Origin of the sequence: Longispora fulva (genome assembly GCF_015751905.1) — a bacterium.
In the GTDB taxonomy this organism is placed as follows: Bacteria; Actinomycetota; Actinomycetes; order Mycobacteriales; family Micromonosporaceae; genus Longispora; species Longispora fulva.
In genome coordinates, this window is the sequence record NZ_JADOUF010000001.1 from 1 (window position 1) to 57,671 (window position 57,671).

Below are 57,671 nucleotides of genomic sequence, written 5' to 3' on the forward strand. Positions count from 1 at the left end.
GGACATTTTTTCCCATCAGGGGCTGCCTTCGGGCAGCCCCTGATGGCGTTTCTGGACAGCTCGCCTGGCGATCGACGCAGGCCAGGTAGGGTTGTTCCTTGATTGGCAAGTGAACAGTGACTGCCACGGAGTCGCCCCGCGCGGGTGGCTGAGGTGGATACGCAGGTCGACGCGAGCCGCGTCGGGAAGGACATACCAGTGAGCTCCGAGTCTCCGAACCAACGCGACGATCGCGGCAATGACCGACGGGGTGGGGCCGCTGGCCGACCCGACCGGACCGGGGGCGGACGCCCGGAGCGCCGCGACGGCGGCGGTGGCCGCTTCGAACACGGCAGCTCTGGTGGGCACCAGTCCCGACCGCCGGCCGGTGACCGTCCGGGCTGGCAGGACCGTGGCCGTTCCGGTGCCCCCGGTGGCGGGGATCGTCCGCCGTTCCGTGGCGGGGATGACCGTCCGCGTCGCGACTTCGGCGACCGGCCGACCGGCGGTGGCTACCGAGGCGGTCAGGGTGACCGTCCCGGGTTCCAGGACCGTGGGCGTCCGACCGGTGGGGATCGTCCGCCGTTCCGCGGTGGCGATGACCGTCCGCGCCGTGACTTCGGCGACCGGCCGACCGGTGGCGGGTTCCGCGCCGGTGGGGACCGTCCGCCGTTCCGTGGCGGGGATGACCGTCCGCGTCGTGACTTTGGCGACCGGCCGACCGGCGGTGGGTTCCGTGGTGGTCAGGGTGGTGACCGTCCGGGGTTCCAGGACCGTGGGCGTCCGACCGGTGGGGACCGTCCGCCGTTCCGCGGTGGCGATGACCGCCCGCGCCGTGACTTCGGCGACCGGCCCACGGGTGGCGGGTTCCGCGCTGGTGGGGACCGTCCCGGGTTCCAGGACCGTGGTGGGCGTCCGAGCGGCGACCGTCCGGGGTTCCAGGACCGTGGGCGTCCGACCGGTGGGGACCGTCCGCCGTTCCGTGGCGGGGACGACCGTCCGCGTCGTGACTTCGGTGACCGGCCCACGGGTGACCGTGGTGGCTTCGGTAACCGTGAGGACAGGCCCCGTCGTGACTTCGGTGACCGGCCGACCGGTGGCGGGTTCCGTGCCGGTGGGGATCGTCCGGGGTTCCAGGACCGTGGCCGTCCGACCGGTGGGGACCGTCCCCCGTTCCGTGGCGGCGACGACCGTCCGCGTCGTGAGGGCGACCGGCCCACTGGTGGTGGCTTCGGTAACCGTGAGGACCGTCCGCGTCGTGACTTCGGTGACCGTCCCGGTGGCGGCGACCGGCCGACCGGCGGCGGCTACCGCGGCGGCCAGAGCGGGGACCGTCCGGGCTGGCAGGACCGTGGCGGGCGCCCTGGTGGCGACCGTCCCGGGTTCCAGGACCGGGGCCGTCCGGCTCAGGGTGGGGACCGTCCGCCGTTCCGTGGCGGCGATGACCGTCCGCGTCGTGACTTCGGTGACCGTCCCGGTGGCGGCGACCGGCCGACCGGCGGCGGCTACCGCGGCGGCCAGGACGGGGACCGTGGGGGCTGGCAGGACCGTCGGCCGAGTGGTGACCGTCCCGGGTTCGGTGACCGTGGCCGTCCGACCGGTGACCGTCCGCCGTTCCGCGGCGGCGATGACCGTCCGCGTCGCGACGGCGACCGGCCGACCGGTGGTGGCTTCGGTAACCGTGAGGACAGGCCCCGTCGTGACTTCGGTGACCGTCCCGGTGGCGGCGACCGCCCGACCGGCGGCGGCTACCGCGGCGGCCAGAGCGGCGACCGTCCGGGCTGGCAGGACCGTGGCGGACGCCCCAGTGGCGACCGTCCGGCGTTCGGGGACCGTGGCCGGCCGGCAGCCGGTGGCGAGCGTGGCTTCCGTGCCGATGACCGTCCGCGTCGGGACTCGGGCGACCGCCCGGCCGGCGGCGGCTACCGGGGCGGCGCGGGTACCGACGACCGTCGGCCCACCGGCGACCGTGGCGGCTTCGGCAACCGGGACGACCGTCCGCGTCGTGACTTCGGTGACCGGCCGACCGGTGACCGTCCGGCGTACACCAACGACCGGGGTGCCGTGCCGCGTACCGAGCGGCGCTTCGACGGTGACGAGGGCCCGAAGGCCGAGACGCTGCCGTTGCCCGAGGGCATCGACCCGCAGGACCTCGACGACGAGGTCCGCGACGAGCTGAAGTCGCTGGGCAAGGGGCTGGCCGACGCCGTCGCCGCCCGCCTGGTCGCCACCGGCGAGCTGGTGGACGTGGACGCCAAGCAGGCCCTCGAGCACGCGCTCGTGGCCCGGCGGCTGGCGGCCCGGATCCCGGCGGTGCGCGAGGCCGTCGGCATCGCGGCGTACCTGTGCGCGGAGTGGCAGCTGGCGATCGCCGAGCTGCGGACGTACCACCGGCTCAGCGGCAAGCAGACGCACATCGCGATGATCGCAGACTGCGAGCGGGCCCAGGGCCGGCCGGAGCGCGCGATCGACCTGTACCGCAACACCGACCAGTCGGTGCTGGACCGCAGCGAGCAGATCGAGCTGCTGATCGTGGCGGCCGGCGCGCGCCTGGACATGGAGCAGGCCGACGCGGCCCTGGCCATGCTGCGGGTGCCGGAGCTCGACGGCGCGGACGACGCGCTGGAGGCCGGCCCGCTGCGGTACGCGTACGCGGACATCCTGCTGGCCACGGGTGAGCGGGACCAGGCGTACGAGTGGTTCGCGAAGGCGGCCGTGGCCGACACCGAGGGCGAGACCGACGCGGCCGACCGGCTGCTGGAGCTCGACGGGGTGGAGCTGAACGACGACGAGGACGACGACGACTTCGACCCGGACGGCCCCGAAGCGCTGTCTGATGTCGACGTCGCCGACGAGGACGAGCTCCTGGAGGACGACGAGGACCTCGACGACTCCGACGAGGACGAGGACGAGGATGGCGACGAGGACGAGGACCTCGGCCACATCGCTGACCAGGGCGAGCCGGAGGCCGGAGACGACGACGCGGCCGACGCGCCGGTCGCGGTGAAGAAGCCGGTCGCCGAGGTCTCCGCCCAGAAGCCGTTCGCCGGTGGGGACGAGGAGCCGGTGGAGGCGCCCCGCGCCAGCGGCCCGCCGAGCACGTCGCCGTTCCTGGCCCCCGAGGTGGTCGCGGACCCGACGGATGAGGTGAAGAAGCCCGAGTCGCGGTGACGACTCTGGTGGAGGGGTACGACGCCGTCCTGCTGGACCTGGACGGCGTCGTGTACCTGGGGGAGCAGCCCGTGCCGGGTGCCGCCGAGGCGATCGCCCGGCTGCACGCGGCGGGCGTACCCGTCGGGTATGTGACGAACAACGCGTCGAGGGCCGCCGTCGAGGTGGCGGCCCTGCTCAACAGGCTCGGGGTCGCCGCTGCCGTGGACGAGGTCATCACCTCGGCCCAGGCGGCGGCGCGGCTGTTGGCGGAGCGCTTTCCGCCCGGTACCCCTGTGATGGTGGTGGGGTCTGCGGCGCTGCGCGCCGAGGTCGCTGCCGTGGAGCTGGTGCCGGTCGTCGAGGCGGGGTTGGCCGAGGCCGTGGTGCAGGGCTACGCCCTGACCGTGGGTTGGACCGACCTGGCCGAGGCGTGCGTGGCGATCCGGGCCGGAGCGCTGTGGGTGGCGACGAACACGGACGCGACCCTGCCGTCGCCGAGGGGGCCGCTGCCGGGCAACGGTTCCCTGGTCGCGGCGCTGGCCACCGCCCTGGGGCGCGGGCCGGACGTGGTCGTGGGCAAGCCGGAGCCGACGCTGCTGCTCGCCGCGGCCGCCGCGCGGGGCGCCCGCCGGCCGCTGTTCGTGGGCGACCGGCTGGACACCGACATCGCCGGCGCGCACCGGGTCGGGTTCGACAGCCTGCTGGTGCTGACCGGGGTGCATGGCCGGGCTGACCTGGCGGTCGCGCCGGCGGAGCAGCGGCCGACGTTTGTCGGGGCCGATCTCGGGGCGCTGTTCGCGGAACCTACAGCAGGGTCCTGAGCTTGAGCAGGTCGGTGAAGCTGGCCTTCACCGACAGCCGGTTGCTCGCCCAGGCGCTGGCGAAGTTGAGGTCGCCGTCGACGAGGGCGATCAGGTCGTCGCTGGTGGCGATGAGCCGGATCTTCGCGGCCGGGTCGTCGCCGTCGGCGATGTCGTGCAGCCGGCCGTCGGCCAGCCGGCAGTGGAACGCGACCCCGAGATCCTTGATGGTGCAGGCCATCGGCCGGTCGAGTGACACCTTCTGCGCCACCTTCTCGGCATTGGCCGCGAGCTTGGCGTCGAGCCGGCCCAGTGCCTCGCGGCACTCGTCCACGGTCGCCATGAAACCCCCCTTGATCCGACAACTCACCGATCGGTGACGCTACCGGAATGACTCTTCGGTAGCGTGGCGGGTGATGACCCGAGACTTGAAGGAGGTGGCCGCTGTGCAGGATGCGGTGCGCGCGTACCTGGAACTGGCGCTCGGCCTGACCGAGGCGTCCAAGAAGAAGGCGGCGAAGATCGCCAAGAAGCTGGTCGCGGAGAGTGGCGCGAAGGCCGGTCACGCCCAGTCGGTCGCCGAGGAGCTCATCACGACGAGTCTCGCGAACCGGGAGGCTGTGGGGAAGTTGGTCCGGTACGAGCTGGACCGGGCGCTCGGGCGGGTCGGGCTCGCGACGGCCGAGGAGGTCGCGGAGCTGACGGACCGGGTGCAGGAGTTGGAGCGTAAGTTGCGGGCGGCTACGGCGGGTTCCTCCGCTCCGGCCGCTTCCGTGGCTCCGGTCGCTGCTCCGGTGGTGGCTTCGGCGGCGAATGGCGCTGTGGCCAAGGCCGCGCCGGTTGTGAAGAAGGCCGCTGCGGCGAAGAAGGCTCCGGCTGTGAAGAAGGCGGCCACGGCGAAGAAGGCTCCGGTGGCCAAGAAGGCTCCGGCGGCTTCGTCCGCACCGGTCGCTGCCGTGGCTGCGGCGGTCAAGGCCGCCCCCGAGAAGGCGACCCCCGTCAAGAAGGTCGCCAAGAAGACCGTCGCGAAGAAGGCTGCCCCCGCCGATGTCTGAGAGCACGGGTGACGCGCGCGTCGACTCCGCCCTGACCCTGCTCAACGAGGCGGCCACCGCGCCCCTCGCCGAGCAGGTCACCGCGTTCGAGGCCGTGCACCGGGCGCTGCAGGACACCCTCGCCAGCGTCGACGAGAGCTGATGGCCAGGCGCGCGCGGCTCGACGCCGAGCTGGTCCGCCGGGGCCTGGCCCGGTCCCGGGAGCACGCCGCCGAGCTGGTGGCGGCCGGCCGGGTCGAGGTGCGGGGCGGGACGGCGACCAAGCCTGCCACCTCGGTGGACCCGGCGGACGCGATCCGGGTCCTGGAGGGCGGCGGGGTGGAGTACGCCTCGCGGGGCGGTCACAAGCTGGCCGGGGCCCTGGCGGCGTTCCCGGCGTTGACGGTCGAGGGCAAGCGCTGCCTGGACGCCGGCGCGTCGACGGGCGGTTTCACCGATGTGCTGCTGCGTGCGGGTGCCGCCCGGGTGGTGGCGGTGGACGTCGGCTACGGGCAGTTGGTGTGGGCGTTGCGCACGGACGACCGGGTGCAGGTGCACGACCGGACCAACGTGCGCACCCTGACGCCCGAGGACATCGGGGGGCAGGTGGATCTCACCGTCGCGGACCTGTCGTTCATCTCCCTTCGACTGGTACTGCCGGCCCTGGCGGCCTGCACCCTGCCTGACGGCGACCTGGTGCCGATGGTCAAGCCGCAGTTCGAGGTGGGCAAGGACCGGGTCGGTACCGGCGGGGTGGTGCGTGACCCGAAGCTGCACGCCGAGGTGGTGCTCGATGTCGCCGCGTCGGCCGCGGAGCTGGGGCTGGGTGTCGCCGGGGTGGGCAGGAGTCCGCTGCCGGGGCCGTCGGGGAACATCGAGTTCTTCCTGTGGTTGCGCCGGGGCGCGCCGCCGGTCGATCCGGCCGAGGTGGCGCGGGTGGTCGGGCTGGCGGGGGCCTCGCCCGCCGATGGGGTCGTGGACCTGGCCGCCGGCGAATCGGCGGGGCATGCTGGACCGGTCGGGTCGGCGGGGGCCGGTGGCGGGGAGTCAGACGTCGAGGACGGGGAGTCATGAGGGAAGCGCTGCTCGTCACGCACACCGGCAAGCGGACCAACACCGAGCACGCGCGTACGGTCGCGCAGGACCTGGCGGCGGCCGGTTTTCGGGTCCGGGTGCTGGCCGAGGAGGCCGGGGACCTGGAGTTGCCGGGGACGGTCGCGGTGCAGGCCGACGCGGGGGCCGCCGACGGGGTGGAGATCGTGTTCGCGCTGGGCGGGGATGGGACGCTGCTGCGCGGCGCGGAGCTGGCCCGGCCGGTTGGCGCGCCGCTGATGGGGATCAACCTGGGCAAGGTGGGCTTTCTCGCCGAGGCGGAGATCGGGGACCTCGACCAGGCGGTCAAGGATGTGGTGACCCGGTCGTACACGGTGGACGAGCGGATGACCATCGACGTGACGGCGAGCCTGAACGGGCGGCTGATCGCGGAGTCCTGGGCGCTCAACGAGGTCAGCGTGGAGAAGGGCGACCGGGCGCGGATGCTCGAGGTGATGCTGTCGGTGGAGGGCCGGGGCCTGTCGCGGTACGGCTGCGACGGCATGGTGGTGGCCACCCCCACGGGGTCGACGGCGTACGCGTTGTCGGCTGGCGGGCCGGTCGTCTGGCCGGATCTGGAGGCGATCATCGTGTGCCCGATCAGCGCGCACGCCCTGTTCAGCCGGCCGCTGGTCGTGGCCCCGACGTCGACGATCGGGATCGGCGTGGAGCCGTACACGACGTTCGCCGTGTTGTGTTGCGACGGTCGGCGGGTGTGGGACCTGCCGCCGGGCAGTGAGGTGACGGTGCGCCGGGGCGCGCTGCCGGTCCGGGTGGCGCGGCTGCGGCCGGGGTCGTTCACGGACCGTCTTGTGGCGAAGTTCGGGTTGCCGGTGGACGGGTGGCGGGGCGCGGGCGAGGCTAAGCGCTGAGTCGTCGCGGCTGGTCCGGGAGACGGATTCTTCTTTGTCGTACCGACGGGCTAGGGTTCTCGGTGTGCTGGAGGAGCTTCGCATCACCGGACTGGGCGTTATCCATGACGCCGTGCTGCCCCTGTCGGCGGGCCTGACGGTCATCACCGGCGAGACCGGGGCCGGTAAGACGATGGTGGTGGCGGGCCTGGGCCTGCTGCTGGGCGGCCGTGCGGACGCCGGACGGGTGCGTTCTGACGCTGGTCGGGCCGTCGTGGAAGGACGGTTGCGGCTGACCGGGGCGGTCGCCAAGGCCGTCGCGGCCCGGGTGGCCGACGCCGGTTCGGAGTGCGACGACGACGGCAGTCTGCTGCTGTCACGGTCGGTGACGGCCGAGGGTCGGTCCCGGGCGCATGTCGGCGGGCGGACTGTGCCGGCGACGCTGCTCGGGGAGATCGGCGAGCAGGTGGTGGCGGTGCACGGCCAGTCAGACCAGCTGCGGCTGCTGCGGCCGGCGGAGCAGCGTGCGGCGCTGGACCGGTATGCGGGGGCGGACCACGACAAGCTGCTCGCGGAGTACCGGGAGGTGTTTTCGGCCTGGCGGCGTGCTGATGAGCAGTTGGCGGATCTGCGCCGGTCGAGCCGGGAGCGCGCTCAGGAGGCCGACCTGCTGCGGCTGGGGCTGACTGAGGTGACGGCCGTGGCTCCGGAGCCCGGCGAGGATGAGGAGTTGCTGGTCGAGGGCCGGCGGTTGGAGCACGCCGAGGGCCTGCGGATGGCGGCGACGACGGCGCACGTGGCGCTGACGGGCATGGAGGATGTGGAGTCCTTCGACGCGGCGACCCTGATCGGTGAGGCGTTGCGCGCGCTGGAGGGCCAGTCGGAGGTCGATCCTCGGTTGGCGGAGTTGGCGGCCCGGGTGGCCGAGGCGCACACCCTGGTCCGGGATGTGGCGGGCGAGCTGGGCACTTATGTCTCTCTGCTCGATGCGGACCCGACCCGGTTGGCGGCGATCTACGAGCGGCGTAACGCGCTGCGGATGCTGACCCGTAAGTACGCCGAGGACATCGACGGCGTCTTGGCCTGGGCGGAGAAGGCCGCGGCCCGGCTGGGTGAGCTGGATGTGTCCGATGACGCGCTGGCGGCGTTGGCCGAGGAGCGCGACCGGCTGGGGGAGCGGGCGGCGGAGCTGGCGGGCCGGTTGTCGGCGGCCCGGGCGGAGGCCGCTGTGCGGTTCGCGGCGGCGGTGACGACGGAGCTGGCGGGGCTGGCGATGCCGCATGCCCGGATCGAGGTTGCGGTGCTGCCGAGGCCGGCGGGTCGGGGTGAGGCGACGTTGCTGGTGGCGGGTGTGGAGCTGGGCGCGGCGGCCGACGGTGTGGACGAGGTCGAGTTGCGGTTGATCCCGCATCCGGGTGCGCCGGCGTTGCCGGTGCAGAAGGGCGCGTCCGGGGGCGAGTTGTCCCGGGTGATGTTGGCGATCGAGGTGGTGTTCGCTGGTACGGGCGGTCCGCCGACCCTGGTGTTCGACGAGGTCGACGCGGGCGTGGGTGGCCGGGCGGCGGTGGAGATCGGCAAGCGGCTCGCCCGGTTGGCCAGCCGGCACCAGGTGCTGGTGGTGACGCATCTGCCGCAGGTGGCGGCGTTCGCCGACCGGCATCTGATGGTGGCGAAGGACACGGGCGGGGCGGTCACGACGAGTGGTGTCCGGGTGGTCGAGGACAGCGAGCGGGCCCGGGAGTTGGCCCGGATGTTGGCGGGTCTTCCGGACTCTGACCTGGGGATCGCGCACGCGGAGGAGTTGCTCGCGGTGGCGGCGGCGGAGAAGGCTCTGCTGCGGTGAGTTAAGGCGGCGGAGACGCGCTGGCCGCGTTGAGTTAACGTAGGTCAGATGTCCTCGTGCGGTGGGTGAGGCATACGTCATGATTTCGCCCATCTGCGCATGTCGCGACCGGCAACGGTCGCCCTGAAGTGCCAAGATGGGTCTCAATGAGGCTACCCACGCTGCGGCGCACCCGTCCGGTCGAGGCGGGCGTGATCACCGGACCGGTGCGACTCGACCGTCGGACGAAGCGGCTCGCCGGCCGGCTCCGCCCGGGTGACATCGCGCTCATCGACCATGTCGACCTTGACCGGGTCGCCGCGGACTCCCTGGTCGCGGCCGGGGTCGCCGCCGTGCTCAACGCGAAGCCGTCGATCTCGGGCCGGTATCCGAATCTGGGTCCCGAGGTGCTGATCGCCGCCGGGGTGGCCCTGATCGACGACCTCGGCGAGGACGCGTTCCAGCGGTTGCGCGAGGGTGCCTCGCTGCGGATCGAGGACAATGTCGTCTTCCTCGGCGAGGACAAGATCTCCGTCGGGGTGCGCCAGGACACCGAGTCGGTGGCGCGGGCGATGGCCGAGGCCCGCGAGGGCCTGTCGGTGCAGTTGGAGGCGTTCGCCGCCAACACGATGGAGTATCTGCGCCAGGAGCGGCATCTGCTGCTCGACGGGGTGGGCGTGCCGGAGATCGCCACGCAGCTGTCGGCGCGGCATTGTCTGATCGTGGTGCGCGGGTATGACTACAAGGCGGACCTGGACGTGCTGCGGCCGTACATCCGCGAGTTCAAGCCGGTGCTGATCGGGGTGGACGGCGGGGCGGACGCGCTGGTCGAGGCCGGCTACACCCCCGACATGATCATCGGGGACATGGATTCGGTGTCCGACGACGTGCTGCGCTGCGGGGCGGAGGTCGTCGTGCACGCGTACCCGGACGGGCGCGCGCCCGGTATGGCCCGCTGCGACCGGCTCAACGTGCCGGCGATCACGTTCCCGGCGGCGGCGACCAGCGAGGACATCGCGATGCTGCTGGCCGACGAGAAGGGCGCGACTTTGATCGTGGCCGTGGGCACGCACGCGACGCTCGTGGAGTTCCTCGACAAGGGCCGTGGTGGCATGGCTTCGACGTTCCTGACCCGGTTGCGGATCGGGGGCAAGCTCGTCGACGCGAAGGGCGTGTCCCGGCTGTACCGGCAGAACATCTCCGCGTCCTCGCTGCTGCTGCTCATTCTCTCCGCGCTGGCTGCCATGGCCGCGGCGTTCGCCGTGTCCACCGTCGGCCGGACGTTCCTCAACGTCGTGGCCGAGTGGTGGGACAACCTGATCTTCTCGGTACAGAGGCTGTTCTCTTGATTAATTTCCGGTACCACGTGGTCTCCATGACCGCCGTCTTCCTCGCCCTGGCGATCGGTCTGGTCCTCGGCACCACGGCGCTCAACGGCCCGGTGGCCGACTCGCTCAGCGACCAGGTCAGCTCGCTGTCGAAGAAGAACGAGAACCTCCGTGACCAGGTCGGGCACCTGGAGGAGGAGCTCAAGAAGCAGGAGCAGTTCGTCGAGGAGCTGGCCCCGACGGTGCTCACGGGCAAGCTGGCGGGCAGGCGGGTCCTCGTCGTCGACATCTCCGGCGCCAAGGCCGAGCAGGTTGACGGGGTGCGCCGGATGCTGGAGATCGCCGGGGCGAAGGTCACCGGCCGGATCTCGATCACCGACGAGTTCACGAACCCGGCGAAGAATTCGCTCCTGGTCGACCAGGTCAGCAAGGTGCTGCCGAAGGAGATCACCGACCCGCTGAGCAGCGCGTACGGTGCGGAGTCCGCGGCGGCTCTGCTGGCGGCGGTGCTCCTGGATCACAGTCCCGTCGTGCCGAAGGAGGCCCGCTCGACGGTTTTGTCGGCGTTCAGCACCAACCGGTTCATCACAGTCACCGGGGAGGTCTCCGAGACCGCCGAGGCCGTGGTGCTGATCAGTGGCCCGCCGTCCACCGACCGCGAGGCGAGTAAGCGCAACGACGCCGTGGTCGACGTGGCCGCGCAGTTCGACAAGCCGGCCCCGATCGTCGTGGCGGCGCCCAACGCGAGCGGCGACGGGAACGTGATCGGCGTGCTGCGCGGCGACCCCGCGCTGTCGAAGTCCGTTTCCACGGTGGACAATGTGTCCGGTGCCGTGGGACAACTCGTGACGGTGATGGCGCTGGTGGAACAGCTCGGCGGCCACGCGGGGCACTACGGCATCGCCGGCGGGGCCAGCGGTCTCCTGCCGAAGTCCGAGAAGAAGTAGCAACACCACCGGGAGGTCACGATGGGGCGCGCGCGACGGATCGCCGGACGACTGGCGCTGGTCGGGGCGGGTGCCGTCGTGGCCCAGGCCACCCTCCGCGCGCTGATGGCCTCACCGGCGGCGCCGGCTCTGGACCGGACGAACCACCGGGGCCGCACCCTGAGTCTGGCGTCCGGCCCTGCGCTGGCGGTCGCGGCGGCCACCACCGCGGCCGTGGGTGCGGCGAGCGCCCCGGTGGCTGTGGCCGCGCTGGCGGCCGGCCTGGGTGCCGGAGCCGTCGGCTTGTACGACGACGTGGTCGGCGCGCGCGCCGACCAGAAGGCTTCGAAGGGCTTCCGTGGTCACCTGTCCGCTTTGAAGGAGGGCAGGGTGACCAGCGGCCTGGTCAAGATCGGTGGGATCGGCGTCGCCGGTCTGGCCGCCTCCGCTTTGCTGTCGCGGGGCTCGGGACGTGGGCGGGGCATCGGTCCACGGCGTTCGAGGCTCGGCGGCGCGGCCAACGTGCTCCTGGGGGCCGGCGTGATCGCGGGCATGGCCAACCTGGTGAACCTGTTCGACCTGCGGCCCGGGCGGGCGTTGAAGGTGGGGCTGCTCGTCGGCGCCCCGCTGGCCGTGGGCCCGGCGGCCGGGCTCGTCGCCGGCCCGTTGGGTGCCGCCGGGGTGCTGCTGCCCGATGACCTGGACGAGCGGGTGATGCTCGGCGACTCCGGGGCCAACGCGTTGGGCGCGCTCCTCGGGCTCGCCCTCGCGGCGCGCAGCGGGCCGCTGACCAGGGCGGTGCTGCTCGCGGGGATCGGCGGGTTGACGCTGGCCAGCGAGAAGGTCAGCTTCACGAAGGTGATCGAGCGGACGCCGGTGTTGCGGGCGGTGGACATGTGGGGCCGCAAGCCGGCCCCGGGCACTGAGCCTGCGGCTGGCGCGGGCGTCGGGGTCGCGTCGGCGACGGGACAGGGACCGGGCAGGTTGCCCGCGGGCACACCGGGTGGGTCGACGGCGCAGGGCCTGGCTGGCTCGCGATCGGCGCTGGCCGGGTCGACCGGGCCGGACGGGGCAGGCATTCCGGTGGCCCAGGACGTGTCGGACCCGCGAGGCGCGGGGGCGGCCGTGGCCGCCGATGCGGATGCGGAGCTGTCGGGGGCGGAGCCGGTCGCGGTGCCGCAGCGTGGGACGTCCCGGTCGGGGACGAAGAAGCCGCGCGCGTCGAAGCAGGGTGGCGCAGCAGGACAGTCGGGCGCGTCTGGGGCCACCGGGCCCGGTCAGGACGCGTCGACGGCGAAGACGGCCTCGAAGCCGGTGACGGCCTCCGTCGAGGGAGAGTCGTCGGCGCGTGGCGCGGAGAAGTCCGGCGTCTCCTAGCCGGTGGGTGGTGGCCGGACGCACGGTGCCCATTGCCCGGGTGCTATCGCCGATGCGCTCCGTCACAGTCCGCCGGCCGTCGCCGCGTTGTCCGGGCTGTGCCGGGGTCGCGTGGGACTCCGGCCGAGCTGTGTCGGTGCGGGCGGAACAGGTGCTACGGCCCACCGGTCGGATTGCCCGCCGCACAACGTCGGGCCGAGGGGACGCGACCAAGCCCCTCGCCGAGCCCCGGGAGTGACCCCACTCCCCGTACGACCACCAGCACCCGGCATGCTGTTCGACAGGGGTGACCGCCCCCACCCAGGGCCCTGCGCCCCACCCGAGTCGGGGCCCCGGCGGCCCGTACCCACCACGGAGGAAGCGTGAAGATCGCCCTGGTGCTCGCGACCAGTACCGGCGGGGTCGGCAAGCATGTCGTCTCCCTCGTCGAGGGGCTCACCGCCGCCGGTCACCGCGTGGTCGTGTTCGGGCCGCGGGCTGTGGGGGAGCGGTTCGGGTTCCCGCTGTTCCGGCCGGTGGAGATCTCGGCGGGGCCGCATCCGAAGGACGCTCTCGCGGTGTGGAACCTGCGCGCGGAGCTGCGGGCGATGCGTCCCGACGTGGTGCACGCGCACGGGCTGCGGGCCGGGCTGGTGGCGTCGTTGGCCGGTGCGCGGCCGCTGGTCGTGTCGTGGCACAACCAGGTGCTGGACAAGACGGGTCCGAAGGCGAAGGTCCTCGCGGCCCTGGAGCGGGTGGTGGCCCGGCGGGCGACGCTGACCCTCGGGGTGTCCGATGACCTGGTGGCCCGGGTGCTGGAGCTCGGCGGGCGGGACGTGCGGCTCGCTCCGGTGGGCGCTCCGCCGTTGCCGGTGGGGGACGGGGCGGCGATCCGCAAGGAGTACCCGGAAAAGAATCTGATCTTGTCTGTGGGGCGGTTGCATCCGCAGAAGGGCTACGACACTCTGGTCGCGGCGGCGCGGCGCTGGCCGGACACCCGGGTGCTGATCGCAGGCTCGGGCCCGGCGGAGGCTGAGCTGCGTGCGGCGATCGACACCGGTGCGACGGGTACCCGGGCCCCCGTCACCCTCCTCGGCCACCGCGACGACGTGGCCGATCTGTTGGCCGCCGCGGATGTGGCGGTGGTGACGAGCGTGTGGGAGGCGCGGCAGCTGTTCGCGCAGGAGGCGCTGCGGGCGGGCGTGCCGCTGGTGGCGACGAAGGTCGGTGGGCTGCCGGGTCTGCTCGGTGACGGCGCGGCCCTGATCGCGCCCGGTGACGTGGACGCGCTGGACAGGGCCGTCACCGGTTTGCTCGACGATCCGGACGCGGCGGCCCGGCTGGTCGGGCGGGGCCGGGCCCGGGCGGCGACGTGGCCGTCGGAGGCGGACACCGTCGCGCAGGCCGAGGCCTGCTACCGGGAGCTGACCGGCTCCTGATGACTGGCCTCCGATCCCTGCGACCTGGTGCCAGGCTGCGGTCCGGGCTCTGCCTGCTCGCCGTCGTCCTGGTGGCCCTCACGGGCGGGCTCGCCGTCGGCGCGGCCCCGGCGGCCGCCGCCCCCGCCGGTGCCGACTACGCCGTCATCGTCGGCGCCGCCGGCCTGCGCTGGGACGACCTGAACCCGACAGACACCCCCACCCTGTGGAAGCTCGCCGAGACCGGTTCCATCGGTGCGATGTCCGCCCGGTCGGCCCGGACGCTGACCTGTCCGCAGGACGGCTGGCTGACCCTCGGGGCCGGCAACTTCGCCGAGCGCCCGCCGCTGTCGGCGGACAAGACGGTGTGCCCGGCGTGGTCGGTACCCGTGGAGGTCCAGGGCGAGGGCGCGTTCCTGCCGGACCAGGACTCGGTGGACGAGCACAACACGGCCCGGCCGTGGGGTGCGCGGCCGGGGGCGTTGGCCGAGTCGGTGCGGTGCAGTACCGCGATCGGGCCCGGCGCGGCGGTGGCCGTGGCGCGCTCGGCAGGCCGGGTGGACCGCTATGCCGCCGATCCCCCGGCCGACCTGAAGCGTGTGCTCGCCCAGTGTGTGCTGTCCGTGGTGGACGCCGGCACGGTGTCGGGCGTCGGCGCGGACCGGCAGGCGGCGGCGCGCCGGGTCGACGCGACGGCGGCGAGGGTGCTGGCGGCCCGTCCGGCGAGGTCGCTGCTCACGGTGGTCGGGGTCTCTGACACCGAGACGCCGGCGCGGCTGCACGTGGCGATCGTCGACGGCCCGGGTTTCGCGGGCGGCTGGCTGGTGTCGCCGAGTACGAACCGGCCCGGGTACCTGCAGCTCGTGGACGTGGCCCCCACGGCGCTGGAGCTGCTCGGCAGGGCGCGGCCGGCGACGCTGTTCATCGGGCAGCCGCTGACCAGGGCCGACACGGATCGGCCGGCGGCGTTGGCGGACGCGGTCAAGGCGCTCGACGACGCCGATCAGGAGGCCGGGGCCCAGCGGCGGGTGGCCGACCGGTTCTTCGTGACGTTGGTGGTGGTGCAGTTGGCGCTGCTGGCCGTGATGGTGCCGGTGCTGCGCTGGCTGCGCCGGACCCGGCGGCGGCACCCGTCGCCGCCCCCGCCGGCGTGGTTGCTGCGGGTGCTGGAGGTGGCGCTGCTGGCGTCGGCGCTGGCGATCCCGGCGGCGGTGGTGACGGATCTGGTGCCGTGGTGGCGGGCGGTGAACCCTGATCGGTGGTTCGCGGCGATCGGCCTGGTGGTGTTGGCCGCCCTGACGGCGGCGGTGTGGTTCTCCCGGTGGGGGCGGCGGCCGTTGGGGCCGCTGGCGCTGGTGGCGGCGATCGCCGCGGCGGTGGTCGGGGTGGACGTGCTGACAGGGTCGACGTTGCAGCTCAACGGGGTCGCCGGCTATTCGACGCTCGCCGGGGTGCGCTACGCGGGCATCGGGACGATCGGGTTGGGCGTGTTCGCCGCAGGTCTGCTGCTGGGGGCGGCGTGTCTGGCGCAGCGGCTGGTGCCCCGGCGGCGGCGGGCGTGGGTGGTGCTGGGCGTGGGTTTCGCCGGGGTGCTGCTTGTGGGGGCCCCCGGTTTCGGTTCCGATCCGGGCGGCGCGATCGCCCTGATGGTCGGGGTGTGCGTGGCCGCGGCTCTGGCCAGGGGTGGTTGGTTGACGTTTTCCCGGCTGGCCGGCGCTGTGCTGGCCGGTGCGGTGATCACGGTGCTGTTCGTGGCCGTGGACCTGTCGCGGCCGGCGGAGCAGCGCGGCAATGTCGGCCGGCTGCTCGCGGAGGCCGGCCAGGGCCAGGTGATCTTCCAGCGGCTCGGGCAGGCGAACGTGGTGGCGTTCGTCACCAGCCCGCTGACCCTGCTCGCGGTGGCCGGCGGCCTGTATGGCTACTTCGTCCTGCTGCGCCCGTGGGGCGGCCTCAGGCGCGTGTACGGCCTGCATCCGGCCGTGCGGGGTGGTGTGTACGGGGCGATGGCCGCCGCGCTGCTGGGTAGTCTGCTGGACGGCGGGGGCGTGATGGCGGCCGGGGCGGCGGCGGCGACGGTCGTGCCGGTGCTCCTGCTGGCCGGTCTGCGTGTCGTTCGGCACGTTCAGGAGCCGCACACCGGGGAGCAACCTGCCGTTAAACCGGTGGAAATACCCCATCCGGCCGAGCGTCGGCCCTTGAAATAGGGCCGGCGCCCGTGGCGGTCCGCCCGGAGAGCCCCTGGCCAGCGAGGTGCTGCTAGGCTGAAACCCCGTGGGATGCGCGGATCCGTACCGCGCCCGATACGACCACGGGAGCAGGTCTTGGCCGCAATGGCTCGCACGCCGAAGCACATCTTCGTCACCGGAGGCGTCGCCTCTTCGCTCGGTAAGGGCCTCACGGCCTCGAGTCTCGGCAATCTCCTGACCGCCCGCGGACTGCGGGTCGTCATGCAGAAGCTGGACCCGTACCTGAACGTGGACCCCGGCACGATGAACCCGTTCCAGCACGGTGAGGTCTTCGTCACCGAGGACGGCGGGGAGACCGACCTCGACATCGGTCACTACGAGCGGTTCCTGGACCGCGACCTCTACCGTGGCGCGAACGTCACCACGGGCCAGGTCTACTCCGAGGTGATCGCCAAGGAGCGCCGCGGGGAGTACCTGGGTGACACGGTCCAGGTCATTCCGCACATCACCAACGAGATCAAGGCCCGGATCCGGGCGATGGCCGACCCGGACGAGACGGGTCGGGCCCCCGATGTGGTGATCACCGAGGTCGGCGGCACGGTCGGCGACATCGAGTCGCTGCCGTTCCTGGAGGCCATCCGGCAGATCCGGCACGACATCGGCCGGGACAACTGCTTCTACCTGCACGTGTCGCTGGTGCCCTACCTGGCGCCGTCCGGGGAGTTGAAGACCAAGCCGACCCAGCACTCGGTGGCGCAGCTGCGCAACATCGGTATCCAGCCCGACGCGATCGTGTGCCGCAGCGACCGGGAGATCCCGGAGAAGCTCAAGCACAAGATCAGCCTGTACTGCGACGTGGACCAGGAGGCGGTCGTCGCCGCCCCCGACGCGCCGAGCATCTACGACATCCCGAAGGTGCTGCACAAGGAGGGCCTCGACGCGTACGTGGTGCGCCGGCTCAACCTGAGCTTCCGGGATGTGAAGTGGAAGGCGTGGGACAACCTCCTCGACCGGGTGCACAACCCGAAGCACGAGGTCACCGTGGCACTGGTCGGCAAGTACATCGACCTGCCGGACGCGTACCTGTCGGTGTCCGAGGCGGTGCGCGCGGCCGGTTTCGCCAACTACGCGCGGGTCAACCTGCGCTGGGTGGCCTCGGATGACTGCCAGACCCCGGCCGGGGCGAAGAAGGCCCTGGCGGGCGTGCACGGCGTGCTGATCCCGGGCGGTTTCGGGGTGCGCGGCATCGAGGGCAAGTTGGGCGCGATCCGCTACGCCCGGGAGAACCGGATCCCGACCCTGGGCCTGTGCCTGGGCCTGCAATGCATGTCGATCGAGGTGGCCCGCGACGTCGCCGGCCTGCCGGGTGCGGACTCGCTGGAGTTCGACGAGAACGCCACCGACCCGATCATCTCCACGATGGCCGACCAGGAGGACATCGTCGCAGGCAAGGGTGACCTGGGCGGGACGATGCGGCTGGGCGCGTACCCGGCGGTGCTGACCGAGGGGTCACTCGTCGCCGAGGCGTACGGCACCACGGAGGTGTCCGAGCGGCACCGGCACCGCTACGAGGTGAACAACGCCTACCGCGAGACGCTGGAGAAGGCGGGCCTGAGGATTTCGGGTACGTCGCCGGACGGCAAGTTGGTCGAGTTCGTCGAGCTGGACCGCGAGCTGCACCCGTTCTTCGTGGCCACCCAGGCGCACCCGGAGCTCAAGAGCCGCCCGACCCGGTCGCACCCGCTGTTCACGGCGTTCGTGTCGGCGTCGCTGGCGTATCAGACCCCGGCCGCGCCGGCCGCCCCGGCTGCTGCCGCCAAGGGCAAGAAGTGACGCACGAGTTCACGGTGCTGAGCACCGTCGAGCATTTCAAGGGCCGGATGTTCGACGTGGTCACCGACCAGGTCACGATGCCCGGCGGGGGCGTCGCGGCGCGGGACTACATGCGCCACGTCGGCGCGGTCGGCGTCGTCGCGCTGGACGAGGAGGGCCGGGTGCTGCTGCTGCGGCAGTACCGGCACCCGGTCGCGACCGTGCTGTGGGAGCTGCCGGCCGGGCTGATCGACGTGCCCGGGGAGCCCCTCGTCGACGCGGCGGCCCGTGAGCTGGCCGAGGAGGCGGACCTGACGGCCGAGCGCTACGACCTGCTCGTGGACCTGCACCCGTCGCCGGGCTGTTCGGACGAGCGGATCCGGTTGTACCTGGCCCGGGGCCTGTCGGCGGTGCCGGAGGCCGACCTGCATGTCCGCAGGGACGAGGAGGCGGGGCTGACCACGCACTGGGTCGACCTGGACGAGGCGTGCGCGATGGCGCTGTCCGGGGAGATCACCAACGGGGCGTGCCTCGCCGGTGTGCTGGCGGCGGCCCGGGCGCGTGACCTGGACTGGAAGCCGCTGCGCGCGGTCTGACGCATCTGGAGAGGGCCTGGAAGTGACCGGGCCCTCTCTCTTTCCCAGAGTTCCCTACTCGTTCGGTAGGGATTATGGGTTAATCTCTCCGTACGGAGATCGTCGGCGGAAAGGGGCAGGTGGATGAGCACAGCGGTACTCGACCTCGCGGAGCTCGCCCGCGCCTGTGCGGCGACCCCCGCCTCGTGGCCGGTCACCCCGAGGGTCGACCCCGACCGGCGCTGGTACTCCCGGATCGGCGCCTCCGAGCACCACGAGGTGTGGCTGATCAGCTGGGGCCCCGGCCAGGGCACCGACCTGCACGACCACGGCGGGGCGTCCGGCGCTTTCACGGTCGTCGCCGGCACCCTGACCGAGGAACAGCCCTACCGCCAGACGGAGAACCATCCGAGGGGTACGACGGTCGACTTCGGCGCCCACCACGTGCACCGGCTGACCAACCGGGGCACCGAGCCTGCGCTGTCCGTGCACGTCTACGCGCCCCGCCTGACCACGATGACCCGCTACGAACTCGACGACGCCGGCCTGCGGGTCCTCGGCGTCGACCGCGAAGGGGAGGCCTGGTGAGCATCGACGACCTGCTGGAGGCCGCGCGCGCCGGACTGCGCCGCGTCGACTCCCACGAGGCCGCGGCCGCCGTCGCGCACGGCGCGCTGCTGGTCGACATCCGCCCGGTGGCCCAGCGCGGCGCCGAGGGGTACATCCCCGGCGCGCTGGTCATCGAACGCAACGTCCTGGAGTGGCGGCTCGACCCGGCCAGTGACGCCCGGCTGCCCCAGGCCTCCCGCGAGCGCCCGGTGATCGTGTTCTGCTCCGCCGGGTACGCCTCCTCCCTGGCCGCGGCGAGCCTGCGCGCCCTCGGCCTGCACGCCACCGACCTGATCGGTGGTTTCCAGGACTGGGCGGCTTGCGGGTACCCCACGGCCGGTGGCCGTCGGGCTAACCTGGTCGGATGCGTGGACCTGAGCTGACGACCGGGCGCCTGCTGCTGCGCCGCTGGCGGGATGGCGACCGGGAGCCGTTCGCGGCGCTCAACGGCGACCCCGAGGTGATGGAGCACTTCCCGTCGCTGCAGGACCGGGCCACCTCCGACGGGATGGTCGAGCGGATCGAGGCCACCTTCGACGAGCACGGCTTCGGGCTGTGGGCGGTGGCTCTGCGCGAATCGGGGGAGTTCCTCGGCTTCACCGGGCTGCAGCCGGTGACCTTCGAGGCCTCGTTCAGCCCGACCACGGAGATCGGTTGGCGGTTCGCCCGGCACGCCTGGGGCCACGGGTATGCGACGGAGGCCGCCCGGGCCGCGCTCGCCTTCGGGTTCGACGAGCTGGGCCTCGGGGAGATCGTCGCCATGACGGCGTGGTCCAACGAGCGCTCGATGGCCGTGATGCGCCGGCTCGGGATGCGCCGCGATCCGGCCGCGGACTTCGAGCACCCGCGGATCCCCGAGGGCAGCCCGGTGCGCCCGCACGTCCTGTACCGGCTGGGCGCCGCGGACTGGCGCACCGCCTGAGGCTCAGCCCAGCAGCGCCCTGGTGACGTCCGCGCGGTTGAGCGCCGCCGCGCACCAGGCGAAGTGTCCGTCGCGGCCCTGCGCGTCGTAGGCGTTCGCGGTGATCAGGGAGTACGCCGCCCGGTAGACGAGCATGGCCACCCGGTCGTGTCCGAGGCGTTCGGCGATCCGGTCGTAGAGGGCTAGCTCGGTCTCGAGCGCGTTGTCGCCGTACATGTCGAAGATGGCGGCGGTGACCGCGGCGTCGAACGCCGGATCGCCCTCGGTGCTCAGGAAGCCCCAGTCGAGGACGGCGCTGGGGTCGCCGGCGTCGTCGACGAGGACGTTGGCCGGGATCAGGTCGCCGTGGATCACCGCACGGCGCCCGCTGTCGACCTCGCGGAGGCGACCGGCGAGCGCGGCGGCCTTCTCCTCGACGCCGTCGACGGCGGCGCCCAGTACCGGTCGGAACCGGTCGAGACGGCGTGCCGCCAGCCGGGCCAGCGCGGCGGGGAAGTCCTCCCCGTCGCCGAAGAGCGGGGCCTGCTCGTCCAGCACCGACAGCGCGCGGCCCGCCGGCAGCGGCCCGCCGGAGGCCAGGTCGGCGAGGACGTCGACCATGGCGGCGTGCGCGTCGCCGGTCCGGACCCGGCCCGCCGCCACGGCCTCGGACAGGGTGGTGCCGGCCAGTCGCCGCTCGATGGTGACGACGCGCTGGTCGACGGTGTGCACCTCCTCGATGCGGGGCACGGCGAGGGTGACGGGGCCGGCGTCGAGGGCTGCGTAGAACGCGCTGGTCCGGTGCAGGGCTTCGACGGAGCCGGAGTGCCAGATCTTGGCCACCCGGGAGTCGTCGACCTCGTAGACGACCCCTTCCATGCCGTGGCCCAGCCGTTTCGGGCCGGTGGCGCCGATCCACCGGCCGAGTACATGGGCGGCCTGGTCGTCGGTGACACGGTTCATCGTCGACGTCTTCCTTCCGGGGGCTGGTGCGGTCACCGTACGCGGAACCTGTCGACGGGGTGGCCCCGTCGACAGGTCGGCCTACCCGGAGACGCGAAGACGCCGGTGGCGGCGGACCGTGGGGTCCGCCGCCACCGGCGTCGTGGTTTCGCGCTTACGGCGTGGTGGCGGTGGCCGCACCGAGCACCGCGACCTGCAGGATGACGACGACGACGATCCAGACAGCGGTCAGGCCGACGCCGATGTAGCCGAGGGTCGGGGAGCTGTTGTTCTTCTTGGCCGCCACGATCGACATGATGCTGCAGACGAGTCCGACGATGCACCAGGACAGCAGGATGCCGACGATGCCGAGCGTCTTGCTGTTGTCCTTGGCTACGGGCTGGGTCACTGTGATTCCTTGAGGTCAGGTGCCGTGATCACCGAGGGTAGTGATCGAACGGCTGAGGGTGTGGTGATGTGTCCTACTCCCCGTCAGGAGGAACGGTCACGGAGGATGACCATAGGGGAATTCCCCAGACGGCGCTTCCGCCATACGTGTGATCTCACGGCACGGGGCCGGACCCGATTTCCGGCAATCCCGGACAAGATATGCTTGACCTGCGAGAATGGTCGGGCTCGGGGCTACACATCGCCAAGCTTCACCCCAAGAAGGTTACGGTCTGTCACGGTCTCCCGGCCCGCCTGAGTCCTAGACTCCGCAGTTACAGGCGGCAATGGCGCCGTGTCCAAGATCGAAGGGGCTGTCAGGTGAAGGTCGGAATCCCGCGCGAGGTCAAGAACCACGAGTACCGGGTGGCTATCACTCCCGCCGGTGTGCACGAGTTCGTCCGCAACGGCCACGAGGTGTACATCGAGGCGGGCGCCGGCACCGGCTCGTCGATCACGGACGCGGAGTACACGAAGGCCGGCGCCACCATCCTGGCCACCGCCGACGACGTGTGGGGCACCGGTGACCTGATCCTCAAGGTCAAGGAGCCGATCGCCGAGGAGTATCACCGGATGCGCGAGGGGCAGGTCCTCTTCACGTACCTGCACCTGGCCGCCTCCAAAGAGTGCACCGACGCCCTGGTGACCCAGAAGGTCACGGGCATCGCCTACGAGACCGTCGAGCTGCCCGACGGCTCCCTGCCGCTGCTCGCCCCGATGTCGGAGGTCGCGGGCCGGCTCGCCCCGCAGGTCGGCGCGTACCACCTGATGCGTCCGGCCGGCGGCCGTGGCGTCCTGATGGGCGGCGTCCCCGGCGTGCACGCGGCGAAGGTCGTCGTCATCGGCGCCGGCGTGTCCGGCAAGCACGCCGCGACGATCGCGCTGGGCATGCAGGCGGAGGTGTCCCTCCTCGACAAGAACATCGCCCGGCTGCGTCAGGCCGACGAGATCTACCGTGGTCACCTGCAGACGGTGGCGTCCAACGCGTTCGAGATCGAGAAGGCCGTCCTGGAGGCCGACCTGGTCATCGGCGCCGTGCTGGTGCCGGGCGCCAAGGCCCCGACCCTGATCTCCAACGAGCTGGTCAGCCGGATGAAGCCGGGCTCCGTGCTCGTCGACATCTCCATCGACCAGGGCGGCTGCTTCGAGGACTCCCGTGCCACCACGCACGCCGACCCGGTCTACCGCGTGCACGACTCGGTCTTCTACTGCGTCGCGAACATGCCCGGCTCGGTGCCGCACACCTCCACCTACGCCTTGACCAACGTCACCCTGCCGTACGCGGTGGACCTGGCGAACAAGGGCTGGAAGCAGGCGCTGCGCGACGACCGCGCCCTCGCGCTGGGCCTCAACACCCACGCCGGGCACGTCACGTACGGCCCGGTCGCCGAGGCCACCGGCATGAGCCTGCTGCCGCTCGAGGACGTCCTGGCCTAGGACGTGGGTCTAGCCTGACAGCATGACCGAACAGCCGACACCGCCCGGGGCACTGACCCGGGCGGTGTCCGGCTATCTGGACCACCTCACGGTCGAGCGCGCCCTGGCCGCCAACACGCTGTCGTCCTATCGGCGCGATCTCACCCGGTATGTCGACTATCTGACCCGGATCGGGGTCGGGGACCTCGCGGCGGTGGCCGAGGCGCACATCACCGAGTACCTGGCCCGGCTCCGCGAGGGCGACGCCGAGCACCCGAAACTGTCGGCGTCCTCGGCCGCGCGGGCCGTCAGCGCTGTGCGGGGACTGCACCGGTTCGCCGTCCGCGACGGGCTGTCCGCCGTGGACCCGGCGCGCGACGTCAAGCCGCCCGGCACCCCGCGCCGGCTGCCCAAGGCCCTGCCCGTCGGCGACATCGAACGTCTCCTGGCGGTGGTCGGCGACGACACACCCCGTGGCCTGCGGGACCGCGCGCTGCTCGAACTCCTCTACGGCACCGGGGCCCGGATCTCCGAGGCGGTCGGCTCCTGCGTGGACGACGTCGACCTGGCCTCAGGCGTCGCCACCCTGCACGGCAAGGGTGGCCGGACCCGCCTGGTCCCGGTCGGCGGGTACGCGCGCCGGGCCGTGGAGGCCTACCTGGTTCGGGGCCGGCCGACCCTCGCGGCGGCCGGGCGCGGAAATCCGACACTCTTCCTGAATGCCCGGGGAACTCCACTGTCGAGGCAGTCGGCGTGGACGATCCTGCGCAGGGCGGCGAAAAAAGCTGAGATATCCTCCGATATCAGTCCACACACGCTCCGGCACTCCTACGCCACCCACCTGCTCGACGGCGGGGCCGATGTCCGGGTCGTCCAGGAACTTCTCGGTCACGCCTCCGTGACCACCACACAGATCTACACTTTGGTCACCGTGGAGCGGCTCCGCGAGGTGTACGCCTCGGCGCATCCACGAGCACTCGCTTGATCTGTCCAGTACCGTGTCCGGGGCACGCACCACGTACGACACGCCGGTGTGCGCGGACAGGGCGCGTCGCGCGGGTGGGTTACAGTCGGGGCAGGTCCGCCCCGCTGCCCCGGCAGCGTCGATTTGGGGAAGGGCGTAGAGCATGGCGAACGACAGCGACAACTGGGGCTCCCTCGGTGGCGACACCACCCTGGGCACGGAGCTCGGCGCCGTCGACCCGGCCACCCTCCTGGACCGCCGCCCCATCCCACAGCCCGACCCCCTCGACCGGCACGGCCCTGCCCGGATCATCGCGATGGCCAACCAGAAGGGCGGCGTGGGCAAGACGACCACGACGATCAACCTGGGCGCCGCGCTCGCGGAGTACGGGCGCAAGGTGCTGATGGTCGACTTCGACCCGCAGGGCGCGCTGTCGGTCGGCTTCGGGGTGAACCCGCACGACCTGGAGCTGTCCGTCTACAACCTGCTCATGCAAGACGACGTCGGCATCGCCGACGTCACCTACAAGACGAACATCGACGGGCTGCACCTGCTGCCGGCCAACATCGACCTGTCGGCGGCCGAGATCCAGCTCGTCAACGAGGTCGCCCGCGAGATGACGCTGGCCCGGTTGTTACGGCCCGTCCTCAAGGACTACGACTACATCCTGATCGACTGCCAGCCGTCGCTGGGCCTGCTCACCATCAACGCGCTGACCGCCGCGCACAGCGTCCTCGTGCCCCTCGAATGCGAGTTCTTCAGCCTGCGCGGCGTGGCCCTGCTGCTGGACACCGTGGACAAGGTCCGCGAGCGGCTCAACTTCGACCTGGAGCTCGAGGGCATCCTGGCCACCATGTACGACAGCCGGACCACGCACTGCCGGCAGGTCCTGCAGCGGGTCGTGGAGGCGTTCGGCGACAAGGTGTACCAGACCGTGATCACCAAGACGGTCAAGTTCCCCGAGTCCACGGTCGCCGGCGTGCCGATCACCGTGATCGACCCGGCCTCGGCCGGCGCGCGCAACTACCGCCAGCTCGCCCGCGAGGTCATCTCCGCCCAGACGGACCGCTAAACCCCTTTTTGCGGGTACGGTGCGTCACCGACCGGCCGCGCGTCGGCCCTCTGCCGCGTGCCGGGGCCTGCTGGGCGGGCTCCACTGGTAATAAAATGATGGTTTGGGGTTTTGGCGTGGAATGGGTTGTGCACAGTGAGGGCACCGTCTACGAGAATCCGTGGCTGACGGTCAACCTCGCCGACGTAGAGCTGCCCGACGGGCGGCATCTGGACCACTACGTGCTCCGGCTGCGGCCGATCGGCGCCACCGCGATCGTTGACGACCGCGACCGGGTGCTCATGATCTACCGGCACCGGTTCATCACCGGTCACTGGGGCTGGGAGCTGCCCGCCGGGGTCGCCGAGCCCGGTGAGGAGCCGGTGGCCGCCGCGGCGCGGGAGGCCGAGGAGGAGACCGGCTGGCGGCCGGTGGACCTGCGGCCGTTGCTGACCGTGAGCATCGGGTCGGGGCTCACGGACTGCGCGCACCACCTGTTCTGGACCGACCGGGCCACGCTGGTCGGCGAGCCCGTCGATCCGCACGAGGCGTCGAAGATCGAATGGGTGCCGCTCGCTGACGTTGCGGCGCTGCTGGCGGCGGGGGAGCTGCACGAGGCCAGCACCGTGGCCGGGCTGCTGCGGCTGGCGGCGCTGCGCGCGGGGTCGTAGCGCTGGGTATCGGGCGGCCGCCCTCGGTGCCGGGCGCAGGACGCGGTCGCGGCGTGGCGCGTACTCGGCCGGGCGGTGACCGGATGTCGGGCGCCAGGTGGCCGGCTGGTGGCCGACCCGCAGGCGGTTCGGGCCGGGGTGGGCGGCGCCGGGCGGCTGGCCGGGCTGAGGTGGGGATGTTTTGATGGGATCTGTCCAGGCCGAACGCTCAGGTAGTATCTTGCGGTGACCGTGACCGAGCAAGCTACCGCACCTGACGCGGGCTTTCAGGTCAAGCTCACCAACTTCGAGGGCCCGTTCGACCTGCTGCTCCAGCTGATCGGCAAGCACAAGCTGGACGTCACCGAGGTCGCGTTGCACACCGTGACGGACGACTTCATCGCCTATATCCGGGCGATGGGTGACAAATGGGACCTGGATGAGGCCAGTGAGTTCCTGCTGATCGCCGCCACCCTGCTCGACCTCAAGTGCGCCCGGCTGCTGCCCGCCGCCGAGGTCGAGGACGAGGAGGACCTGGCGCTGCTGGAAGCCCGCGACATCCTGTTCGCCAGGCTCCTGCAGTACCGGGCGTTCAAGCAGGCCGCGGCGCACATCGCCGGCCTGATCGTCGGCGGGGACAAGCGGTTCGCCCGCTCCGTCGGCCTGGAGCAGCGCTACGCCGACGCGCTGCCCGAGCTGATCCTCGGCATCACCCCCGAACGGTTCGCCCGGCTCGCCGCCCGCGCGATGACGCCGAAGATCCCGCCCACGGTGTCCATCACCCACGTGCACAACGTGAAGGTCAGTGTCCGCGAGCACGCGGCCTGGATCCGCGACCACCTGATGCGGGTCGGCGTCGCCAGCTTCCGCACCCTGTGCGCGGACTGCGACAGCACCCTCGAGGTGGTCGCCCGGTTCCTGGCCCTGCTGGAGCTGTACCGGGAGAACCTGATCGGCTTCGACCAGGTCCAGGCGCTCGGCGAGCTGACCGTGCGGTGGATCGCCGGGGCCGACGTCGCCGAGATCGATGTCGAGGAGTACGAGGGCGCGGTCGAGGAGCCGGAGGAGGCCCGGCCGCGGAAGAAGAAGTTCGTGCGGCGGGTGCCGGGGGAGTCCTCGCCGGCGGGCGCGGCCGGCGGGCTGTTCGGGCTCGACGCGGCGTCCGGAGCCCTCGCGGCGGCGTCCGGGGCCGACGGGTCGGACTTCGACTCCGACGATCCGGACCTCGGACCGGATGGGTCCGGCGCGCCGGACGGGGTCGGTGTCGGGTCTGACGGGCCCGCGTCCGCAGCCGCCGGGCCCGGTTTCAGGTCCGGACCGGACGTCGACGAGGTGCGCGCGCCGGACGCCGGGGACCATGTCGTGCAGGAACCGATCGGGGAGACCGCGTGACGACACCAGCTGAGCGGGAGTTCGCCGAGGGCGTGGCCGCGTGGACCCCGCCATGGGCCCGGACCCCGGAGCCGGAGGCGCCTACGGAGGCTTCGCCAGAGGCTTCCGCGACGGGTGGGGCCGGCGTCCCGGCCGATGAGGTGACCGACCCCGCGGTGGCGCTGCCGCACGCCCGGGTGCCGGAACGGGTCGCCCCCGACGCCGCGTCCACCGATGACGCCCCGTCGGAGGGCCCGGGACCTGACGTTGCCCAGTTCGAGGCCGGAGACGACGTCGTGGGGTCCCCGGACCCCGACAACGCCCCCCTCGACCCGGTCGAGCTCCGCCCGGCCCTTGAGGCCATCCTCCTCGTCGTCGACGAGCCCGTCGCCGAGATCGTCCTCGCCCAGGTGCTTGAGCAGCCCACGCAGCTGATCACCGACGCCCTCGTCGACCTCGCGGCCTCCTACGCTGCGGAGCGCCGGGGATTCGAGCTGCGCCGCGCGGCCGGTGGCTGGCGGCTGTACACCCGGCCGGACTTCGCGCCGTACGTGGAGAAGTTCGTCCTCGACGGCCAGCAGACCAAGCTGACCCAGGCGGCGCTGGAGACCCTCGCGGTCGTCGCGTACAAGCAACCGGTGACCCGGGGGCGCGTCTCCGCCATCCGTGGTGTGAACTGTGACGGGGTGCTGCGCACCCTGCTGACCCGGGGCCTGGTCGAGGAGTGCGGCAGCGAGCCGGACTCCGGCGCGTACCTGTACCGCACGACCACCCTGTTCCTCGAGAAGCTCGGCATCAACTCCCCGGAGGACCTGCCGTCTCTCGCCCCTTACCTGCCCGACGACATAGAAGCTTTGGCGGATGCCCATGACCAGTCCTAACCCTCGACGCAGCCCGGCCGGCAAGTCCGCGAAGCCCGCGTCCGGCACCCCGCGCAAGGCCACCACTGGCGGCGCCGCCGCCGGCAGGACCGGCACCGGAAAGGCCACCACGGGCGGCGCCGGCAAGACGGGCACCGGAAAGGCCGCGACGGGCCGGGCCGGCACCGCGAAGCCGGCGGCGGGGAAGGCCCCGAAGCCGGTGAAGGGCACGAAGCCGGCGCCGGGCAAGGCGGCCGGGACGGGCACCTGGCAGCCCCCGGCGAAGCCCCGTGCCCGGCGGGAGGAGCCGGGCGCGGTCAGCCGCGACGGCGTCTCGCAGCGCGACGCCGTCAGCGCGCTCGGCCGGATCGGCGGGCCGGACACCCGCGCCGGACGCGGCAACTCCGCGGGACGGGCCAAGACCCCGATCGCGGACATGACCGGGGCCGAGCGGTTGCAGAAGGTCCTCGCGGCGTCCGGCATCGGTTCGCGGCGCGACTGCGAGAACCTGATCTCCGAGGGCCGGGTCATGCTCAACGGCCAGGTCGCCAAGCTCGGTGACAAGGCCGACCCGGAGACCGCCGAGATCTATGTGGACGGCGAGCGCCTGGTCACCGATACCCGGCTGGTGTATCTGGCGATGAACAAGCCGCTGGGTGTCATGTCGACGATGAGCGACGAGAAGGGTCGCATCTCCCTCGCGGAGTACGTCGGCCGGGTCGCGCAGCGGGTCTACCACGTGGGCCGGCTCGACGCCGAGACCGAGGGCCTGCTGCTGCTCACCAACGACGGCGACCTGGCGCACAAGCTGACGCACCCGTCGTTCGAGGTGTCCAAGACGTACCTGGCGGAGGTGTCCGGGACGATCCCGCAGGGCTTCAAGAAGCGGATCATGACCGGGATCGAGCTGGAGGACGGCTTCGCGAAGGCCGACTCGTTCAAGGTGGTCACGAGTGCCGGTGGCCGCACGCTGGTGGAGCTGAGCCTGCACGAGGGCCGCAAGCACATCGTCCGCCGGCTGCTCGGGGAGATGGGACACGAGGTGCACCGGCTGGTGCGGGTCTCGATCGGACCGATCCACCTCGGGGACACCAAGCCGGGTCGGATCCGCAAGCTGGGTCAGCCCGAGATCGCCGCGCTATTCAAGGCCGTGGAGCAGTAGCTGTCGGGTGACGTCGCCACAGGTGGCGGCGCCGTAGTCCTGGCCGAGTTCCCCCGGGTACCAGGTCAGGACCGACAGGGCCCAGTGGTCCCAGCTGGCCAGGCAGTTGACGTGCCAGAGGTCCTCTGAGTCCTGCATCGTCCAGCCGTTCTTGACCGCCACCGGGGTACCGGCCGGCAGCGCCTCGGGGATGCCGAAGGCTCCTGCGGGGTCGACGGCGCGCATCTCGTCGACGAGGCGGGCCGTACCCGTCGAGGTGGTGGCCCTGGTGAGCACGCAGCGCAGCATCGTGACGGCGTCGGCGGCCGTGACCTGGGTGTAGGACCACCATTCCGGGGACACGGCGCTGCCGGTCAGCCCGCACTCGGAGATCATCCGGTCGATGACGGCGTCCCCGCCGCGCGCGGCCCACAGGATCTCGGCCGCGTCGTCGTCGCTGTGGCGGATCATGTCGGAGATCTCGGCCCACTCGTCGTCGGTGAGGTCGCGGCCCTCGTCCTCGGCCCCGGCGATGTAGTCCGCGCCGATCCACGCCTTGATCATCGACTCGGTGTTGTTGGTCTCGGTGGTGCTGTTCGCCGAGCCCTTGCGCGCGCCTGTGCGCAGGTCGAGCAGCGACCAGGCGTACCAGCCCTCACGGTCGAGGGTGACGCCGGCGCTGTCGGGAGCCGGGGCCGTGGCCGCCGGTCGGGGTGCCGCGGGCGCGCCGGTGCCCCCGGCCTGGGCTGGCGGGCCGGCGGCGTCGGTCGAGGGGAGCAGCGCCACCGTCGCCAGCGTGACGGCCGCGAGGATCCCGGCGACGAGGCCGGTGCGCCGCGCCGTGGACGCCCAGGACGGTGAAAGGGGCATATTATGAGAATGACTCCCAATCCTGTGAACCGACCATGGGTCGAAGGGATAGTTCCGCACTCTGCGTGACCAAGCTCATCTGCCTGAAGTACCCATCTATGAGGCTTTTCTTTATTTTTGTGTAGTGAGCTGTCCTGGGCTGCCCGAATCGGGGTACCGGGCTACGGGCATGATTGACCGTTGAGGCTTTCTGCGAATGAGGAGCAACGTTGAGTACGTTTCAAGGGGTCGTCGCGGTAGACGGCCCGTCCGGCTCGGGGAAGTCGACGGTCTCCCGCCGGCTCGCCGAGGCACTGGACGCCGCCTATCTCGACACCGGCGCCATGTACCGCGCCGCGACCTGGGCAGTGCTCCAGGCCGGCGTCGACCCGCATGACGCCGACGGCGTCCTGAAGGTCGTCGAGGCCGCCCAGATCGAGATCGGCACCGATCCCGCCGCCCCCCACGTCACCGTGGACGGCATCGGGGTCGACGCGCCCATCCGCGGCCCGCAGGTCACCGCAGCCGTGTCCGCCGTCGCCGCCGTGCCGGGCGTGCGCGCCATGCTGGTCGGCGCCCAGCGCGCCATCATCGCCGCCGCCGGCGCCATCGTGGTCGAGGGCCGCGACATCGGCACCGCCGTCGCACCCGACGCCACCCTCAAGGTGTACCTGACGGCAGACGTCACCGAGCGGGCCCGCCGCCGCAGCCAGGAGACGGAGGCCGACCAGCACGCCACGGCCGCCGACCTGCTCCGCCGCGACGCGCACGACTCCGGCCGCAAGGCCGACCCGCTGCGCCAGGCGGACGACGCCGTCGAACTCGACACCACCGCGCTGTCCATCGACGAGGTCGTGGCCGCGCTCCTGAAGCTGCTGGCGGGGGAGAACCTGTGACCGAGTACCTGAGCGACTGGGTGGCCGAGGACGAGATCCACGCGCCCGCCCCCGTCCTGGCCGTCGTCGGCCGCCCCAACGTGGGCAAGTCGACCCTGGTCAACCGCCTGATCGGCCGCCGCCAGGCCGTCGTGGAGGACATCCCCGGCGTCACCCGCGACCGGATCGCCTACGACGCCCAGTGGACCGGCCGCCGGTTCACGGTCGTCGACACCGGCGGCTGGGAACCCGACGCCAAGGACCGCGCCGCCCGGATCGCCGCCCAGGCCGAGATCGCCACCCAGACCGCCGACGCGATCCTGTTCGTCGTCGACGGCCGGGTCGGTGCCACCGACGTCGACGAGGCCGCGGTGAAGATGCTCCGCCGCAGCGGCAAGCCCGTGCTCCTCGTCGCCAACAAGGCCGACGACGACCGGGTCGAGGCCGACCTCGCCGGCCTGTGGGGCCTCGGCCTCGGCGAGCCGTTCCCGGTCTCCGCCCTGCACGGCCGCAACTCCGGCGACCTGCTCGACAAGATCCTGTCGATCCTGCCCGAGCCGCCGGCCATCATCGAGGAGGCCCCGCGCGGCCCCCGCCGGGTCGCCCTCGTCGGCCGCCCCAACGTCGGCAAGTCCAGCCTCCTGAACAAGCTGTCGAAGGAGGACCGGGCCCTCGTCGACGACGTCGCCGGCACCACCGTCGACCCGGTCGACAGCCTCGTCGAGATCGACGGCGAGATCTGGCAGCTCGTCGACACCGCCGGCCTGCGCCGCCGCGTCGGCCAGGCCAGCGGCACCGAGTACTACGCCAGCCTCCGCACCAGCGCCGCCATCGAGGCCGCCGAGGTCGTCATCGTGCTCTTCGAGGCCAGCGAGGTCATCAGCGAACAGGACCAGCGCCTGCTCAGCATGGTGACCGAGGCCGGCCGGGCGCTGGTGATGGCGTTCAACAAGTGGGACCTCGTCGACGACGACCGCCGCTACTACCTCGAGAAAGAGGTCGAGCGCGAGCTCAAGCGGATCCCGTGGGCGCAGCGGGTCAACATCTCCGCGCTGACGGGGCGGGCCGTGGACAAGCTGGCACCGGCCATGCGGATCGCCCTGAACAGCTGGGAGCAGCGGATCCCGACCGGGCAGCTGAACCAGTTCATCACCGCCCTGTCGCAGGCCAACCCGCACCCGGTGCGCAGCGGCAAGCAGCCGAAGATCCTGTTCGCCACGCAGGCCGGGGTGTGCCCGCCGAAGTTCGTGCTGTTCACGTCCGGGAACCTGGACGCTGGGTATGTGCGGTATGTGGAGCGGCGGTTGCGGGAGGACTTCGGGTTCCCGGGGAGTCCGATCCAGGTGACGGTGAAGGCTCGGAAGAAGAAGGGCGAGAGGTAGCTCTCCCGCTTCGTTGGCCTGCCTTGTGCCGCGCGCCGTCCGCGGTGGGTGGTAGGGCGGTTTTGATCGGGTGCGGCCCGCTGTCTGGCCCTTCGGGGCGGGTGGCGGGCCGCGGCCGGTTGGGGGGCCGGGTGGGCGGATACCCGCGAGCGGGTCGGTCGGGTGGTGCGCTACGCTATGTCGGCTGCTGCGGGGTGGGTGCGGAGTGGTGGAAGCGGGCTGTGGCGCAGCTTGGTAGCGCACTTGACTGGGGGTCAAGGGGTCGCAGGTTCAAATCCTGTCAGCCCGACCAGGGAGTTTTCCCAGGTCAGAGGGTCTTTTCTGGTTCATCCAGAAAGGACCCTTGTTTGTTGCGTGACACGTGTTTTGACACGTACGCGCGTACTGTTTGCGAGACTTTTTCCAGGTCAGAGGCTTTTTCGCTTCATGGGCTGGCGCGCTTGACCGTCCTCGGATGGTGCTAACGCCGCCGAGAATGGCCGTTACCTGCGTAAACAGTCATGTCGGGCATGAAGTGGTGGTGGGGTGGCGGGTTGGGCTGGAGTGGTCGAGAGCCCATGCCTCCAAGCGTTGACTGTGGACACTGGCGACACATTTTTGACATCAGAGGACCCGAGGCGTCGTCCTGGAGCCGCCCTCACGGCGTGGCTGGCGGCGCTTTTCCGCAGGCCTGGGACTGACAGGAACCTGGGCCGCCGCGCACGCCAGGCGACGGGCGGGTTCCCGGAGGCGGTCACCAGTCCAGCCGGATCGCGTACACGCCCGGTCGGGCGTCGGTGACCGCGAGCCACACGCGGTCGGTGTTGTCGGGCCGCAGCTCGCGGATGTTCTCCTGAGGGCCGTGATCGAGGCCATGTCGAAGGACACGGCTCTGGTCGGAGTCATGCCGGGGGCGAAGGTGATCTGCAGGGTGTACATGGGCGGTGGGCCGACGAACACCGGCCGCACCGGGTCGGGTTTTGCTGCAGCCCTGAGCGCTGCGAGGGCCTGTGCGCCATGACCAGGCGCTTGACGGTGTCAGACTCCTGTGGCCGCAGGTCCAGGACGGGCTCGTCGGCGGTGCGGCTGCGGGTCCGGGACGGGGGCCGGGCGGTGAGGGTGCCGGTCGGCAGTGCGAGCACGTCCTCCAGGACGGCCACGCCCTGCCGTTCGGGCAGGCTGCGGCCGCTGGTCCAGTAGGTGAATGCGGCGGTACTGACCTTGATGTCGTATTCGGCGAGTCGGTGGGCGTAGCCGGTCCAGGCTCAGGCCCCGACGCCGCACGGCCAGGGCACCGCCGTTCCGGACCTCGATGACCCGGCCCCCGTATCCGGATCTCCAGCCGGAGATGGCCCACGACCGTTGGCGGTCGTGGGCCATCATCTCCCGAGGGCCGGGCTCCGGGCTCAGCCACCCGCGCCGATCATCGCCGCGGTGGCTGAGCGCCCGGGACCGACGGGTCAGGCGATGGTGAGCGCGAAGACGTGCAGGCAAGCGGCCGGCGGGTTCCCGCTGTTCGGGAGCTGCAGGGACACGATCGTCTTGCCGCTGGTGACGGCGATGTCAGCCCGCCAGACGGTCGCGCTGTGGGTCACCTTGCCCGACGGCCCGTTGTGGTACTGGCACACTGCCGCGGCGACGTCGCCGGTGGTGGCCGTGCTGGCGTACCAGTCGTCGAGCTTCAGGTTCTTGGTGCTCTGCGTGCCGTCGGAGTACCGGACGATGAAGTCGCCGCCCTGCGCGCCGTAGGTGCCGGTGCCCAGGATCGCGATCTTCGTCCCGGAGCCGCTGAGCGCGATCGTCTGACCGGTCGCCGCGACGTTGTCGGGCTGTCCGGCCGCGACGTTGGGCCAGGTGAAGGTGGTGCCCTGGTGGGTGACGGTCGCTCCGGGCTTGTAACCCAGGGCGGCCAGGGCCTGCCGCGAGTAGCTCTTGCCGCTGGTGGACAGGGTGCCGACGCTCGGGTTGGCGTCGTCGGTGGTGCCGATGTTGTTGAAGGCCGCCGCGAGGTTCGGGTACGACGAGCCGGAGGTGGTCAGCTGTCGCGGCATGGCCTCGGTCTGACTGTCGATGACCGCCCGGACCATGCCGGGGGTGCCGCCCGCCGTCGGGGTGCCGCTCAGCTTGACGGTGACCGTGGTGCTGTTGCCGGCCGCGACGGTGAACGGCGTCGAGGCGGTGTCGACGGTGCAGCCCTGCGGCGGGGTGACCTGCAGCGTGCCGGAGGAGGCCACGTTGCGGATGTCGCGGATGGTGAGGGTGACCGACACCGGCCCGGTGCTGCCGGCGGGCCACGCCACCGGCGGCGGGACGTCGATCCGCACGGGGGAGAACAGGACCTTGTAGCCGAGCTTGTAGTAGTCGCGCCAGTAGGTCATCAGGCCCTTGTTGTGGTAGCCGGGGACGACCTTCGGGGCGCCACCGCCGCCGTCGGGGTTGAGGGCGAACTCGGTGGAGGTCCAGTACATCGTGCCGACGAGACCCGGCCGGCCGGCCAGGATGCGGTTGTACTCGTCGACCATCAGGCCCTGGTAGTACTCGGTGCCCTTGCCGAAACCGGTGTTGGTGGAGACGGCCTCGGCGCCGTACTCGCTCAACAGGATCGGCTTCGTCCCGACCTTGGCCTCGATGCTGATCATGCTGTACGAGCCGCCGTTGGGGTCGGTGAGGGTGTCGAACGTGCCCACGTACCAGCCGTTGTAGATGTTGGTGCTGGCCAGGTCGTCGTAGCCGAAGGCCGCGTCGTCGGCGCCCCACCCGGTCATGTGGGTGTAGATCCGGGCGGTGTCGAGGGTCTTGCCGTAGGCGACCACGTTCTTCACGTAGTTGGCGCCGGTGGCGGTGTTCGTCCCGTTCTCGTTGCCGACCGACCACCCGATGATCGACGGGTGCGAGCGGTCCCGGGCGATCATCTTGCCCAGCCGTTCCTTGCCGAAGTTGACGATCTGGGTGCCGGACAGCACGGCGTCGTCGAAGACGTGGGTGACGTTCAGTTCCTCGATCACCATGAGTCCGAGCTTGTCGGCGGCGGCCAGCTCGCCGGGGGTCGTCGGGTAGTGCCCCGGACGGAAGATCGTGAAGCCCTTGTTGCGCAGCTCGGTGAGTTCACGCAGGGCCAGGCCGTCGGGCTGACACCGGCCGAGGCCGGGGTAGTCGGTGTGCCGGTTGAACCCGCGCACCCCCGCGAGAGCCTGGCCGTTGAGCATCAGCTTGTTGCCGCTGATCGCGATGTCACGGAACCCGGTCGAGACGGTCTGCGGGTTGCCCTTCCCCGATGGGGGCGTCGCGGTGACGGTGTAGAGCGCCGGGCTGGCCGGCGACCACAGCTGGGGGGATGACACGTTGACCGTCACCGGGGCCGAGATGACCTTCCCCGTGCCGGCCGGCAGCGCGAACGTCACCTGGGACGAGGGCAGCGCCTGGCCGGACGGGGTGGTGACCTGCACGGTCGTCGTGATGTTCTGCGAGCTCCCGCTCGCGTTGACCCCGGACGCGCGCAGGGTCAGCGTGCCGTTGGAGGCGCCGAGCGCGGCGAGGTCGGTGATCGCGACGGCCTCGGTGCGGTCGATGTTGACGCTGTCGAAGATGCCGCCGTAGTTCCAGTACAGGCCGGGGTTGCGGTTGGAGAAGATCTCGCTGAACCGGTTGTCGACGATGACGGCGATGGTGTTGACGCCGGTCGTGACCAGGTTGGTGATGTCGAACGTCTCGGGCAGGTAGCCGCCGGTCGCGGTGCCGGCCGCCGTCCCGTTGACGAACAGCTTCAGCACGTAGAAGCAGGACTCGAACGTGATCAGGGTCCGCTGCCCGGTGGTGGGGGCGGCGAGGGTGACCTTCTTGCGGTACAGCGCGACCTGTCCGGCGTGGACGTTCCACTTCGCGCGGATCGCGCCGAGCGCCCCCGGCACGACAGCCGAGGTCATGGCGGTCTCGCTGAAGTTGGGCTGGCAACCGGACGGGGACGTGCCGGTGAGTGCCCCGGAGGGCAGCTCCGACTCCTTCGCGGCCATCCAGGCCCCGTTGAGCACGATCCTTCCGGCGGGCGGGGCCGGCGGGGCCGTGACCGTCACGTTCATCTCGGTCTTGACCAGACCGGACGGGGTGTCGGCCTCGGCCTTGAGGACCTGGGCGCCGGAGGGGAACCAGGCCGCGTCGGTGGCGGTCCGCCAGACCGGCGCGAGTCCGGTGCCTTTGGAGTACAGGTCGGTGAGTTCGGCGAAGGCCAGGCCGCCCAGGGTGAAGCGGACGGCGGTGGTGCCGGCTGGGGCGGTGACCTCGATGTCGGTCAGGCCGCTCAGCGTGCTCGACGTGGGTTGTGTGAACGCGAGCGGGCCGGGGGCGGCGGCGGGCGCGGGAGCGCCGGTGCCCGCCGTGGCCGGTGATGCGGCCAGTGCCGGCAGGGCGAGAGCCGGGGCGGTGAGTGCCGCCGCCCGGAGCACGGTCCGGCGGGACGTGGGTGGGTTGAGGGGCGAGGGTGTCATGGACTCTCCCAATGGGTTCTACGGGACGGTGGGGATCACCGGGCACGTCGCGCGTCCACTGTGTGATCAGTGACCGTTCGCGGCAATTGGGGCGGAACAACCGCAGTCGACCACCTCGAGAAGGAACTTCAACACAACACCACAGCCAAGTCAACACAATGGACCTGAGATACCCATTTCGAGCACGGTCGATGCGCGAAACTCGCAGAAATCGGTGCGCACAGCTGCGCGTTCATGCGCGATGGACGATCGCTGTCCATTGTTTCGGGCCGGGTCTGAATGGGGCGTCCTGGAAATGAGGGCGTCGGATCGCCATTCCGGTTCTGTCAAAGTGAAAGTCATTATGTGTCAAAGTGAAAGTCAATGACGCGCTGAGGTTCCGGATCGTCGACAAGGCTGTTGACCTGTGGAAACGAAATTGATTCTTGCCTTTGCGGGGGAGTGCAAATAGCATCTCGAACACCTTCTCCCCCCTGTGGAGTGGGTGGACGGAATGGCAATGCCCGTCGCTCCTGGGCGGCCTTGGGCGTCCCGGCGTCGGTGAGACCCGGGAGAAATCCCTCCGTGATGCGCGAACGCGCACCGCCGGCGGCGGATCGCTCATGAATCCTCATTCGTGAACATCTGGACCTTGCTGCCGGTCCGGGGGCTGGAGCTGGCACGCCGGCGTGAATCTGCCGGTTGACAAGAGGCGCGGATCGCTGGAAGCTGAGCACAAGTATTCATAAAAAAACAATTTTCAACATGGTTGGTCTCCGTCGAGCCGGGTGCTGGGGCATCCGCCGCTCCGGCGACGAACGCCGCGGATGACGCGAGCGATACCGCCCCGGCAGCGGCATACCCCTTCGGCAACGACGCCGATCGAACCGGGTGCCGATCGAACAAGGACCGGCGGACACCGGCCTTGGCCCCTCACGATGGGATCTGATGAGATGCGATTCAGGAAACTGTCCGTACTGACGCTGTTGGCGGGGTTGGTCGCGGTGCCCTTCGCGCCAGCCGGCCCGGCCGCCGCCGCGGACAACGGGCTCGCGCTGACGCCGCCGATGGGCTTCAATAACTGGAACACGACACGGTGCGGCACCGTCTTCAACGAGACGACGATCAGGGGCATCGCCGACAAGTTCGTGTCCGCGGGGCTGAAGGCCGCCGGCTACCAGTACGTCAACCTCGACGACTGTTGGGCCGTCCCCGATCGCGACGCCCAGGGCAACCTCGTCACGGACTCCAACCGGTTCCCCAGCGGCATCAAGGCGCTCGCCGACTACGTACACAGCAAGGGTCTGAAGTTCGGGATCTACACCAGCGCCGGCACCCGCACCTGCACCGGCACGGGTCCGATCGCCCAGCCCGGATCGGTCGGGCACGAGACCCAGGACGCGAACCTCTTCGCGTCGTGGGGCGTGGACTACCTCAAGTACGACAACTGCGGCGACCACCAGGGCCTCGACGAGAAGACCCGGTTCACGACGATGCGGGACGCGCTCGCGGCGACCGGCAGGCCGATCGTGTTCAGCGTCTGCGAGTGGGGCGACAACGCGCCGTGGGACTGGGCGCCGGCCCTGGGCAACCTCTGGCGCACCACCCACGACATCACCGACAGCTGGTCCAGCATGATCGGCAACGCGCGGCAGAACTCCACCCACGCGAGCATCGCCGGCCCCGGCGGGTGGAACGACCCGGACATGATGCAGATCGGCAACGGCGGCATGACCGACACGGAGTACCGCACCCACTTCAGCCTCTGGGCGGCCATGGCCTCGCCCCTGCTGATCGGGTCGGACATCCGCAACGTGTCCACCGCGACGCTCAACATCCTGACCAACGCCGACGTCATCGCGGTGGACCAGGACTCGCTGGGCAAGCAGGGCGCCGTCATCCGCGACACCAGCAGCGCCTACATCCTCAGCAAGCAGCTGGCCAACGGGGACCGGGCCGTCACGCTGACCAACCTGGGCTCGTCCACGGCGACGATCAGCACCACGGCGACCGAGATAGGCCTCGGCGGCTCGGCCAGCTACTCGCTCAAGGACCTGTGGAGCAAGGCCACCACCACCAGCACCGGCGCGATCAGCGCGAGCGTACCCGCGCACGGCACGGTCATGTACCGGATCACCGGCGGCGCGCTCACCCCGCCGCCCTCGGGAACGTCGCAGCTCAGCACCCTGCCGTGGAGTTCGAGCACGAACGGCTGGGGGCCGGTCGAAAAGGACAAGAGCAACGGCGAGCAGGCGGCCGGCGACGGGCGCACGCTGACCATCAACGGCACCACCTACGCCAAGGGCCTGGGCACCCACGCGGCCAGCGAGGTCGACTACTACCTGGCAGGTAGCTGCTCGACACTGACGGTCGACGTGGGTGTGGACGACGAGTCGACGGCCAGCGGTTCCGTGGTGTTCCAGGTGTACCGCGACACCACCAAGGTCGCCGACAGCGGTAAGGTCACGTACGCGGACGCGGCTAAACACCTGACCGCCAACCTCGCCGGAGGCCAGCAGCTCCGGCTCGTGGTCACCGACGCGGGCGACGGCGTCGGCTCCGACCACGCCGACTGGGCCAGCCCGACGATCACCTGCGGCCCCAGCTCCGGGCCCGGTGCCGGCACCCACCCGCTCAGCGACCTGGCCACGACCAATGCCACCAACGGCTGGGGCCCGGTCGAAAAGGACAAGAGCAACGGCGAGCAGGCGGCCGGCGATGGTAAGACGCTGACCATCCAGGGCGTGACCTACGCCAAGGGCCTCGGCACCCACGCGGCCAGCGACATCACCTACAACCTCGCCGGCACCTGCACCTCCCTCACGGTGGACGTCGGCGTCGACGACGAGGCCGGCAACGGCGGATCCGTCGCCTTCCAGATCTACCGCGACACCACCCTCGCCGCCAGCACCGCCGTCCTCACCGGCACCGCCGCCGCCCAGCACCTCACGGCCGACATGACCGGCGGCCAGCAGTTGCGACTCGTCGTCACCAACGGGGGTGACAACATCAACAACGACCACGCCGACTGGGCAAACCCCGTCCTGACCTGCTCCTGATCCCCTGAGGTCGGAACAGCCCACAGCGTCCGTCGAGCGAGCTCCGGTGAGCTCGCTCGACGGATCACCGGCCACGGGGGACGTCCGGAGTCGGGTTCAGCACCGCGCGTCCTTGCCCTCGGAACCGAAGACATCGAGCCGCTGCTGGACGGGCACGCGGGGCGTGCCGGCCGGTACGTAGTGGAACTGCAACGCCCGTCGTCGCGCCGTCGACGTGTTGTCCGGAGTGCCGTGGTGCAGCAGCCCGTCGAAGAACAGCGCCCCGCCGGCCGGCAGCGGCACCACGGTGTCGCGGTGGGTCTGCACCTCGGTATCGCAGATCTGGAAGTCCCGCCGCTGGAAGTGCACGACGGGCCCCTCCCGGTGGGTGCCCGGCAGTACGTGCATGCACCCGTTGTCGACGCTGGCCTCGTCCAGGGCGATCCAGACCCCGAGGATCGGGGTACCGAACGGCACGTCGAAGAACGCGTGGTCCTGGTGCCACGGCTTCTCCCGACCGCCGCCCGGGGGCTTGAACAGGGCCATGTCCTGGTACAGCTCCGGCTCGGCGCCCAGCAGCGCGCGCACCACCCCGAGCATCCGCGGCGAGCGGGCGGCGGCCTCCAACCGGGGGTCGGCCCCGGTGAATCGCATCAGTTTGCGGACGCCGTCGAGCAGGTCCTCGCCCGGCGTGGCCCACTTCTCGAACTCGATGGTGACGTCGTTCGGGTCGGCGGCGACTCCCAGGAGCGCGTCGAGCACGTCGGCGACGGCGGCCGGGTCCAGCAACTCGCGCACGGCGAGAAAGCCGAGGCGCTGATACCCGGCGACATCGGCGGCGGTGATCGCGTCCGCGTCGTCGCGCAGCGGGGCGAACTGGACGAAGTTGTAGAGGCCGGTGGCGGCGTTGGTCGTCATGGGGAAACCGTAGGGCGCTCTGGACCTGCGCAAACAGGGTCTGAGCAGCATGAGCCGGGGTGTGAGAGGTAGGTTGTCGAGATGCGGGAAAGCGCATACCTAGCGCCTGGCGCCCGGGTCCCGGACACGCCGGACCGGTCGGGCGCCGACGTCGACTACGCCGATCCGGGGGTGTGGGACCGGCTCGGTGCCGCGCTGCGCGGCCCCTGGGCCCCCGTGGTCCGCCCCGGCGGTGGGCAGGTGCTGTGCGAGCCGGCGTGGTCCTGGCGGCAACGGCTGCCCGACTTCGACCTGTGGTGCGTGCTGGGCGGACGCGGGCGCGCGACGGTGTCCGGCGAACGGGTCGATCTGGCCGTGGGCACGGTGCTGCTGCTCCGTCCGCAGGACACGGTCCACGCCGAGCAGGATCCGCAGGACCGGCTGACGGTGTCCTACCAGCATTTCGCCTACGGCAGCGGTGACCCCGCCGCGTTCCCCGACGGGCTGCTGCCGCCCCGGGTGCTCCATCTCGACGACCTCGCGTCGGTCCGCCACCTGCTTCCCGAGGTGCACCAGTGCCTGCGCCAACCGGGCCCCGACACCGCCGTGCGGGGGACCGCGTTGCTGAGCACGCTCCTCCTGAAGCTGCACGCCTGCGCGGCCCGGACCGCCGGTGCGCTGGCCGCGCCGCTGGATCCGCGGGTGGCGACCGTGGTGCGCTGGCTGCGCGAGCATCCCGCCGACCGGCCGGACCTCGCCGATGCCGCCGGGCACGTGGGCCTGTCCCCGGTGGGCTTCTCCCGGCTGTTCAGTGCCAAGACCCGGACGAGTTTTCGTGAGTTCTGTGTCCAGGTGCGGGTGGAGCGGGCCTGTGAACTGCTCCGCGAGGGCAGCTTCACGGTCGACCGGGTGGCCCGGATGCTCGGCTACGCCGACCGGCGGCTGTTCGTCCGGCAGTTCCGTGCCCGGATCGGCACATCGCCCGGGGCCTGGCGCCGGGACGCCTGACACCTCGTCGAAATTTTTTCGAAACCAGTTCCGAAACTATCTAGCGGAGTGTGACGCATCTCGCCTACTCTCGCGTTGACAACTCCACTCGACCCCCTCGCGAGAGGACCCCCCATGCGTGGTTTGAGAAGAAAACTAGCGATCGTTGCGGTCTGCGTCGCCGGATCGCTGGTCGGCCAGACCGCCACCGCCGCCGAGGCGACGACCACGGTGACCGCGAACCTCACGGTCGACGCGTCCGTGAACAACGGCCCGCTGAACAACCACTCGAGGTTCATCAACTCCTCTCGGTCCGGGTTCCTGCAGGCGCCGCTGAGCGCTGGCGAACGCGCGCAACTGCGCGATGACCTCCACGTGAGGACCACCCGGATGTTCTTCGCCCCGAAGGAGGTCTACGACCCCGCGACCAACGCGTACAACCTCAGCGCGTACGACGCGAACCTCGCCGAGGTGTCCACCTACAGCGACCGGCTACTGGTCTCCACCACGTCGCTGTGGGAGAACGGCGAATGGAACACCACGCCCAAGGGCACCCTCGTGTCCCCGGCCGTGTACGGGCAGGTGCTCACCACCGCGCTGCGCGACTACAAGGCGCGGTACCCGAAGATCGAGTACATCGAGTGCTGGAACGAGCCCAACGCTCCCGAGCACGGCAACATCACCATGGCGAAGTACTACGAGTACTACAAGGCCTGCTACGAAGCCGCCAACACCGTCAACGCCGCCCTCAACCCGACCGTGCCGCTCAAGGTCGGCGGGCCCTGCCCGTCCAACTTCAACGCCACGCTGATCCCGCAGTTCCTCGACCTGTACAAGGCCGACGCCAACCCGGCGAAGAGGCTGGACTTCGTGTCCTACCACGAGTACGCCGTGCTGAGCGCGAACCCGAAGATCGCCTACACGGAGAAGTCGACCGTGGTGTCGTGGCTGACCGCCCGGGGGCTCGACCCGGCGACGCCGGTCTTCGTCACCGAGTACGGCCTGTACCCCGGGGGCAGCACCGGCACCGACCTCCAGGACCTCGCCCACGACCAGCTCGTCCAGGCAGCGGGCATGGCGTCGACCAGCAGGTACTTCATGCTCGGCGGCACGGACGCAGCCTTCCACTGGGCGATCCGGCACAAGACGAACGACCGCAAGGACATCCTCGTCGACGGCGCCGAAGGGGTGCTCACCCCGTACGGCCACATGATCGAGATGCAGGCGAAGCTCAAGAGCGACGTGGTCGAGGTGACCCCGATCGGCGGCGCGAGCGTCAACGGCATCGGCCTGCAGGCGCTGGCCACCGCCGACTCCTCCGGCGTGTCCGTCATGTACTGGAACTACCAGGCCGACGCCGGCACCACCGCCTACAAGGCGAACATCACGGTGAAGAATCTGCCGGCGAGCTTCGCGGGCAAGCGGATCAGGCTCGAGCGGTGGCTGGTCGACGCCACCCACAGCAACTACCGCTACGACCCCGCGCAGACCACGCTCACGAAGGTCGAGGACAACACCTACCCCGCCGGCACCCAGATCACCAAAGGGCCGGGGCTGCCGGAGAACTCCATCGGTCTGATGGTCCTCACTCCTGTGCCGTAACCCGCGCGACCTCTCACGACAGGACTACCCAGATGACACAGTCACACAGAAGGCTGGCGGTCACGGTCGCCTGCGTCGCCGGGCTGCTGATCGGTCAGGCCGCCACACCTGCCGGGGCGGCCACCCCCACGGCGACCATCGCCGTCAACGCCTCGGCGGGCCTCGGCACGCTGAACAACGCCTCGCGTTACACCAACGACACCCGCTCCGGATTCCTCCAAGCGCCGCTCAGCACGGGCGAACGTGACCAGGTGAAGAACCAGTTCCACACGAACACGACCCGGCAGTTCCTCGACATGGGAGAGATCTACGACGTCGACACCGGGTCGTACGACCTCTCGCTGTACGACCCCTACCTCACCGAGGCGTCCTCCTTCAGTGACCGGCTGCTGCTGTGCACCACCTCGCTGTGGGCGACCGGCGGGCCCTACACCACGCCCAAGGGCACCCTCGCGACGCCGGCGGTCTACGGGCAGGTGCTGACCACCGCGCTCCGCGACTACAAGCAGCGGTTCCCGAAGATCGAGTACATCGAACCGTGGAACGAGCCGAACCACCCGGACCACGGCGCGATCACCGCGGCACAGCACTACGAGTACTACAAGGTCGCCTACGCGGCGGTGAACACCGTCAACGCCGAGCTGAACCCGGCCGTCCCGCTCAAGGTCGGCGGTCCGGCCACCGCCGGATTCAACGTCGACTTCGTCACCGACTTCCTCGACCTCTACAAGGCCGACACCAACCCGGCGAAGAGAATGGACTTCGTCTCCTACCACGACTACTCGTTGCTGAACAATCCGGCGGGGGCCGCCGGCCAGAAGTCGCGGGTGTCGACGTGGCTGTCCGACAAGGGGCTCAACCCGGCGACCCCGGTCTTCGTCACCGAGTACGGCCTGTACGCGGGTGCGGCCACCGGAACGGTGACCGGCACCCCGGCGGAGGACCTCAGGCACGACCAGCTCGTCCAGGCGGCTGGCATGGCGGCTGCCGGCAGCTACTACATGCTCAGCGGCATGGACGCGCCCTTCCAGTGGTCGCTCCGGCACAAGACCAACGACCGCAAGGACATGTTCGTCGACGGCGTCGACGGTGTCCGCACCCCCTACGGCCACATGGTCGCGATGCAGGCGATGCTCAGGACGGCCCGGGTCTCCTCGACCGTGTCCCCAGCGGCGGACTCCCAGGGTGTCGGGCTCGGAGCCCTCGCCACCAGCGACTCCTCCGGCGTGGCCGTCATGTACTGGAACTACCAGGCCGAGGCCGGCGCGGTGGCGCACAACGCGCAGGTCACCGTGACCAACCTGCCGGCGAGCTTCGCGGGCAAGCGGATCCGGATCCAGCGTTACCTGGTCGACGCCACGCACAGCGACTACCCGAACGACGCCACCCAGACCAGCCTCCAGCTCGTCGAGGACCTCACCGTCTCGGGCACCCAGGTGACGAGGACGCCGGGACTGCAGCCGAACGCGGTCGGGCTGATGGTCCTCACCCCGGTGCCGTAACCGGCACCACCCGAACTCGCGACGCCCGGGACTGGGAGACCCCGGGCGTCGCGCCGTGCTGTGTCAGCCCTTCGTGTGCGATCATGCGCGGTAGGATTTACGAAACCGGTACCATCGAGATTTCGGGACGGAGCGGGATGACCGAGGCGACCAAGCGTTCGACGATCCGGGACGTCGCGGCCGCCGCGGGCGTGTCGGTGGCGAGCGTGTCCCGGGTGTTGTCGGGGAAGTACGCGGTCGGGGCGAGCACCCGCTCCCGGGTGATGAAGGCGGTCAAGGACCTCGACTTCGTCGTCAACGCGCACGCGCGTGCCCTCAACCAGGAGACGCCGGGCACGGTCGCGATCGTGATCCGCTCCGTGACCACCCCGTTCCTCGCGCACGTGGCGCAGGGCGTCGAGCAGCAGGCGGCCCTCGACGGTCAGCTGTGTCTGGTGTGCACGACGCAGGGCGATCCGGACCGCGAGGTCGCGGCGATGAACCTGATGCGCGAACAGCAGGCCCGCGCGGTGATCCTGGTGGGCGGCGTGCTGGTCACCGAGGAGTACACGAGCCGGATGATCCAGCTTGCCCACTCGCTCGACGCGGCCGGCAGCCGCCTCGTCATGTGCGGGCGTCCCGCACCGGCACCGGACCTGCCGGTGACGGTCGTCGACTACGACAACGCTGGCGGGGCGTACGCGATCACGAGCTTCCTGCTGTCCGCCGGGCACCGGTCGATCCTCCAGATCGGCGGTGAGGAGATGAACACCACCGCCACGGTCCGGGTGGCCGGGTTCCGCAAGGCCCTGAAGGACTGGAGCGTCCCCTACGACGCGGGGACGATGCGGGTGGCCGGCCCGATGACCCGTGCTTTCGGGTACGAGACGATGCGCGCCCGCCTCGCCGAGGGCGTCAGGTTCACCGCGGTGTTCGCCGGCAACGACGACGTCGCGGCAGGGGTGCTCCTCGCGTGCCGGCACGCCGGCGTGCGGGTGCCGGAGGAGTTGTCGGTCGTCGGCTACGACGACGAGCCGATCGCCGCGGACCTGGTGCCGGCGCTGACCACGGTGCGGATCCCCACCGACGAGCTGGGACGCGCGGCGGTGCGCCGGGTGCTGCACCCCAATGCCGGGATCGGTGACTCCGGCATCATCGGCACCCACGTGGTGGTCCGCGACTCGGTTTGCCCGCCCCGCACGGAGCCGGAGCTGCGCGCGCGCCGGGGCGGATCCGGCGCGCTGTGAGCACGGGGGGACGGGCCCGCCTCTCCGTCAGGTGGGCCCGCCCGGTCCTCGCGCCGTCGCGCTAGTTGGCGGCCTTGTACGCGGCGGCCAGCTCCTCGGCGATCTTCGTGCCGCCGTCGTTCTTCCACTTCTTCACGACATCGGCCCAGCTGCTCACCGGTTGGCGGTCGGTCAGGATCGCCGTGTACGCGTCGCTGATGTTCTTGTTCAGCTGCGCGATCACGGTCGTCTGGGTGTCGGAGCTGAGCCCGTAGGCCGGGTTGACCTTCGCCTTCGCGATGACGGCCTTCTCGTACTCGTGCAGGCGCTTCGTCGCGTCGGGGTCGCCGGGGATGTAGAGCGCGGTGGGCGCGTCCATCACGTACCGGACGGGGAGGATGTCCGGGTTCTCGGTGTCGCGCAGCGGCGTGAACACCGGGTCGCCGGACGGGCTTCGGGTGAAGTGGGTGCCCTCGACCCCGTAGTGGGTGAGCTCGTACTCCTTGCTGCCGAACGGAGCCGCCAGGAAGTCGACGACCCGCAGCAGCAGCTTGATCCGGTCCTTGGTGGCCTTCTTGAACACCACCCGCCCGACGCTGCCGGAGGACAGGTGGATCCCGGCGGCCGTCCCGGTCGTGTACGGCAGCGCCAGGTCCGGCACCCAGGACTTCTTCACCTTGCCGATGGTGGTCTGGTACGCGGCCAGGCCGTCGTTCATCCCGCCGATGGTCTGGTTGTAGAAGGCGGACTTCATGTCGGTCACACTCAGGGTCAGCATGTCCGGGTGGAAGGAGCCGTCGGTCTTGAGTTTCCTGATGTACTCGAACGCCTTGGGGAACGCGTCGGAGTCGTACATCGGCGTGAAGGAACCGTCGGCGGCGCGCTCCCACGTGTTCGGCGCGCCGAAGCACTGGATGTGCCACGGCAGGCCGAACTCCGCGCCTTTGCTCGACCCGAGGCCCCAGTGTTTGCCGCCTGCGGAGAAGCCCTTCATGGCCTCGCGGAACTGTTCGGAGGTCCAGTTCGTCGGGGCGGCCCCGAACGCGGTGCGGTTGACGAACATCGGTGAGCCGAAGATCGGCCGCTCGATCGGCACTGCCCACAGCCCGCCGTTCACCCGGCCGGCGCCCGACCAGACGTAGGTCGGCAGGTTGGCCAGGTTCGGGTACGCCTTGACCGCGTCGCCGGAGAGGAACTCGGTCAGGTCGGCGCACGTGGCCGCGATGAACTGGTCCACCCGGGGGAGGGGCGGGTTGTTCAGCAGGAACATGATGTCAGGCAGCTCGCCGCCGGCCATCACGGTGGCCATCTTCTTGCTGTAGTCGGCCGAGGAGACGATCGTGAACTTCAGGTTCACCCCGAGCGCGGCGTTGACGGCCTGCCAGAGTTTGTTCTGCTCCAGCGGGGACGGCGGCTGGGAGTAGGTGATCACGAGGGCGTTGACGTCGCTGCCGTCGCCCGGTTTCTCCGCGACGGACTGCTTCAGGGAACTGGGGTAGGACAGGTAACCGCCCTGCACCCCGTCCGCCGTACCCGGCAGGTCGGGCTTCGGTCCCGGGAACGGGATGTACTTCGGGAAGGCCGCGACCTTGCCGCCTGTCGTGCTGGTGGACGGGGTGGCGGATCCGCAACCGGCCAGGGCGGGGAGGGTGAACGCCGCGCCCGCGGCGCCGACGAACCCGAGGAAGGACCGCCGAGAGAAATCAGACATCGAAAGTGCCTTTCAACGGGGGACTACGACTTGACTGCGCCGGTCAGGACGCCCTTGACGAAGTACCGCTGGAGGAACGGGTACACGCACAGGATCGGGACGGTGGCGACGACGACCGCCGCCATCTGGATGGACTGGGGCGCGATGGAGGCACCGGCGTCCGAGGTGTTGTCACCCAGCTGTGCTCCCTGGATGACGTACAACCGGAGTACCGCCTGCAGCGGCCACCGGGAGCTGTCGTTGAGGTAGAGGATCGCGTTGAAGAACGCGTTCCAGTACCCGACGGCGTAGAAGAGTCCGACGACGGCGACGACCGCCTTGGACAGGGGGAGGACGACCCGGGTGAGGATCCTCCACTCGCCGGCGCCGTCGAGCCTGGCCGCCGAGTACAGGTCCTCGGGGATGCCCTGGAAGAAGCCTCGCATGATCACGACGTTGAACGCGTTGACCAGCACGGGCAGTACCAGGGAGCCGTAGGAGTCGAGGAGTCCGAGGTTCTGCACGACCAGGTACGCCGGGATGATGCCCGGCGGCACGAGGAACGTGAAGAGGATGAACAGCATGGCCGGCTTGCCGCCGTACACACCGGGACGGGCGAGGGCGTAGGCGAGCAGGACCGTGGCGGCCAGGCTGATCGCCGTGCCCAGCAGGGTCACCGCGGCGCTGACGATCAGAGCCTTGGTGACGATGCCGTTGGTGAAGACCTGCTGGTACGCCTCGGTCGTCGGGTGCATGGGCCACAGCACGTAGCCGCCGTTGCCGGTGACGTCGTCGTTGCTGGCGAAGCTCGTGGCGAGCACGACCCAGAACGGGACCACGACGATGGCGATCAGGAACACGATCGCGAGGGCCTTGGCGGTCTTCACCGTGGCACTGGGGCGACCCATCCACGTGGGCCGCTTGGTGGTGGCCATCAGCGGTACACCCCCTGTTCTCCGAGTCGGTGGGCCACCCGGTTGGCGGCGTAGATGAGTACGGCCCCGATCAGGCCCTTGACCAGGCCGGCGGCCGCGGCGTAGCCCCAGTTGCCGTTGACGACGCCGCTGTAGTAGACGAAGGTGTCCAGGACCTCGCCGGCCTGCGGGCCGACGGCGTCACGCTGGAGGATGAACTGCTCGAAGCCGACGGAGAGCATCTCGCCCAGCCGGAGGATCAGCAGCAGCACGATCACCGGACGCAGCGAGGGCAGCGTGACGTGCCACAGCCGCCGCCACCAGCCCGCGCCGTCCATCGCCGAGGCTTCGAGGAGTTGCTCGTCCACCTGGTGCAGCGCGGCCAGGTAGATGATCGTGCCCCAGCCGAACTCCTTCCAGACGACCTGCGCGACGACCAGGGGCTTGAACAGGTCCGGGTTCCCGATCACCTCGACCGGGTCGAGGCCCGCGTCGCCGAGCAGCCCGTTGAGCAGCCCGGTGCCGCCGAGCATCTGTTGGAACAGGGTCACGACGATGACCCAGGAGATGAAGTGCGGCAGGTAGACGACGCTCTGCACCCAGCGCTTGACCGTGGTGTTGGTGAGGCTGTGCACGAGCAGGGCGACGATCAACGGAACGGGGAAGAAGAACAGGATCTGCAGGGTCGAGATGCTCACGGTGTTGGCGGCGGAGTTCCAGAAGGCGGCGTCGCCGACCATCTTCGCGAAGTTGCCGATCCCGATCCATGCGCTGTCCCACACCCCGATGAACGGGACGTAGTCCTCGAACGCGATGACGTTGCCAGCGAGCGCCCCGTAGTGGAACACCAGGAAGTACGCCAGCCCCGGCACCATCAAGAGGACCAGCAGCGCGTCCCGCCGCAGCCGTGATCTCCTCACATCGCCTCGATTCATCGGTGTTAATTATGAATACTCAACCGGTTCCATCGTCCCCCGAAATTCACGGGAGGTGGATCCGCCGTGCCGCTGGTTTCCGGGTCGGCCGCTTGGGTGACACCACCTTGCCAGCTGCGTTTCGACAGCTTAGGACTTGTCACCATCCACCGCTAGAGGTAGCGTCAACTTTTTCGAAACCGGTTCCACGCGTGCCGGAAACCTACCCTGCAGAGGAGTTCCTGTGGCCCACCGCGCAACCGTGGCCGTCGCGCTGTACTCCCACCTACCGGACGCGCTGTTCTCCGCGGACGCTCTGGCGCGCCTCGACAGGTGCGCGGACGTGCGATGGCAGCCGGTGATCACGGACTGGTCGGCCCGGGGCGTGGACGAGGTCCTGGCCGACGCCACCGTGCTGCTCACCGGCTGGGGCTGTCCGAGGATCGACCTCGCGGTGCTCGACCGCGCGCCGGCGCTGACCGCGATCGTGCACGCGGCAGGTACGGTCAAGAACGTCGTCGACCCGCGGGTCTGGGGCCGGCGAGTGCTGGTCAGCTCGGCGGCAGAGGCCAACGCCGACCCGGTCGCCGAGTTCACGGTGGCGACCGTCATTCTCGCCGCCAAACGAACATTCCGACACGCCGACGCCTACCGCCTGGGCAACCTTCCCCCGCACGCGGCCCGCGACGACAGTGGCACCAACGGTTCCGTGGTCGGCGTGGTCGGCGCCTCCCGGATCGGCCGTAAGGTGCTGCGCGGACTCCGCGCGCTCGACGTCCGGCTCCTGGTGACCGACCCCTTCCTCGACCCGGTCGGGGCCGCCGAGCTGGGCGCGGAACTCGTGGACCTGGACGAGCTGTGCGCCCGCGCCGACATCGTCACCCTGCACGCGCCATCGCTGCCGTCGACCCGGCACCTGCTCGACGATTCGCGGCTCGCGCTGCTCCGTGACGGGGCGATCGTGATCAACACGGCCCGTGGAGCGCTGATCGACACGGCCGCCCTCACCCGGCACTGCGCGGCCGGCCGGATCGACGCGGTCCTCGACGTCACCGACCCCGAACCCCTGCCGGCTGGGCACCCGCTGTTCGGGATGCCCAACGTGCTGCTGACCCCGCACCTCGCCGGGGCGAGGGGCAACGAACTGCGCCGACTCGGCGGGTACGCTGTGTCCGAGATCGACAGATTAGTCCGTGGTGAGCGGCTCCTCGGCCTGGTCTCCGCCCACGACCTGGAGCGGATCGCGTGAGCCTGCAACTACCTCCCGAGGACCGGGCGCGCTCCCCGCACACCGGCTGGACGCGGGCGCACTGGGCGGCGGTGGCCGACCACTGGCTGCTGGCCGTCCGGCCCTTCGCCCGGCCCGTCCCGGACGGGGGCACCGCCCCGCAGGACGCCGGCCCGCCCGGGTCGGGAGCCGGCGCGGGCACTGAACTGGGCGGGCACGGCGCAAGGCCCGAGACGGACGCCGGTCTGCCCGAGTCGGCACCAGGGTCGGACACCCGCCTCCTCCAGCCGAGCGGCGGGTGGACGGGTCTCCCCCCGGGTACCGGGCTGATCGACCTGCCCGGTCGGGCCAGCGTCGCCGGCCGGTTCTCCGACGGCCTGGAGGGCTTCGCCCGCAGCTTCGTGCTCGCCGCGTGCCGGATCGCGACGGGCGACGACCCGCACGACCACGCCGGGTTCTACGCCCGCCTCTTCGCGGGAGTCGATACCTGGCCGCGAGGGATCGGCCTCGGCGACCAGCGGCCCCCGGGACATCCCGGCCGGCAACCCCTCGTCGAGGCGGCGATCGTCGCCTACGGCCTGCACCTGTGCCGCCGGCAGGTCTGGAATCGACTCTCCGCCGACGTCCAGCACAAGGTGGCGCGCTGGCTGACCCACCACGCGGTTCTGACCCCGTCGCGGAGCAACTGGTACCTTTTCCCGGCCGCGATCGAGGCGTTCCTGACATCCGTCGGCCGGCCCACCCGAGACCCGCGGATCGCCGCCGGTGTCGCGACGCTCGAGCGCTGGTACGTCGGCGACGGCTGGTACACCGACGGCGACGGCCGCAACTTCGACCACTACAACTCCTTCGTGATCCACCCGCTCCTCGGCATGTGGTACGAGCTGTGCGGCACCGAGGCGGACCGCACCCGGTGGCGGGAGCGCCTGGGCACGTTCACGGCGGGCTACGCCGCCACGTTCGGCGCGGACGGGTCACCGATGTTCCAGGGCCGTTCGCTGACGTACCGGACGGCGGTGCTCGCCGCGCTGTGGGTGGCCGAACGCGAGGGCGTCAGCGCCCTGCCGTCGGGCGCGACCCGTGCGCTGGCCAGCGGCACGCTGCGGCAGTTCGCGCACCTGTCGACCCCGCTGCCGCTGGGCTGGCACGGCGCGGACCGCGCGATCGTCCAGCCCTACAGTGGGCCCGGTTCGGCGTACTACGCCGGCTTCGGCTTCCTCGGCCTGACCCTGCCGCCCGGTCACCCGGTCTGGACGGCCGTGGAGCGGCCGCGTCCCGAGCGGACCGTGACGTTGCCGTTCGGCTGGCTGGTGCACTCCGGACAGGGCGTGGCCCGGCTGGCCAACCACGGCTCGGACCACGTCCGGTTGCGGATCCCCGGTGGCTCGCCCCAATTTCCGGTACCGCCGGCCCCGGGCACCGATGCCGACGACCCGCTGTACGCCAAATTCGCCTACTCCTCCCACACGGCGCCGGGCACCGGCCCAGCCTGGGCGGAGGCCATCGACAACCACATCGCGCTGGTCGACGCGGACGGTCGTGCCTCCCGGCGCGGTCCGATCCGTGGTCATCTCGTCCGGGACGGGCTCGTCGCCTCCTGGCACATTCCGCGGCGCGACGGCCGCCCGGCCGTCACCGGGGCCAGGATCGTGACAGCGGTTGTGGCGGACGGGCCGGTGGAGGTGCGATTGCACCTGGTGGACGCGCCGCCCGGGCTGATCCGGGAGGGCGGACACGCGCTGGCCGGCGCCAGCATGCCGAGGCTGGACATCGTCGACGCCCAGCCGCCCGACGAGGGGCGGCCCGCCGGCTGGGCGCGTCTGCCCAGCGGCGTGCACAGCGGAGCCCCGGGCACGTTCGGCCAGGCCGTCGCTGCGGGGTCGAGGGGCCAGGGGGCGGGTGGACTGAGCGCCGGAGTGGTCGGGGTCTGCGGCTGGAGGTGGGCGTCGTTCGCCCGGTACGAGGGCGGGAACCCGCTCGGCCGGCACTCGGCGGTCACGTTCCTCGCCGCCCACCACCCCGGCGGTCGTGCCGTCTACGGGGCCCTGCATCTCCTCGGGTTCGGCGACGACCTGCGGGACGTGGCCGATGAGGTGTCGGTGGAGGTCGAGGGCTCCGCGGTGACCGTGCGGTGGCCCGACGGCCGCAAGGACCGTGTCGACCTCGCCGCACTGTTCTGACGCGAGAGCCCCACGCGGGACGATGCCCGGGAAGGGTACCCGGGCATCGTGGGTCTTCGGGGGCTACGGGACGGGCGTGAGCGGCCCGATCGGGGTCCGCGCCAGCGGCGGCGTGCGGGACACGTGTGCCGCCGTCGCCGTGCAGCCCAGCGGCGCAGGGGGCGCCGAGCGCCAGCCTCGTGAGGGCGTTGACCTCGGCGGAGTGTGCGTCCCCGGTCATCTGTGTCACAGCAGTTGAGAAACTAGTTCCGTAAATTTTGAAACATTGTTAGCCTCCGGGAAAGCCCTTTCCTCCGAGCGAAGGTGACCCGCCGTGCAAGGTCTGTTGTCCTTTCCGCTGACCCCGTTCACCGCGCGCGACCACGGCGGCACCGTGCACGAGGCGGCATTCGTCGAGCACCTCGAGCGGCAGATCGCCGCCGGCCCGTCGGCGATATTCGTCGGCTGCGGCACGGGGGAGTACTCCTCACTGACGCCGGCCGAACAGGAACGCGTCATCCACGTGGCGGTCCGGGTCGCGGCCGGCCGGCTGCCGGTATACGCGGGTGCTGGCGGCGGCGCGGGCTCGGCACGGGCCGCCGTCCGGGCCGCCGCCGACGCCGGGGCCGACGGGGTGCTCCTCCTACCGCCCTACCTGGTCAGCGGCGGTAGCGACGGTCTCCTCGACCACGTCCGCTTCGCGGTCCGGGACAGCCCGATCCCCGCCATCGTGTACCAGCGGGCCACCGCCCTCTTCACCCCGCGCACCGCCGTGGAACTCCTGGAGATCAAGGAGATCCGGGGACTCAAGGACGGGGTCGGTGATGTGGACCTGATGCAGCGGATCGTCAGCGCCATCCGGTCCAGCGAGCACCCGAGGGCGCAGGGATTCGGGTTCTTCAACGGACTGCCGACCGCCGAGCTCTCCCAGCCGGCGTACCGCGCCATCGGCGTGCCCGCCTACTCCTCGGCGGTGCACTGTTTCGCGCCGGAGATCACTCATGCCTTCGCCCGCGCCCTGGACTCCGGGGACGTCGCGACCATCCAGCTGTTGACCACCGCGTTCTTCTCCCCGCTGGCCGCCCTCCGCGACAGCCACCCCGGGTACGCCGTCTCGATCGTCAAGGCCGGGGCCCGGCTCGCCGGCCTCGACGCCGGCCCGGTCCGCCCGCCGCTGGTGGACCTCAGCGAAGGCCACCTCGAACAACTCCGCCGGATCCTGGCCGACGGCCGCCGGGCGCTCGCACAGATCAGGGCCCACTGATGGCCACCATCCGGCAGGTCACGATCACCCCGGTGGCGTTCCGCGACCCGGCACTGCTCAACCGCGTCGGCGTGCACGAACCGTTCGCTCTGCGCAGCGTCATCGAGGTCGACTGCGGCGACGGCGTCATCGGCCTCGGCGAGTCCTACGGCGACGACGCCTTCCTCGGCCTGCTCCGCGCCGTCGCCCCCACCCTGGTCGGGCTCGATGTGTTCGACCTGGAGATCGTCGCGCGCCGGGTCACGGCCGCCGTCGGCCCCGGAACCGTCACGGACAACCACGGCCTGACGGGTACGTCCTCAGCCGCCAAGACCCTGCGCTCGGTGTTCTCCGCCTTCGAGGTCGCCTGCCTCGACGCCGTCGGCCAGCTCACCGGCCGGCCGGTCGTGGACCTGCTCGGCGGCCGGGTGCGCGAACACGTGCCGTTCTCCGCGTACCTGTTCTACAAGTGGGCCGGACACCCCGCCGCCGCCCCGGACGAGTGGGGCGCGGCCCTCGACGCCGACGCCATCGTGCGCCAGGCCCACCGGATGATCTCCCGCTACGGCTTCGGCTCCATCAAGCTCAAGGGCGGGGTGCTGCCGCCCGACGAGGAGTTCGAGGCGATCCAGGCACTGGCGGGCGCGTTCCCGCACCATCCGCTGCGCTGGGACCCCAACGCCGCGTGGACGGTGCCCACCGCGATCAGGATCGCGGACAAGGCCGCCGGGATCCTGGAGTACCTGGAGGACCCGACCGCCGGGATCGCCGGCATGGCACAGGTCGCCCGGGAGGCGCCGATGCCGCTGGCCACCAACATGTGCGTCGTGGGCTTCGAGGACATTCCCGAGGCCGTGGACGCCCGCGCGATCGGGGTGCTGCTGTCCGACCACCACTTCTGGGGCGGCCTGCGCCAGACCCAGTACGTGGCGGCGGTCGCCGACACCTTCGACATCGGGTTGTCGATGCACTCCAACAGCCATCTCGGGATCAGCCTGGCAGCGATGGTGCACGTCGCGGCGTCGACCCCGCGCCTGACGTACGCGTGTGACACGCACTGGCCGTGGAAGACCGAGGACGTCGTCGCCGAGCCGCTGGAGATCGTGGGCGGGGCGGTGGCCGTGCCGCGCACCCCGGGGCTCGGCGTGCGCCTGGACCGCGACGCGCTCGCCCGGCTGCACCAGCAGTACCTGACCTGCGGTGTCCGTCGCCGCGACGACACCGGCTACATGCGACGGATCCGGCCCGACTACCGACCCGGCTCGTGGTGAGGAGTACCCGATGATCGATGCGGCTCTTGAGTTCTTCCGCACCCCCTGGCCCGCCGCCGACCGCCGGGCCGCCCTGCACGCCTGCGCCGACGCGCTCGCCGCGTCCGGTGACGAGATCGTCGACGTCGTCGGCGACGAGACCGGCCTCCTGCCCGGCCGGCTGCGCGCCGAACTCGACCGGACCACCGGCCAACTGCGCACCCTCGGAGACGAGGCCCTGGCCCCGTGGCGCCGCGCGTCACCCGGCATCGTCACCGTGCCCGTCCCGGTCGGCCCGGTGGCCGTGTTCGCCGCGTCGAACTTCCCGCTCGCGTTCGGTGTCGCCGGCGGCGACACCGCCTCGGCCCTGGCCGCCGGCTGCCCGGTGATCGTCAAGGCGCACTCCGCCCAGCCCCGCACGTCGCGGCTGCTCGCCACGATCCTGGAACCGGTGCTGCCGAAGGGCGCGTTCGCGGTCTTCTCCGGCGGCCGCGCCGAGGCCCTGGACCTGGTACGCAACCCCGGAATCAGGGCGGTCGGCTTCACCGGCTCACTGACCGGAGGCCGCGCGCTGATGGACGCGGCGGCCGCCAGACCCGACCCCATTGCGGTGTACGCGGAGATGGGCTCCCTCAACCCCGTCTTCGTCCTGCCGGGCACCCCGCTGGAGGCCGCCGCGCTGCTCGCGCAGTCCGTGACCGGCTCCTCCGGCCAGTTGTGCACCAAGCCGGGCCTGGTCGTGACGCCGTCGAGGGACTTCGCCAACGCACTGGCCGACGCCGTGTCGACCGCCGACACCCACCGGATGCTCACCGCAGGCATGGCCGGCGACCACGCCGTCTGGCTCGCCTCGGCCCGGCGCCAGGGCCACGTCGTGGCCGGCGCCGGCGACCCGGTGCCGTTCGCGCTCATCGTCCCCGCCGCCTGCCTGGACGACGAGCTGCTGGCCGAGCACTTCGGACCGTCGGTGGTGATCGCGGTGGGCGACCTGGCCGAGGTGGTCCCGCAGCTGGAGGGTTCGCTGACCGCGACGGTGTTCGCCGGACCGGACGACGAGGCGGCCGGCGCCGCGCTCGTTCCGGCGCTGATGGCGCGGGCCGGCAGGGTGATCTGGAACCAGGTCCCCACCGGGGTCGTGGTGTGCGCGGCCCAGCACCACGGCGGGCCGTGGCCGGCGAGCTCGGCCCCGTGGTCCACGTCGGTCGGCACCGCCTCCATCGAACGCTTCCGCCGACCCGTCGCACTCCAGGGACTGCCGACGGCGCTCCTGCCGTCGTGACCGTCCGAACGCCGGTCGCATGCTCCGGCTGGCCTCACTACCAGATCTACCTAAAAGTCCACAAGTACGCCGCGCCTGAATGTTAGATTCGCAATACTTTCGGCAGATCTGCCCCGCGCGGCTTCCTCTCGTCCGTGTGGAAGCCGTGGACATGGGGGAGTTCGACGATGGTCCGGAACCTCGCGACACGTCACAATGCCAGGCGGAAGACGGGCGGGGCGGCGACAGGATCGCTGATCGGGCGGTGCCTGGCGGTGCTCGGCATGGTCGCGGCGTTCGCGGGCGTGCCGTTGGCGATGGCACCGGACCCGGCACTCGCGGCGGACGTGGTCGCGGGCTTCAACAGCGTCACGCTCGTGGCCAATCCGAGCAACTGGACGATCACCGGGCTCACGAACACCATCAACGGCAGCGTCGCCGGTGGGGACTTCGCCCGGATCTTCACCGGTCCGGTCAACAACGCGACCGGCGTGGTCATCGACTACAAGTACACCGTGCCCCGGAACGCGGTGACGAAGCTGCAACTGCACAACAACGGCGGCAGCAACCTCTCCGACGCGGACGGCATGGGCTCAGCCCTCTACGAGGTCTTCGATCCGGCGAACAACCTGCTGGCCAGCGGCACCCTCAACGCCGGCAACGGCGCGGGGGTGTTCGTGACCGCCTTCTCCGCGCCTCTCGACAACGTGGCGACGGTCCGGCTGTCCACGATCACGAATCTCCTGCCGGGGGCCGGAGCGGCGCCGGACATCATCTGGCGGGAGTTCCAGGCCGTCCAGCACGGCATCGACATCGTCAAGTCGTCCAACCCCACCGACGGCGCGCGGGTGCGGCCCGGGGACGTCGTCACCTACACCGTGACGTTCGCGAACACCGACACGATCGCCCACCCCAACATCGACGCCGCCGACGACCTGTCCGGGGTCCTCGACGACGCCACCCTCACCGGCAGCCCGGTGGTCTCCCCGGCGGGTGCCGGCACCGCCTCGGTCACCGGCTCGACCCTGAACGTCCACGCGGACTCGATCGGACCCGGCCAGACCGTCACCGTCACCTACCAGGTGACGGTGAAACCGACGGCACAGCTGACCGACAAGGTCCTCGGAAACGTGGTCACCTCGCCGGACTCACTGAACTGCCCCCAGCCGGCGGGTGCGGACCCGAACTGCTCCACCGTGCACGCGGTGGAGGCCGTGGTGATGGACAAGACCCTCCAGGGCCCCGCAGTGAACAACGGCGACGGCACCCAGACCGTGGTGTACGACATCACGGTGTCCAACCTCGGGGGCGCGACCAGCGTCTACAACCTGACCGACACCCTCACGTTCGGCGCCGGTACCACGGTGACCGCCGCCTCGGTCGTCAACACCACCCCGGGCGGCATCACCACCAACCCGGCGTGGAACGGCAGCACCCAGACGGCGGTCGTGACCGGGCAGAGCATCGCCGTGGGGGTGGTCCACGTCTACCGGGTGACCGTCACGGCCACCGTGGCTCCCACCATCACGGCCCAACAGGCGGACTGCGCGCTCGA

The 57,671-nt window shown here is 71.0% G+C and carries 45 protein-coding genes, 1 tRNA gene and 2 pseudogenes (1 of these 48 running past the window's edge); 38 read left to right on the forward strand and 10 right to left on the reverse strand.

The window, feature by feature from the left end:
- Nucleotides 1-15 precede the first annotated feature (15 nt).
- Nucleotides 16-2,253 carry a hypothetical protein gene (locus tag IW245_RS00005; RefSeq protein ID WP_197001123.1) on the reverse strand — a complete coding sequence of 746 codons (2,238 nt, stop codon included), beginning with the start codon at nucleotides 2,251-2,253 and terminating at the stop codon, nucleotides 16-18.
- On the opposite strand from IW245_RS00005, the gene IW245_RS00010 reads away from it, so the two are divergent.
- Both IW245_RS00010 and IW245_RS00015 read left to right on the forward strand, forming a co-directional pair.
- Nucleotides 2,227-3,150: a hypothetical protein gene (locus IW245_RS00010; RefSeq protein ID WP_307788849.1), complete on the forward strand. Its 924-nt coding sequence runs from the start codon at nucleotides 2,227-2,229 to the stop codon at nucleotides 3,148-3,150. The genes IW245_RS00005 and IW245_RS00010 overlap by 27 nt on opposite strands.
- Nucleotides 3,147-3,944, forward strand: a pseudogene (locus tag IW245_RS00015) (HAD-IIA family hydrolase); the annotation flags it as partial. The gene IW245_RS00010 and the pseudogene IW245_RS00015, both read left to right, overlap by 4 nt.
- On the opposite strand, the gene IW245_RS00020 reads toward IW245_RS00015, so the two are convergent.
- Entirely contained in the window at nucleotides 3,937-4,275 is a 339-nt protein-coding gene (locus IW245_RS00020) for an SCP2 sterol-binding domain-containing protein (RefSeq protein ID WP_197001125.1), read from the reverse strand. The pseudogene IW245_RS00015 and the gene IW245_RS00020 sit on opposite strands and share 8 nt — an antisense overlap.
- A 73-nt stretch (nucleotides 4,276-4,348) precedes the next feature.
- Between IW245_RS00020 and IW245_RS00025 the strand changes: the two genes are divergently transcribed.
- The 15 genes and pseudogenes from IW245_RS00025 (at nucleotide 4,349) to IW245_RS00095 (ending at nucleotide 19,863) form a co-directional block, all read left to right on the forward strand.
- Nucleotides 4,349-4,987, forward strand: coding sequence for a hypothetical protein (locus IW245_RS00025; protein ID WP_197001126.1), 639 nt, complete (start codon nucleotides 4,349-4,351; stop codon nucleotides 4,985-4,987).
- A complete protein-coding gene (locus IW245_RS00030; RefSeq protein ID WP_197001127.1) occupies nucleotides 4,980-5,129 on the forward strand; it encodes a hypothetical protein in 150 nt (49 codons plus the stop codon). Before IW245_RS00025 ends, IW245_RS00030 begins: the two co-directional genes overlap by 8 nt.
- Nucleotides 5,129-6,040 carry a TlyA family RNA methyltransferase gene (locus IW245_RS00035; RefSeq protein WP_197001128.1) on the forward strand — a complete coding sequence of 304 codons (912 nt, stop codon included), beginning with the start codon at nucleotides 5,129-5,131 and terminating at the stop codon, nucleotides 6,038-6,040. The genes IW245_RS00030 and IW245_RS00035 overlap by 1 nt, the downstream gene beginning before the upstream one ends.
- Entirely contained in the window at nucleotides 6,037-6,930 is an 894-nt protein-coding gene (locus IW245_RS00040; RefSeq protein ID WP_197001129.1) for an NAD kinase, read from the forward strand. The genes IW245_RS00035 and IW245_RS00040 overlap by 4 nt, the downstream gene beginning before the upstream one ends.
- 64 nt (nucleotides 6,931-6,994) lie before the next feature.
- Entirely contained in the window at nucleotides 6,995-8,752 is a 1,758-nt protein-coding gene (gene recN / locus IW245_RS00045) for a DNA repair protein RecN (protein ID WP_197001130.1), read from the forward strand.
- Nucleotides 8,753-8,898: 146 nt separating this feature from the next.
- The gene (steA, locus tag IW245_RS00050; RefSeq protein ID WP_197001131.1) at nucleotides 8,899-10,080 is read left to right on the forward strand and encodes a putative cytokinetic ring protein SteA; all 1,182 of its coding nucleotides are present in this window, start codon (nucleotides 8,899-8,901) and stop codon (nucleotides 10,078-10,080) included.
- Entirely contained in the window at nucleotides 10,077-11,006 is a 930-nt protein-coding gene (locus IW245_RS00055; protein ID WP_197001132.1) for a copper transporter, read from the forward strand. Before steA ends, IW245_RS00055 begins: the two co-directional genes overlap by 4 nt.
- Before the next feature lie 21 nt (nucleotides 11,007-11,027).
- Nucleotides 11,028-11,894 (forward strand): annotated as a pseudogene (locus IW245_RS00060) (hypothetical protein); the annotation flags it as partial.
- A gap of 830 nt (nucleotides 11,895-12,724) precedes the next feature.
- Nucleotides 12,725-13,780 (forward strand): glycosyltransferase family 4 protein, encoded by a 1,056-nt coding sequence (locus IW245_RS00065; RefSeq protein WP_197001133.1) that lies wholly within the window; start codon nucleotides 12,725-12,727, stop codon nucleotides 13,778-13,780.
- Nucleotides 13,780-15,963 carry a hypothetical protein gene (locus IW245_RS00070; protein ID WP_197001134.1) on the forward strand — a complete coding sequence of 728 codons (2,184 nt, stop codon included), beginning with the start codon at nucleotides 13,780-13,782 and terminating at the stop codon, nucleotides 15,961-15,963. Before IW245_RS00065 ends, IW245_RS00070 begins: the two co-directional genes overlap by 1 nt.
- Nucleotides 15,964-16,080: 117 nt before the next feature.
- Entirely contained in the window at nucleotides 16,081-17,778 is a 1,698-nt protein-coding gene (pyrG, locus tag IW245_RS00075; protein ID WP_197001135.1) for a CTP synthase, read from the forward strand.
- Between the two features lie 47 nt (nucleotides 17,779-17,825).
- Nucleotides 17,826-18,353, forward strand: a complete 528-nt coding sequence (locus tag IW245_RS00080) for an NUDIX domain-containing protein (protein ID WP_197008255.1) — start codon at nucleotides 17,826-17,828, stop codon at nucleotides 18,351-18,353.
- 123 nt (nucleotides 18,354-18,476) lie between these two features.
- Nucleotides 18,477-18,920, forward strand: a complete 444-nt coding sequence (locus IW245_RS00085; protein WP_197001136.1) for a cysteine dioxygenase — start codon at nucleotides 18,477-18,479, stop codon at nucleotides 18,918-18,920.
- The gene (locus tag IW245_RS00090; RefSeq protein WP_197001137.1) at nucleotides 18,917-19,324 is read left to right on the forward strand and encodes a rhodanese-like domain-containing protein; all 408 of its coding nucleotides are present in this window, start codon (nucleotides 18,917-18,919) and stop codon (nucleotides 19,322-19,324) included. The genes IW245_RS00085 and IW245_RS00090 overlap by 4 nt, the downstream gene beginning before the upstream one ends.
- Nucleotides 19,306-19,863, forward strand: a complete 558-nt coding sequence (locus tag IW245_RS00095; protein WP_197001138.1) for a GNAT family N-acetyltransferase — start codon at nucleotides 19,306-19,308, stop codon at nucleotides 19,861-19,863. Before IW245_RS00090 ends, IW245_RS00095 begins: the two co-directional genes overlap by 19 nt.
- Before the next feature lie 3 nt (nucleotides 19,864-19,866).
- Here the strand turns inward: IW245_RS00095 and IW245_RS00100 are convergent, their stop codons facing one another.
- Together IW245_RS00100 and IW245_RS00105 are read right to left on the reverse strand one after the other, a co-directional pair.
- A complete protein-coding gene (locus IW245_RS00100) occupies nucleotides 19,867-20,805 on the reverse strand; it encodes a phosphotransferase family protein (RefSeq protein WP_197001139.1) in 939 nt (312 codons plus the stop codon).
- A gap of 154 nt (nucleotides 20,806-20,959) precedes the next feature.
- Entirely contained in the window at nucleotides 20,960-21,193 is a 234-nt protein-coding gene (locus IW245_RS00105; RefSeq protein ID WP_197001140.1) for a hypothetical protein, read from the reverse strand.
- Between the two features lie 359 nt (nucleotides 21,194-21,552).
- Between IW245_RS00105 and ald the strand changes: the two genes are divergently transcribed.
- The 7 genes from ald to IW245_RS40090 all read left to right on the forward strand — a co-directional run bounded on the left by ald (nucleotide 21,553) and on the right by IW245_RS40090 (nucleotide 28,705).
- Nucleotides 21,553-22,668, forward strand: a complete 1,116-nt coding sequence (gene ald / locus IW245_RS00110) for an alanine dehydrogenase (protein WP_197001141.1) — start codon at nucleotides 21,553-21,555, stop codon at nucleotides 22,666-22,668.
- Between the two features lie 22 nt (nucleotides 22,669-22,690).
- Entirely contained in the window at nucleotides 22,691-23,632 is a 942-nt protein-coding gene (gene xerD, locus IW245_RS00115; protein ID WP_197001142.1) for a site-specific tyrosine recombinase XerD, read from the forward strand.
- Between the two features lie 142 nt (nucleotides 23,633-23,774).
- Nucleotides 23,775-24,683 carry a ParA family protein gene (locus IW245_RS00120; RefSeq protein ID WP_197001143.1) on the forward strand — a complete coding sequence of 303 codons (909 nt, stop codon included), beginning with the start codon at nucleotides 23,775-23,777 and terminating at the stop codon, nucleotides 24,681-24,683.
- Nucleotides 24,684-24,799: 116 nt separating this feature from the next.
- On the forward strand, nucleotides 24,800-25,333 hold the full coding sequence (locus IW245_RS00125) for an NUDIX domain-containing protein (protein ID WP_197001144.1): 534 nt from the start codon (nucleotides 24,800-24,802) through the stop codon (nucleotides 25,331-25,333).
- A 225-nt stretch (nucleotides 25,334-25,558) separates the two neighbouring features.
- Nucleotides 25,559-26,704, forward strand: a complete 1,146-nt coding sequence (locus IW245_RS00130; protein WP_197001145.1) for a segregation/condensation protein A — start codon at nucleotides 25,559-25,561, stop codon at nucleotides 26,702-26,704.
- Entirely contained in the window at nucleotides 26,701-27,564 is an 864-nt protein-coding gene (scpB, locus tag IW245_RS00135; protein WP_197001146.1) for an SMC-Scp complex subunit ScpB, read from the forward strand. Before IW245_RS00130 ends, scpB begins: the two co-directional genes overlap by 4 nt.
- Nucleotides 27,565-27,979: 415 nt before the next feature.
- The gene (locus IW245_RS40090) at nucleotides 27,980-28,705 is read left to right on the forward strand and encodes a pseudouridine synthase (RefSeq protein ID WP_231399107.1); all 726 of its coding nucleotides are present in this window, start codon (nucleotides 27,980-27,982) and stop codon (nucleotides 28,703-28,705) included.
- Here IW245_RS40090 and IW245_RS00145 read toward each other — a convergent pair.
- On the reverse strand, nucleotides 28,682-29,554 hold the full coding sequence (locus IW245_RS00145) for a serine hydrolase (RefSeq protein WP_197001148.1): 873 nt from the start codon (nucleotides 29,552-29,554) through the stop codon (nucleotides 28,682-28,684). The two genes, IW245_RS40090 and IW245_RS00145, sit on opposite strands and share 24 nt — an antisense overlap.
- 209 nt (nucleotides 29,555-29,763) lie before the next feature.
- Here IW245_RS00145 and cmk point away from each other — a divergent pair, with 209 nt between their 5' ends.
- The 3 genes from cmk to IW245_RS00160 all read left to right on the forward strand — a co-directional run bounded on the left by cmk (nucleotide 29,764) and on the right by IW245_RS00160 (nucleotide 32,082).
- Nucleotides 29,764-30,429, forward strand: coding sequence for a (d)CMP kinase (gene cmk, locus IW245_RS00150; RefSeq protein WP_197001149.1), 666 nt, complete (start codon nucleotides 29,764-29,766; stop codon nucleotides 30,427-30,429).
- Nucleotides 30,426-31,790 (forward strand): ribosome biogenesis GTPase Der, encoded by a 1,365-nt coding sequence (gene der / locus IW245_RS00155; RefSeq protein WP_197001150.1) that lies wholly within the window; start codon nucleotides 30,426-30,428, stop codon nucleotides 31,788-31,790. Before cmk ends, der begins: the two co-directional genes overlap by 4 nt.
- 215 nt (nucleotides 31,791-32,005) lie before the next feature.
- Nucleotides 32,006-32,082 (forward strand) — tRNA-Pro (locus IW245_RS00160).
- Between the two features lie 1,147 nt (nucleotides 32,083-33,229).
- On the opposite strand, the gene IW245_RS00165 is transcribed toward IW245_RS00160, so the two are convergent.
- A complete protein-coding gene (locus tag IW245_RS00165) occupies nucleotides 33,230-36,250 on the reverse strand; it encodes a glycoside hydrolase family 2 protein (RefSeq protein WP_197001151.1) in 3,021 nt (1,006 codons plus the stop codon).
- Between the two features lie 932 nt (nucleotides 36,251-37,182).
- Here IW245_RS00165 and IW245_RS00170 point away from each other — a divergent pair.
- Nucleotides 37,183-39,288, forward strand: coding sequence for an NPCBM/NEW2 domain-containing protein (locus IW245_RS00170; protein ID WP_197001152.1), 2,106 nt, complete (start codon nucleotides 37,183-37,185; stop codon nucleotides 39,286-39,288).
- Between the two features lie 96 nt (nucleotides 39,289-39,384).
- Here IW245_RS00170 and IW245_RS00175 read toward each other — a convergent pair whose 3' ends face one another.
- Entirely contained in the window at nucleotides 39,385-40,185 is an 801-nt protein-coding gene (locus tag IW245_RS00175) for a phytanoyl-CoA dioxygenase family protein (RefSeq protein WP_197001153.1), read from the reverse strand.
- Between the two features lie 81 nt (nucleotides 40,186-40,266).
- Between IW245_RS00175 and IW245_RS00180 the strand changes: the two genes are divergently transcribed.
- The 4 genes from IW245_RS00180 to IW245_RS00195 all read left to right on the forward strand — a co-directional run bounded on the left by IW245_RS00180 (nucleotide 40,267) and on the right by IW245_RS00195 (nucleotide 45,481).
- Entirely contained in the window at nucleotides 40,267-41,172 is a 906-nt protein-coding gene (locus tag IW245_RS00180; RefSeq protein WP_197001154.1) for a helix-turn-helix domain-containing protein, read from the forward strand.
- 123 nt (nucleotides 41,173-41,295) lie between these two features.
- Nucleotides 41,296-42,753: a GH39 family glycosyl hydrolase gene (locus IW245_RS00185; RefSeq protein ID WP_197001155.1), complete on the forward strand. Its 1,458-nt coding sequence runs from the start codon at nucleotides 41,296-41,298 to the stop codon at nucleotides 42,751-42,753.
- Nucleotides 42,754-42,785: 32 nt separating this feature from the next.
- The gene (locus tag IW245_RS00190) at nucleotides 42,786-44,255 is read left to right on the forward strand and encodes a GH39 family glycosyl hydrolase (RefSeq protein ID WP_197001156.1); all 1,470 of its coding nucleotides are present in this window, start codon (nucleotides 42,786-42,788) and stop codon (nucleotides 44,253-44,255) included.
- A gap of 137 nt (nucleotides 44,256-44,392) precedes the next feature.
- Nucleotides 44,393-45,481: a LacI family DNA-binding transcriptional regulator gene (locus tag IW245_RS00195; protein WP_197001157.1), complete on the forward strand. Its 1,089-nt coding sequence runs from the start codon at nucleotides 44,393-44,395 to the stop codon at nucleotides 45,479-45,481.
- A gap of 61 nt (nucleotides 45,482-45,542) precedes the next feature.
- Here IW245_RS00195 and IW245_RS00200 read toward each other — a convergent pair whose 3' ends face one another.
- Genes IW245_RS00200 through IW245_RS00210 form a run of 3 tightly spaced genes read right to left on the reverse strand, consistent with a single transcriptional unit; the run spans nucleotide 45,543 to nucleotide 48,999 of the window.
- Nucleotides 45,543-47,171, reverse strand: coding sequence for an extracellular solute-binding protein (locus tag IW245_RS00200; protein ID WP_197001158.1), 1,629 nt, complete (start codon nucleotides 47,169-47,171; stop codon nucleotides 45,543-45,545).
- A 23-nt stretch (nucleotides 47,172-47,194) separates the two neighbouring features.
- Complete coding sequence (locus IW245_RS00205) at nucleotides 47,195-48,085, reverse strand: carbohydrate ABC transporter permease (protein ID WP_231398602.1); 891 nt, start codon at nucleotides 48,083-48,085, stop codon at nucleotides 47,195-47,197.
- Nucleotides 48,085-48,999, reverse strand: a complete 915-nt coding sequence (locus tag IW245_RS00210) for an ABC transporter permease (protein WP_197001159.1) — start codon at nucleotides 48,997-48,999, stop codon at nucleotides 48,085-48,087. Before IW245_RS00210 ends, IW245_RS00205 begins: the two co-directional genes overlap by 1 nt.
- 223 nt (nucleotides 49,000-49,222) lie before the next feature.
- On the opposite strand from IW245_RS00210, the gene IW245_RS00215 reads away from it, so the two are divergent.
- The 6 genes from IW245_RS00215 to IW245_RS00240 form a co-directional block, all read left to right on the forward strand.
- Nucleotides 49,223-50,227 carry a hydroxyacid dehydrogenase gene (locus IW245_RS00215; RefSeq protein WP_197001160.1) on the forward strand — a complete coding sequence of 335 codons (1,005 nt, stop codon included), beginning with the start codon at nucleotides 49,223-49,225 and terminating at the stop codon, nucleotides 50,225-50,227.
- The gene (locus tag IW245_RS00220; protein WP_197001161.1) at nucleotides 50,224-52,386 is read left to right on the forward strand and encodes a DUF2264 domain-containing protein; all 2,163 of its coding nucleotides are present in this window, start codon (nucleotides 50,224-50,226) and stop codon (nucleotides 52,384-52,386) included. Before IW245_RS00215 ends, IW245_RS00220 begins: the two co-directional genes overlap by 4 nt.
- A 313-nt stretch (nucleotides 52,387-52,699) precedes the next feature.
- On the forward strand, nucleotides 52,700-53,629 hold the full coding sequence (locus tag IW245_RS00225; RefSeq protein WP_197001162.1) for a 5-dehydro-4-deoxyglucarate dehydratase: 930 nt from the start codon (nucleotides 52,700-52,702) through the stop codon (nucleotides 53,627-53,629).
- Nucleotides 53,629-54,879 carry a glucarate dehydratase family protein gene (locus IW245_RS00230; protein ID WP_197001163.1) on the forward strand — a complete coding sequence of 417 codons (1,251 nt, stop codon included), beginning with the start codon at nucleotides 53,629-53,631 and terminating at the stop codon, nucleotides 54,877-54,879. The genes IW245_RS00225 and IW245_RS00230 overlap by 1 nt, the downstream gene beginning before the upstream one ends.
- A 10-nt stretch (nucleotides 54,880-54,889) precedes the next feature.
- Nucleotides 54,890-56,137 (forward strand): aldehyde dehydrogenase family protein, encoded by a 1,248-nt coding sequence (locus tag IW245_RS00235; protein WP_197001164.1) that lies wholly within the window; start codon nucleotides 54,890-54,892, stop codon nucleotides 56,135-56,137.
- 167 nt (nucleotides 56,138-56,304) lie between these two features.
- Nucleotides 56,305-57,671 carry the start of a beta strand repeat-containing protein gene (locus tag IW245_RS00240; RefSeq protein ID WP_197001165.1) on the forward strand. Its footprint extends 4,465 nt past the window's final position, so only the first 1,367 of its 5,832 coding nucleotides appear in the window; the start codon lies at nucleotides 56,305-56,307; the stop codon falls past the right edge of the window.

What these genes read in the sequence shown, in the direction of transcription:
- IW245_RS00020 (WP_197001125.1), bottom strand. Translation starts at nt 4,275, where the DNA reads ATGGCGACCGTGGACGAGTGCCGCGAGGCACTGGGCCGGCTCGACGCC.
- IW245_RS00025 (WP_197001126.1), top strand. Translation starts at nt 4,349, where the DNA reads ATGACCCGAGACTTGAAGGAGGTGGCCGCTGTGCAGGATGCGGTGCGC.
- IW245_RS00030 (WP_197001127.1), top strand. Translation starts at nt 4,980, where the DNA reads ATGTCTGAGAGCACGGGTGACGCGCGCGTCGACTCCGCCCTGACCCTG.
- IW245_RS00035 (WP_197001128.1), top strand. Translation starts at nt 5,129, where the DNA reads ATGGCCAGGCGCGCGCGGCTCGACGCCGAGCTGGTCCGCCGGGGCCTG.
- IW245_RS00040 (WP_197001129.1), top strand. Translation starts at nt 6,037, where the DNA reads ATGAGGGAAGCGCTGCTCGTCACGCACACCGGCAAGCGGACCAACACC.
- steA (WP_197001131.1), top strand. Translation starts at nt 8,899, where the DNA reads ATGAGGCTACCCACGCTGCGGCGCACCCGTCCGGTCGAGGCGGGCGTG.
- IW245_RS00070 (WP_197001134.1), top strand. Translation starts at nt 13,780, where the DNA reads ATGACTGGCCTCCGATCCCTGCGACCTGGTGCCAGGCTGCGGTCCGGG.
- IW245_RS00080 (WP_197008255.1), top strand. Translation starts at nt 17,826, where the DNA reads ATGTTCGACGTGGTCACCGACCAGGTCACGATGCCCGGCGGGGGCGTC.
- IW245_RS00085 (WP_197001136.1), top strand. Translation starts at nt 18,477, where the DNA reads ATGAGCACAGCGGTACTCGACCTCGCGGAGCTCGCCCGCGCCTGTGCG.
- IW245_RS00095 (WP_197001138.1), top strand. Translation starts at nt 19,306, where the DNA reads ATGCGTGGACCTGAGCTGACGACCGGGCGCCTGCTGCTGCGCCGCTGG.
- IW245_RS00100 (WP_197001139.1), bottom strand. Translation starts at nt 20,805, where the DNA reads ATGAACCGTGTCACCGACGACCAGGCCGCCCATGTACTCGGCCGGTGG.
- xerD (WP_197001142.1), top strand. Translation starts at nt 22,691, where the DNA reads ATGACCGAACAGCCGACACCGCCCGGGGCACTGACCCGGGCGGTGTCC.
- IW245_RS00120 (WP_197001143.1), top strand. Translation starts at nt 23,775, where the DNA reads ATGGCGAACGACAGCGACAACTGGGGCTCCCTCGGTGGCGACACCACC.
- IW245_RS40090 (WP_231399107.1), top strand. Translation starts at nt 27,980, where the DNA reads ATGACCGGGGCCGAGCGGTTGCAGAAGGTCCTCGCGGCGTCCGGCATC.
- IW245_RS00145 (WP_197001148.1), bottom strand. Translation starts at nt 29,554, where the DNA reads ATGCCCCTTTCACCGTCCTGGGCGTCCACGGCGCGGCGCACCGGCCTC.
- IW245_RS00165 (WP_197001151.1), bottom strand. Translation starts at nt 36,250, where the DNA reads ATGACACCCTCGCCCCTCAACCCACCCACGTCCCGCCGGACCGTGCTC.
- IW245_RS00170 (WP_197001152.1), top strand. Translation starts at nt 37,183, where the DNA reads ATGCGATTCAGGAAACTGTCCGTACTGACGCTGTTGGCGGGGTTGGTC.
- IW245_RS00175 (WP_197001153.1), bottom strand. Translation starts at nt 40,185, where the DNA reads ATGACGACCAACGCCGCCACCGGCCTCTACAACTTCGTCCAGTTCGCC.
- IW245_RS00180 (WP_197001154.1), top strand. Translation starts at nt 40,267, where the DNA reads ATGCGGGAAAGCGCATACCTAGCGCCTGGCGCCCGGGTCCCGGACACG.
- IW245_RS00190 (WP_197001156.1), top strand. Translation starts at nt 42,786, where the DNA reads ATGACACAGTCACACAGAAGGCTGGCGGTCACGGTCGCCTGCGTCGCC.
- IW245_RS00195 (WP_197001157.1), top strand. Translation starts at nt 44,393, where the DNA reads ATGACCGAGGCGACCAAGCGTTCGACGATCCGGGACGTCGCGGCCGCC.
- IW245_RS00200 (WP_197001158.1), bottom strand. Translation starts at nt 47,171, where the DNA reads ATGTCTGATTTCTCTCGGCGGTCCTTCCTCGGGTTCGTCGGCGCCGCG.
- IW245_RS00205 (WP_231398602.1), bottom strand. Translation starts at nt 48,085, where the DNA reads ATGGCCACCACCAAGCGGCCCACGTGGATGGGTCGCCCCAGTGCCACG.
- IW245_RS00210 (WP_197001159.1), bottom strand. Translation starts at nt 48,999, where the DNA reads ATGAATCGAGGCGATGTGAGGAGATCACGGCTGCGGCGGGACGCGCTG.
- IW245_RS00230 (WP_197001163.1), top strand. Translation starts at nt 53,629, where the DNA reads ATGGCCACCATCCGGCAGGTCACGATCACCCCGGTGGCGTTCCGCGAC.
- IW245_RS00235 (WP_197001164.1), top strand. Translation starts at nt 54,890, where the DNA reads ATGATCGATGCGGCTCTTGAGTTCTTCCGCACCCCCTGGCCCGCCGCC.